This window comes from Xanthomonas sp. NCPPB 1128 (assembly GCF_001043115.1).
Taxonomy (GTDB): Bacteria; Pseudomonadota; Gammaproteobacteria; order Xanthomonadales; family Xanthomonadaceae; genus Xanthomonas_A.
Map to the genome: position 1 here is coordinate 111310 of NZ_LFME01000002.1, position 50979 is coordinate 162288.

Sequence of the window (50979 nt, forward strand, 5' to 3'; positions counted from 1 at the left end):
CACCGAGGAGCAGGACGTATTCCTTGAGTCCCAAGCCGTCCGGCTCCCGCTTGTACCGCCAATCTTGCGCCATGACCCAGCCCCGGCCCCGTCCGGGGCTTTTTGTTGGAGAAACCGATGTCAGGATACCGCTTTTTCAACCCCGCCCCGGTCTTCCTCGACCTGCCCGGGATCAAGCCGCTGGCCGGCGGCGCGCTGCAATTCTTCGCCCAGGGCACCACCACGGCCAAGGACACCTGGTCCGATTCGACCCTGACCACGCTCAACACCAACCCGGTGCAGCTCGACAGCTCCGGCCGCGCCAACGTCAACATCTGGCTGAGCGGCGCCTACACCGTCGTGCTCAAGGCTGCCGACGGCACGTCCGTCTGGACGCGGGACGTGGATTCCGGCGCGGGCGCGGGCGCAACCATCCCCGCGCTGGTGGCCGGCAAGTTCCTGGCCACGGATGGCTCGAACCTGATCTGGGCCGACGTGCTGCAGGTGCCGGACCCGACCGGCTCAGCGAACAAGATCCTGAGCACCGACGGCAGCAATCTGATCTGGATCGCGCAGCCGACGATCCCCGATCTGCCGGTCCAGAACTTCACCAATCGGGTGAAGATCGGCACGTACCTGCGCCAGTGGGGCAGCGACAGCGCGCCGGCGTCCAATGCGCGGCAGACTTCGCGCAGCGTGACGTTCCTCAATCCCTTCAGCGGCGACCCGTACGCGATCACCGTCATCCCTCGCAACGTGACGCACACCGCCGGCGGCCAAATCGGCGTGCCGGCGATCATCGCGAAGTCGGCCACGGGCTTCAGTGTTCAGTTCGACAGCGACGACTTCGGCCAGTCGAACGCCTCGTTCATCGCTGCGCTGCCGTTCGACTGGGTTGCGGAAGGGCCGACCAGTGCCTGATATCGCGATCCCCCGCGTCCAGGCGCCGATCGCCTCGCAGGGTGGCTTGGTCACGCAGGAGTGGCACACCTTCTTCCTGATGCTGCGCGATGCGGCCGGCAGCGACACCGACCTGCAGGCGCAGATCGACGCGCTGGCGGCCAAGGTGGCCGCACTGCCGGCCGGCAGTGGCTCCGCGACCTTCTCGCTGCGCGGCATCGGGTCCGTCCAGTTAGACGGCTCACCGGCGGCGGGTGCGGTCCAGATCATGCTGGACGGCGACAGCGACGCCCCGGGCAACACCTTCTACTACGGCACCGGGCCGGACGGGCTGCGCGGGTGGCACCTGGTCGCCGATGCTGTTGGCGTGACGGCCGACCTGTCGCGCGCCGTCGACGCCACCAGCAACGTGGTCACGATCGGCCTGGCTGACCTGCCCAACGCCGGCGCCACCGGCGCCGCGCTGTTGAAGATCCTGCGCGATGCGAAGGGGCGCGTGGCCGGCGCTGCCGCGGCGACGACTGACGACCTGGCCGAGGGCGCCACGCCGACCAACATGTGGTTCACAGGCGCGCGCGCGCGGGCCGCGCTGGACGCCGGGCGCAACCTGCTCATCAACGCCAGCATGCAGGTCAACCAGCGCAATTTCGGCGGTGGCGCGCTCGCCGCGGGTGCCTACGGCTACGACCGGTGGCGGGCCGGCAGCGGTGGGTGCAACGTTTCCGTCAACAGCGCCGGCCTCATCAGCCACACCAGCGGCCCGCTGCAGCAGGTCATCGAGAACCCCCAGGGCGCCTGGGGCCAGCCTCTGACCTTGAGCGTTGAAGATCCGAGCGGCAGCCTCAGCGTCAGCGTGGGAGGTGCCACGGGGACGATCACCGCCGGCAGCGGGCGCCGCAGCGTCACGCTGACGCCTACCGGCAGCGGCAACATGACGTTGCAGATCACCGCTACCGGTGTGACGTACAGCCGGCCGCAACTCGAGCGCGGCAGCTTCGCCAGCCCCTTCGAGTATCTCAAACAGCCAGAGGAGATGGCGCTCTGCCAGTGGTACTGCCGGGCCGGATCGCTCACGCTGCGCTCTAATGGTAGTGCCACGTCCGGCGCCGGCACCTGGCTGCCCTTCAGCATGCGCGCCGCGCCGACTGTGACGTTCTCCAGCGTCAACTACGTCTACGGCTGTTCGAGCATCGACTCGACCAGCAGCACGAGTGGCGTGGAGATCTTTGTGGCCGCTACAGGCCCCTTCGCATTCATCGCCAGCTACCTGCTGGTCGCCGAACTCTAAGCAATTCAGGCTGCTGTCTCGGCCGGTGCGACGGCACCGCGTAGCATCGCCGGCATGCTCCCCCCGTCATACCGCTGGCTGATCTACGACGATGTCGCACTGCTGCGGCACAACAGCAATGGCGTAGCCGGGGTGCGAGTGCGTGATGATGGGAAGTGGGAGATCTGGCTCTACTGGCACGACATGACGCATCGCGGCGTCGCCGCCAGCCAGGAACAGGGGATCAGGTGGGTGACCCGGTGGGTGGCGGCGCGAGGGCATGATCTGCCAGGAGCGTCGAGGCGAGGCGCGTACCGGCGGTAGCCGATTCATCCTGCAATTCACCCCGCTTTCGGATCCCGGTGAAGGGATTCGGGGCGGAGCTGCGTGTACCGCTTCAGTTCGGTCCATGACTCGTGCAGCGTCACCGACGCAACCTCCGGTATGTCGTAGCCCTGTTCAAACAGGCGCGACGTGCCCTCGTGGCGTAGGTCGTGGAAGTGCAGGTTCTCGATCCGCAGCTTGGCGCAGGCCCGGGTGAACGCTGTCCCCACCGATTTGGAGTTGTAGGGGAAGATGCGGTCTTCGTCGGCGGTCCTGGGCTGCCGCTGCACCAGCGTCCACGCTTCGCCCAGCAGCGCGAACCGCTTGTGGTTGCCATCTTTGTGCCGCGGGTGCTTTGCATCGCGCAGCAGTGCTGTCCTCGTACTGGCATCGAGGTCGGACCATAGTAAGCGCGTGATCTCGCTCTCCCGCTTCGCCGTCATGATGGCGAAGTCGATGATGTCGGCCATCGGGATCTCGGAGCGCCAGGCCGAGGCCTCGAAGTGCGCACGCAGGCGTTGCAGCTCTTCTGCCGTGGGTCGCCGCTCCCGCCGCTTCGACTTGCCAACCAGCTTCAGAAGGCGCAACACCGGCCGTGCATCGGCGACTGGGTCACCCGCCTGGCGCACGCCGAGCATGGGAGCAGCGAGCTTCAGCAGCTCCGACAGGTAGCCGAGTTCGACGTTCATGGTCGCCGGTGCGCAGGCTGGAATCAGTTGGCCGTCCGCCATGACGTGCCGCCCCTCAACGCGGCGGCGCGCGTGCTCGATGATGTCGTTGGCCGTCAGCCGCTGGGCCACGATCGCCCCCAGTCCTTCGCGCAGCCGGCTCATGTTGCCGGCCTGGGTCTTGCTGATCGCCTTCACTCCGCCAAGCTTCTCGGTCCGCCAGTCGATCAGCTCGCTGATCGTCATGTCGCGTCCGGCCTTCTCACCGCGCGCGTCCAGCTCCGCCAGCTCGCGCTCGATCCGGTCGGCCCAGGTCTTGGCGGCAGTCTTGGTGGGGAACGTCTTGGTTTGGGCGGCATGGCCCTTTCGGCGCACAATGGCGCGCCAGCGCTTGCCGCGGGGTTGCAGTGTTGCCATCGGTGTACCGTCCGTTGTACCAGGCTGCGAGGTGGTACAACTATGGTACTTGTCGGCGGGAATCGATGGGAAAAGTTGTGTCTGCGCGGGAATTGACGGGAAGCACATGTGGCTGACTCAAAAGAAGAATCGTTGATGCACAAGGCTTCGGCTATTTCCGTTGCCCCGATGATGGACTGGACCGACGCCTAGCCAGAGCGGGGCTTTCCGGGTTGGTGGTACACATATGGCGCAGTAGCCCGTGGCGGCATGAAAAACAAAAGCCGCCCGCAGGCGGCTATTTGAGGCAGCGGCGGCAGCGCTCAAGACGCGGCGGCCTTCCGCTGGGAATCCCACCACACCGCCACATCCCGCGTGTCGTATACGTCGCCTGTCCTTGCGGGCAGCAGGCGTGCACTGTGCTTGTTCGCCATGGTCTTCATGGAGCTGCCGGGGTAGAAGGCGTCGCGCAACTGCTCGATCGTCATCGTGGCGCCGTACTTCCCGAACAGTAGCCAGAAAGTCGAAAACTCGTTGTCAGCCATGCTGATTCTCCTGTAGCAGGTACTGCGGGTCGATGTTCCATCCAGCCTCGCGCGCACCGAGGATCCGCAGCTCGGCCGTGTCGTGCTCGTCAAGCCGCAGAAAGGCCGCAGCCGCGTCGATATGCGCTGGCGAGAACGCGCGGCCGTCGTAGAACATGTCGTAGACCGTCTGCGGCTTGCACTTCCACGGGCCTGCCAGCTCCTGCATGCGGTGGCCCTCCTCGCGGAGGTGCTGGCGTAGGATCTGCCGAACCGTGGCCTTTCCGCGCGGAACTCGGATCGGGCGGCCGCGCAACGCCATTCCGTTATTGCGGGCTTGCCTCGGGAGGGCGTGCTGGCGCTCAGCCATGGCTGCCGCCCTCCTGCGCGTTCAGCTCCGCGCCGCTTGCCCAGGCGCCCCAACCCCAAGCCTGCTTGTCCTCGGTCGGATGCTTGTCCGTCCGCGGCCTGCTGGGGCAATTCCAACTACGGCCGCGGACGCTCCACAGGAACTTCCAGCCAGATGCGCGCAGGCTCGCGCCAGACTCGCTGGCCAGAATGTACGTCAGGCCGCGGCGGTAGCCTTTCGACTCAGCCGCGCGCCGCGCTGCCGCGTACAGCATGCTGCAGGCATTGGGCGCTCCGTCCGTGCATAAGCGCGTGACCTCGACGGTCAGGCCGTCATCCAAGGCTCGCGCCACCGGCCGGCCGGAGACGGCGACGCCGACCAAGCGACCAGCGTCATCGTGCACTGCCTGGCGCCACAGGGCACCGACTGGTATGCCATGGTGTCGATGATGTGCGCGGACGAAATCGTCTGCCACGTCGCGGGTTATCGGGCGAAGTTCGAGCATCACCGCCCCTCCTGCGCCGGCGCGGCGGCGAGCATGGCGTCGAGGAATAGCCACACAAACTCATCGAAGTCACCCCTGAAAAGCGTCCGGCGAACCAAGAAGCTGGCTACGCCGTCGGCGGTAATCCGGATGTCGTCGCCCTCGCGAGAAAGCACCCACCCATCCGGCACCTGCGCCTGCGAGGCGAGGGCGGCTTGCCATGCGCGCCAAGCAACTTCGTAGTGAAATGATCCGCTTTCGAGTGGGCGAGTCCTATCCCACCACGACTTGAAAAGCGCCCGCTGTTCGGTGTCAGCCATTGCAGCCTCCCAGCACGCCGCGCTCGGCGTTGCGCAGGGCGCGCACCAACTTCGGCGCCCACCAGGCCGGCCGCCCGATGACGGTTCCGGCGGGCATCTCGCGCTCCAGCCACTGGACGAATAGTTCCGGCAAGCCCTGCTGCTCGGCCTGCGGCTCCCGGCACCACTGCAAACCGTCCCAACTCCAGCCCTCGGCGAGCATATGGGCGACGGCGGCTTGTCGGCGCGATGTTTCGCGTGCGCGGTCGTGCTGCTCGGCCTGCGGCTGCGCTGCCTGTAGCTCGGGGAGGGCTTGCAGCATGCAGATCCATGCGCGGATCGCCGCTGGCGCATTGCCATGCGTGATTTCGCAGCTGTCGGCCACGTCGGCGAAGTTGTGCATCGAAGCGATGATCGTCGGCAGGTCCGGCGCATCGGGGGTGATGGTCGTGGTCATGCGATGCTCCAGTGGCCCTTGGCGAACTTGATGAGACCCTGCTTTCGCAGAGCCTGCAGCCGCGCGTCGACGTAGCGGCACTCTGGCTTGTCTTTCGGCCCATCGGCGGCGATAACCCTTACCTCGTGGTCGACGTTGGCGCAGATGGATGTGAAAGTGCTCGTTCCGCTTCCGATCGCGTCGATGATCGCGTCATCCAGGTGGTCGTACTTGCTCATGCGATGTCCTTGGGCGCGCGACGCACGCGGTTGATGAGGCGCCGCCACCAGGTGGAGCGCAGCCGCTCGACCTCGGCGCGGAGCCGGATATTCTCTTCGGTGATGCTGGCCAGGTGCTGACGCAGCAGGTCCTTGGTGGGCTGCTTCAGCCGGCGCGGCTGGCGGGGGAAAAGCTGGTCGGTCATACGCCGCACATCCCTTCGCATTCGTCGTCCCACAGGTTCGGCTGGCCGTTTTCCTCGGCTGTCGAGAGGTCTACGAGCTCCAGCGGCACCATGCTGTCGTGTACGTAGCACTCACCTACCAGGCGGCCGTAGCCCGGCGTGCGGATCGCCCGATCTATCTCGATCGCCCGCTGGAAGTCTTCGGGCGCTTCGTCGCGCAGACGGCGCCATTCCGCCCTTCGGCGGTACGGGCAGAACACGCAAGCCGACTTCGGCGGGATCGGATACCCGTTGCGGCGCAGCCACTGTTCGCAATCCCAACGGGTCATCCGCAAGTCGACCAGCGGGTACTCGTTCGCCTGCCATTTATCACGGCTGACCTTCATCCTGCCGGCTTCGTCGAGGGAAATTCCGATCACTTGGGTGACCATTCGTCCTGCCGGTACTCGGTGGCCTCGGTCAACACCCAGCAGCTCGCGCACGCGCTTGCGGATGACGTCGATCTTGTAGTCTCCGGTGCATTGGCGGCGCAAGATGCCGCGCGAGCCGTCCGGGTTCTTCACGTAGAACGGGGGTCTGGCGTCGTTGCGTGCCTCGCCGGAGGAAGCCGCCAGAATCTCCGCACCAAGGTCGCCGGCACTGACCACGTCGGTGGGGAATGGCAGCCTGGGTAGCAGCCATTCCAGGTGACGGTATACGGCTGCCGGCTCCGCGTGCGTGTCGGCGAAGATGGCACGATCAGAAGGCGCAATCTCGGCGTGGGCCATCATCAGGGCAATGGTCGTGGACTGGACGCCGGCACCCAGGCTCAGGATCCGAAGTTGTGCAGAGCTGCCGTCAGCCACGGCGCACGTCCCGCTGCGCATCGTCGCGCAGCTGCTGCAGCGCCGGCAGGACATTGAGGCGGACCAGCTCGTCGCCGGCGGCGGCCTCGCGTGCGCGCTCGACGGCCCACTGCAGGGCGGCCAGCTTGTCTTTCTCGTGGATGTTCATGCGGTGATCCCCATGGTGGCCAGGTCGATCTCGTCGACGCGGTCGCGCAGCTTGTGGCGCGCGCGACGCAGGTCGTTGGCGATGGCGCGGCGCGGCGTAGCGGCGTGGAAGGTGTGCATCGAGCAGTGCAGCGCGCCGGTCAGGTCGCGCCGGAACAGGCGGTAGGTGACGGTCTGCTCGCTGGGCAGCACGCGGCCCCAGCTGAAGCCGCCATTGCGTCGCGGCGCGCGGCGAGTGAAGGGTCGGATCATCCTGCGATCCTCCGGAAGCCGATTAGCCAGACCCACGGGTTGCTGTCCCAGTCGCCGCCGGTGCTGGTCCAGAGATCCGCGAACGAGGAGCGATAGGTCGGCCCGAGGCATCCGACGTCTGCGCAACTCCGGCGCGTGTGGTCACACGGCTCCGTGTCGCGTGTGACCCCTTCGGCCGCGCAGTCTTCCTCGCTGATCGCCTGCAGCCGCTCTACGCGCACGTCGGTGATCTCTAGCACCAGGCGACACGCCCAGCGCGGCATGTGGATGCTGGGGCGCCAGGCGAAGCCCTCGTCATCTTCCAGATTCCGCACGTAGTCTTCGTCGGTGGCCGCGTAGACCAGCTCGACGTCGGCGCGCTCGTCTTCTGGTACGCGTGCGCCTCGGTAGTCGTTGATGAAGTGCGTCTCCCGCACCCACAGCCGGTCGCCGGGCTTGCCGAAGGGGCAGTGAATCACCCTGCGACTGTGGTCATCGACATCGGTCTGGACATCGAGATACCACTTGTCGGTTCCTTCGAGCTGATCGTCATCTCCGTACCCGAGTTGATGGATTCCGGAAAGATCCCAGTCCATGATGTCGCGGCCGAAGTGCTCCCACGACGGGACATCCTTGATCGGGCGCCGCGTCTGGGTCTTCTGGCCGGCCAGGATGGCGCGCACCATCGCGCTGTTGAACAGGATCGGTCGTTCTTTCACGCTGCGTTCCTCAGAGTCTCGCGGCGCGCCGGGCCGAACCACAGGCACGCCAGGTTGTTGAGTCGGACCTGCACCGGGTCGATGCGGACCGGCGCCAGCGGCGCGCGGGTGCGCTGCACGTCGTTGTCGCAGAGCCGGCATGCGCCGCGCCGCTTGCCGCCGGCCCAGTTGAACTGGGTCTCGGGCAGCCGCCGCGCGCAGTGGGTGCAGGTCCGAAGCATCACGCGGCCTCGGCAGCGGTGAACCGCTCGGGCAGGTGCTGGCGCGCGAATGCGACGAACGCCGCCAGTTCGCGCTCTACATCCGCGGCCAAGCCTGGGTAGCGGTACATCGTCAGCAGGTGCACCGCGCGCACGACGTAGGTCTTCGGCTCGCGCTCCGAATTGCTCCACTCGAACACGTTCCAGCGGAACTCATCGGCGCCGAACACCTCCAGATAGATGCGCCACTGGTAGCTGTCCAGGAAGCGCTCGGGGTCGAAGCGCGCGGTGGTCTTGTGGTCGTCCACCCGGCGCCCATGGATCGCGTCGACCATGCCGACCAGCGTCACCGGCACGCCGGCGATGACGTAGTCGCGCGTCGCCTTCAGCTCGCGCACGTCGGGGATGTCGATCTCCACGTCGGCGGCGATCTCGAACCGGTAGCCGTCCTGCTCGAACACGCCGACCTCGCCCGGCTCGGCCAGCTCCAGCGCCTTATGGAACGCGCAACCGGCCAGCATCGGCTCGGTCGGCTCCATCTGCCGCCGCAGCTGGGCCAGCAACGGCTCCAGCTCGGCGTCCTCGTTGTCCCGGTAGTACCGGAACGCATCGATCTCGGTGGCGGACACGCGCATGGTCAGGCCGCCTTCTGCTCGACGTACTCGCCGGCCTTCTTGTCGAAGTTCAGGCCAAGCTTCTTGGCGCGATCGTTGATCAGGGCCTTGACCACCATCGGCGCGTCTGCGGCCGAGGCCACCAGCGCGTTGATGCCCGGGGCGTCCTCGACGTCAGCCAGGCGCTCGCGCCACTTCTCGATGACCGCCTGGGCTTCGCGCTGCTCCTCGGTCAGTTCGTTGAGCCGCGCTTTGATGCGCTCGATCACGTCGGCCAGGAACGTGGGCGCCAGGTCCGGACGCGGTACATCCAGCGGGTCCAGCTGGCCAGGGTTCTTGCCGAACGCGGCGTCGGTCGGGCTGAAGTTCAGCACGCGCTTGCCGTCGCGGATCGACAGCCGGCCCATCGCGTCGGCCGCCTTGTAGATCTCGCCCTTGCTGCCACCCTGGACGTCCAGGCGCTCGATGATCTCGTCGCCGTTGCGCTGCTCGTCCATGTGCGCGATCAGCACGACGTCCTTGCCCAGGCCGTTGAGGTGCTTCAGCCACGCGACGAACTCGGCCTTCAGCGTGCCGTAGCCCTGCAGCGTCAGCGCGCCGCCGCGGCCCGCCTTCGGGTTGCGCCGGATGATGTCGGCGGTCAGCACGTCGAGCGCGCGGCCGGCCGTGTCCACGACCACCGTGTTGAAGTCGGCCAGGTCGTCGGCGGTGATGCTCGCCACGTCCTCCCAGGACTCCACCTGCACGGTGTCCTTGCGGTTGGTGGCGCGGTGCGCGCCGCGGTCGAAGTCCAGCAGGAGGGGCTTGTCGGCGGTGAACGAAATCGACGTCTTGCCCAGGCCGGGCGCGGCGTAGATGCACAGGTTCAGGCGGTTGACCTTGATCGGGTCGGAGGAGCGGACGATGCGGAGAGCCATTGTTAGAACTCCAAAGGCGTTTGGTCGAAGGGATAGGTCGGATCGGGCAGGTCGGGTTCGCGCGGATCGGTGACGTCCGGGAACTCGTCGCGGTCGGTTGGCATGGCGGGAAGGCGCCGGCGTGGCCCGGCCGGCTCGGGTGCCCAGGGAGGGCGAAAGGGTCAGGCGGCTTGGCGGCCGGCCTCGATCAGGCGTTGCGCCTCGGCGTCGGCATCCGCGGCGTCCTGATGGTCGAGCGTGTCGCCGACATCCGCCTGCGGCTGCTGCGCCGGCTTCGTCGGCGGCCGCACGATCAGTTGCACCTCGTTCTGGATGAGCTGGCAGAGCTGGCCGGCTTCCTCGGCGTCGGGGTGGCAGATCGCGCTGAAGGTGACTGCGACGCTGCCGCCTTCCAGGGGCTGGAAGCGGAACTTCTTCAGCGTCACGTCCACCAGCACCAGCGGCTCGGTCAGACCCAGACTGCCGCCGATCTCGATCTCGTAGCCCGGGAACTCCTCGTCCCAGGCGATAGCGCCGATCCGCGGGAACTGCACTGCCACCAGCGCTTCGCCGCCGTCGATCAGATCCTGCTGCTCGCCCTTCAGCGCCTTGCGGTACAGCGCCGCGCGCAGCTTCTTGCTGAAGTGGTCGAGCACCCCGTTGGACGTGGTCACCACGATCTTGATGTCGCCGGCGGTGACATTGTCCTGGCCGTGCTTCTCGGCTCGGGGGTTGAAGTTGGCGACCTTCGCGGTCGCGTCGTCGAGTTGGAACATGGTTGCCTCTCGGTAGGGCCGGCAGCGCCGGCGGGGAGTTAGGCCTGCTTGGCAGCAGCGGCTTCGGCCTCGGCCTCGGCGAGGCGGCGCATGTCTTCCAGCGCCTCGGTGTTGCCGCAGTAGAAGTCGGGGATGCGCTCCAGCTTCGGATCGCTGGACATGTAGATCAGCGCAGCTGCGACGGAAGTGCCGAACGCGTATTCCAGGGCGCGGCCGCCATCGCCGGCCAGCGTCACCACCCAGCCCGCGCGGCAGTGCGTGGTGTTGCACGCATGCCAGGAACCCATGTCCAGCGCCTCGCGCTGCGACGCCGCGGCGTACACGGCCTGGTGAATGTCCTTGATGACGACGGGGCAGCGGCTGCCGTCGGCACCGCTCAGGTCGGCACAGCGCAGGTCGGCACCGCTCAGGTCGGCACCGCTCAGGTCGGCACAGCGCAGGTCGGCACCGCTCAGGTCGGCACCGCTCAGGTCGGCACAGCGCAGGTCGGCACCGCTCAGGTCGGCACCGCTCAGGTCGGCACCGCTCAGGTCGGCACAGCGCAGGTCGGCACCGCTGGCCGCGGCGGTCTTGACGGCGAATCCCAGCTGCACGCCATACGACTTGCCGGCGACTTCGGCGGACAGTTCGCAGCTGTACTGGACATTGCCGCTCCAGCGTTTCTTGATCTCGAATTTCATAGTGACGCTTCCTTGGTTGGGCTGGTTGGTAGTGGATCAGCGGATGCCGCGCCGCGGCGGTTCGGGGAAGTCGGATCAGTAGGGCTTTTCGACCTTGCCCTGGTCCTGCAGCGACTTGATGCGGAACAGCTCGTTGAGCAAAGAATCCATCTGCATGGCGATCTGGTTGCGCAGGCCATCCTTGAGCGCGCCCGTCACGTTCAGAGCGCTCTGCCTCATCGCAGCGCTGAAGTCCTCGGCACAGATCTGCGTCATCAGGAACTCGGCACGGGTGACGCTGCTGTAGTCGCTGCTGGAAGGCTTGCCAGTCTTCGCGTCGACCTTGGCTGACCAGTAGCCGGACACGGTCTTTTCCAGTTGCTTGCGGATGGTGGTCACCGGCCCGTCGGGCTGGCCCCAGGCGGTGACGCGCTGGTATTCAGCATCGAAGGAATTGGCCACCGCAGCATCGATCGCGACCTGGATCTGCGCTTCGGCTCGATCCACAAAGATCGCGTTAACGCGCTTCTTCACTTCCAATTCGATGAGGCCGGACAAGTCGTCGTCATGGCTGACGATCTCGTCCGCCGCCTTCGCGACGATTGCGGCTTTCAGGTCTTCTTCGTTGATGTTGAGCATGGCTTGCATCCTTCTTGGTTAGCGGATATCGCGCTTGGGCTGCGCGGGGAAGTCAGGGGTGTTCGGTCGGATGAAGGGGACAGGCTTGCGGCGCTGCCGGCGCGCAGCGCGCCATGCCCGGTGCGTGGCGATCAGCGCCCACACCAGCAGCACGGCGACCACCGGGCCGACGGTCCACGCCTCGACGATCACGCACCGGCGCAACAGGTCGCCCAGGAAGCCGACGGCCATGCCGCACGCCAGCAGACGGAGGAGGGCGGATGGCTTCACGCGTCACCTCGCGCTTTCGCCATTGCGCGCAGCGCGAAGTCCCAGGTGGCATCGGTGTGGCCGAACTGCTCCAGGCGCTGCAGTGCCTCGTAGAGATCCGGCGCTGCGGCGATCAGACGGGCGTTGGCGAGTAGTTCGACAGCTATCGGGCTTCCTTCATCCAGGCCGATTCGGATGTTGTCGGCGTACACGCAAGCAGGCACTTCCTTGCGCGCCCCGGCGCTCGGAAAGCTGCCAATCTTGTGGCAGCTGCCGCAGGTAGTTTGGACCGTCTCAAGCGCCCACGGCCCAGGCGTCCACTTCGTCTCGGCAGCCATCAGCGCACCGCCATCACGAGCAGAGTGAACAGCACGCCAGCGCAGAACGAGCACGCGCCGATCAGGAACAGGCCTTCCGCTTCCTCGCGGATCGGCGGGATGTCTTCGAAGTGATCCATGGTCAAGCGGCCTCCGGGCCGTTGTCGTCGGTGGTCGTGGTCTGCATGCGGGCGCGGCGCGCGCGCTCCGCCAGTTCGTTGCGCACCTGCTGCGGGCAGCCGGCGGCGAGGAAATCGCGCTCTGCCTGCCGCGGGTCGTAGCCCAGCTCACGCGCCAACTGCCGGACGTGCGAGATCTGGTACTTGTCGTGCGAGTCGCGCACCGGGAACTGCAGGATCTGGGCGCTCATGGCTAGCGCCCCCGGCGGTAGCAGCGGACTTCCCACTGCTCCCACTCCATGCCGTTGTGGGAAATGAAGCAGTCGAAGCCGCGACGGCTCATCGAGTCAGCGAAGCGGATAGCGTCCTGATGGATGCCGAACCGCTCGATTCGATCGGCCACCCGCTTGCGCCGAAACGCAAGACACAGCAGTGCGGCGATCACTGCGGCGATGAGCCAGTAAAGGCCGCTCATGGCGCACCGCCTACGCGAGCCAGGGCGGCATATAGGCGACGAGGCGTCTCCTGTTCTCCGGGGGCAGCCTTGGACTGCAGAACCGCAGCAGCATCGCGTGACGCAGCGATCAGTTCGGTCATGGCAGCTCGCTGTGCATAGACCACGGCCTGCAGTTCTACTGCGGTCATGTCGGCAAGCTCTTTGCCGCGCAGGCTTGGCGGGCGCACATCGACAGGGGCGGGGGCGGTCATGCCGCCACCTGCCAGGGCATGGCCGACGCAATCTGCGGCAGCGGAACGTCAGTGAAGGCCCGCGCGAATGCCGCGCCGTAGCGCTGCGACTGGATCGGGTTGCGGCGCAGGTGGCCAGGGCGGGCAGCGGCCAGCAGTTCCAGCGGATCGATCGGCGCCCAGCGCACCCAGCCATCGCAGCACAGCGGCTCGGTGCACGGCACCGCGAACTCGCACTGCGGGTCCTGGTCCCACGAGTTGTTGCGGGTCAGCTCGCCAGCACCCTGGCACGTCCTGCAGACATGCTCGGTCGGCGTGTTGCGCGTGTAGTAGCGGCCCATCTCGTTCTCCCTGCCCGTGTGCTGGGCGATGGGAGAAGTCTAGCGAACTAGACTAGGTAGTCAAGAGAACTAGACAAACTAGACGAAGAAATTTATGAACGGAGTGCCCGTTGTTCATTTTCTGCGGTAGCAGCGCACTTCCCACCGGGGTGGCTGAGTAGAGACTTGCTCAATCCAGCAGTGGTAGTCGCCGGAGTCCTCTTGCGCGACGGCGAAAGCTTGCGCGGCTTCCCGACTCGCGAAGTACTCGATGCGCTCGGCGACGCGCTTGCGCCGGAAAGCTATGACGAGCAGTGCTGCAGCGATGATTCCCGCGATCCATGCGAGGGGTTCCATTCCCTATCCTCAGTCGGCCCAAGCCCCGATCCAGTGTACACGCCCGATCACGGTGATCGGCTCTCGCCTTGAGTCCATGCGCCTGGGGCGTCGCCAGTTGTGGTCGCCTGCGGGGTTGTCCGATTGGAAGTAAACGGCGCCATCCAGCACCAGCGCCCGCTTTACGAAATACTCGGGGTAGGTCATGCCATCCACCTGGATCACATACAGCAGGCCATCGACCACACGGGTGTCGGAGGTGTCGAACAGGATTGCGTCGCCGTCCTTGATCGTCGGCTCCATGCTGTCGCCCTTGCCGTAGTAGACGGCCAGGGGGTGATTGTGGATGCCGCGCCGTCTCAGGCTAGAAGACTTGAATTTCAGCTTGTGCGTCTCGGCGTATTCGTCTGCCTCGGCGCCGGCTCCAAGGCCGACCGCCTGGGAGTAGCCGACGATCCCGACATAGCCGTCATCTTCGTCCGCTTGTTCGCCGCCCTCTATCGGCCCGCGCCCGTACTGCAGCCACTCTTGGTTGACCTGCAGCGCCCTGCTGAGCTTCGTCACCGTGCTGGCGCGCACCTTCTCCGCGCTCGTTGTGCCGTCCAGCAGGAAGTAGATTCCGGCCTTGCTGAGCACCTTCCGAGCGATCAGGTCGCCCGGCGTCATGCCGCGGAGGGTTAGGGCGTGCTTTAGACGCTCGGCCATCGTGTCCATAGGTCTAGAACAGTAGAGCGCATTCAGACTAGAGCGCTTGACACCGCAGTCTAGTTCACTAGACTCAGCAACCATGGACATGACCAAGCAAGCAGTGAAGAAGGCCCTCAAGCTTGAGACCGACGCCGAGCTTGCTCGGTTCTTTGGCATCGGCCGCTGGGCAGTAGGCCAGTGGAAAGACGAAAAGCCGATTCCCCCGCTTCGACAGTTCCAGGCGCGCGACCTGCGCCCCGACGTCTTCGGCCCCCCGCCGGCGAAGAAGCGCCGGAAGGCTGCATAGCTCCATGGACCTCGGCCAGCTTCTGCTCTGGCTCACGTACCCGTCAGCGGTCGATCGCATAGCGCGATCCGCTTACGCCGCCACGCGCGCTAGCCAGCTTCCGCATGACGAGCTTGCCGCGGACCCAGCGCACGGCGAACCAGTTTCCTCCGATCCGCACCAGCGTCGTGACGTTGTGCGGGGTCTGTCTTCGTAGCAATTCCATCTCGGGTCGTCCTCGTGGCGGCCTTCCATTTCCGCTCGACCTCAACCGTCAACACGAGTCATGACCACTCAACACGCGTTACCGCTGATCGGCGCAGTCCCCTCGATCAACCGCGTCCCGATGCACCTCATCGGCCTGTGCCACAGCTCCGGCGATGCCGTGCTGCTGGCGATCCGCGTCGGAAAGAAGTCGCAGCGCCAGGTGGCGCACGACATCGGCATGGAGCCGGCGCAGCTGTCCCGGATCGTCGGCGGCACCGCGCACATGCCCGCGGATCTGGCGCTGGACTTCGCCCGGGCGGTGCGCAACTGGGGCTGGCAGCAGTGGGTCGCGCACAACTGCGGCATGGACCTGGTGCCGCGCACCGAATCGACCGAGGAGCGGCTGCACCGCCTGGAGGTCGAGAACGCCGAACTTCGCCTGAGGAACGCTGCATGAGCACCACCATCATGGCGGCCTGCTGGCCGATGCAAATGGCGCCGACGCCGAAAGCCGTCCTCATCTCGCTGGCAGACAACGCCAACGACCAGGGCGAGTGCTGGCCGAGCATCCCGAAGATCTGCGAACGCACCTGCTTCAGCGAGCGGACGGTGCACGCCGCGATCAAGTGGCTGGAGGACATCGGGCTGGTCGTGGCTGACCGATCGAACGGCCGGCACACGCGCTACACGGTGCGTCCCGAAGCCTACAAACCACCGCAGGAGCTGCACCCCCGCAGCTCTCGCACCCCCGCAGCTCCTGCGGTGCAACCCCCGCAGATCTCGCAGAAACCCCCGCAGCTCCCGCAGTCACCCCCGCAGGAGCTGCGGTCTAACCGTAAAGAACCTACAAGAACCGTCAGAAGCAACCGTCAGGGAGACGCAGCTGTCGCTGCTGACCTCCTGCCCGAGTTGCCGGTGAACCTGGTGAAAGATTTCCTGGCGATCCGGAAGGCGAAGCGGCTGCCGTTGACCGAGACGGCCGTCGACGGGATGAAGCGGGAAGCCGCCAAGGCCGGGATCACGCTGGAGTCGGCGGTGCGGATGTGCTGCGAACGTGGGTGGGCGAGCTTCCGTTCCGACTGGCTGGCGCGCGACGGTGCCCCGGCGGCCGGGCAGGCCGTGTACGGCCAGCAGCAGCAGCGCGACCCGAACGCTCTGCCGAGGCTGGTGGCATGAGGCGCGACGACTCGGTTTTCCACGTCGAGCGGCTGGTGCTGTACACCGCCATGGCCCGGCCGTCGGCGCTGTCGGAGATCTCGCTGCAGGCCAAGCACTTCGGCCACGAGGCGCACGCGCAGCTGTGGGAGCTGATCCAGGCGCAGACGCTGCAGAACCGGCCGATCGACCCCGTGACGATGGTTGACGCCGCCGCGCGCCTTGGCGACCACCGGCTGTCCGAGTTGGCGATGGCGATCGGCAGCGCGACGGACCTGTACCCGGTCACCGAGGCGGGCTACCAGGCGCGGATCATCGCCGAGGCCTGGCGTGCACGCGAGACGCTGCAGATCGGCCTGGACCTAGCTGCCTCGGCGAAGCAGCGCGAGGAAGGCGCGGCCGATCGCGCGATGCAGCGGCTCATGGACCTGCACACCGATGACCGCAGCTACGAACACACCGCGCGCACCGCGATGCAGGCTGCGCTGGACGGGGCTGCGCGGGCGCGTGCCAACGGCGGCCGCATCCTGGGTGTGCCGACGGGGATCTTCGACCTCGACGACACGCTGGGCGGCCTGCACGACTGCGACCTGATCGTGATCGGCGCGCCTCCCGGCACAGGCAAAACAGGCCTGCTGCTGGGCACCACGGCCGCCGGCGCGAAGGTCGGCCCCGTCGGCCTGATCTCGGGCGAGCAGCCGCACGACCAGGTCGGTCTGCGCTGGCTCGCCGTGGGCAGCAGCATCGGCGTGGGCCGGCTGCGCGCCGGCAAGTTCGACGAGCACGACATGTCGAGCATGGATCACGCCGCCGAACGCTTCGGCGCGCTGCCGGTGCACATCCTTGATCGCGGCTCGCCGGACATCACCGAGGTGATCCGCGTGGCGCGGCGCTGGAAGGCGCAGTACGGCCTTCGGGCGCTGTACGTCGATTACCTGCAGCGGCTGGAGATGGAGTCGCTGTCGAAGGCGCCGAAGCACGAGCGGATTGGCGCCATCGCACGGAGTCTGAAGAACCTGGCGCGCGACCTGCGCATCCCCGTCGTTGCGCTGTCGCAGGTTCGGCGGCCGCAGACCGAGAAGCCGGGCGACAACCCACGGCTGACGATGCACCACCTGGCCGACAGCTCCGAGATCGAGAAGGAGGCCGACCAGATCATGATGCTGTGGCGCGACAAGTCGAACCCCCAGTCGGAGCGCAGCGCGGCCGAGATCAATGTGGTCAAGAACCGGCACGGGAACATCGGCACGGTCTACTGCACCTGGCACGGCGGCACCACGTCGTTCGTTAACCGCAGCGCAGCGGATGAGTTCGAGGGGGCCGCATGACCACGGCCGCCGCGAAGAAGGTGCAGAGCAAGCGCGCGCGCCGGCCGGTCTACGCCGTGGTGGAGCGCGTGGTGGTGCTGGAGACTGGCGAGGAGCGGCTGGCCATCCTGGCCGCGCACCCGATCGACCGGAAGCTGATGCACGAGCGCGGCTACCGACGAGGCGACGAACTGCGGCTGGAGATCAAGAAGCCGCGGAACGTGAAGTTCCACCGCCTGGCGCACGCCGTCGGCGCGCTACTGGTCGAGAACGTCGAGGCGTTCCGCGCCCGCGGCAGCCACGACGCGCTGAAGCAGGTGCAGCGCGAGGCCGGGGTGTGCTGCGAGCCGATGGAACTTGACCTGGGGCCGGTGCTGGGCAAGGTGGCAGTGCAGGTGCCGCGCTCGATCGCGTTCGACGAGATGGACGGAGCCGAGTTCGAGCAGTTCTTCCTGGGCATCTGCGACTACATCGACCAGCACTACCAGTCAGCGATGACCGAGGAAGTGCGGGCTGAGTACCTGCTGATGGTGGCTGGGAACGGAACGCAGCCGGCGCCGGCGCGGAGGGCTGCATGATCCAGGTCGCCGTCCTGTTCGCCCGTGCCGATAGCGTCTACAAGACGCTTCCCGGCTGCGACGTGTACGACATGGAGCGCGACGCGCGCACGTTCGCCGGCGGCATGCAGGTGGCGGCATGAAGCGCGGCCGCAGCACTGGCGCTCCGACGCGCGCGCAGCAGGCGCGGTTCGATGCGATCCGCGAAGTCGGCTGCATCGTCGCGCGCTCCCTCGGCCTGGGCCACGTGCCTTGCGAGATCCACCACCTGACCGTAGGCGGCAAGCACGGCGCCCCGCGGCGCGGCCACGACTACACCGTCGGCCTCAACAGCTGGTCGCACCGCGGCGAGCCGTTCGGCGGCATGTCGGCGGCGCAGTGCGAGGCGATGTTCGGCCCCTCCTACGCGCGCCAGCCGCGCGCATTCCGCGAGCAGATCGGCAGGGACGACTACCTGCTTGACCTGCAGAACACCCTGATCGAACAGCACACAGCGAGGGCAGCATGATCAACGAACAGCGATACGAGCAGGCGAGGGAGGCCGGGCGCCGCGCGCGCCAGGTCGGGAAGGGGCGCGACGACGGCCCGCGCTACGGCATCACGACCGACGACCGGGCGCTGCGGGAAGCCTGGGTGCTGGGCTGGGATGCAGAGGACCAGGAGCGCAAGCCGCGCCGGAGCGCGGCATGACCAAGACGCTGGCCAAGAAGATCCACGACCGGCTGCAGCGCGTCGGCAAGCGCGCTGGTCTGGCGCCGGCGCAGAAGCCAGTGGCGCAGACCGGGCCGGCCGAGACCGTCGAGCAGTTCCTCGCTCGCGGTGGGCGCGTGCAGCAGCTGCCTGGCATCCAGGGCGCGCCGCCGCCGCGTACCATTCCGACCTGGAGAAATGCGCTATGACCATGCGGCTGACGTTCGGTGTGGACCCGGGATTGACCGGTGCGGTGGCGACCCTGATCGATGGTGAGGCCGGCCCGATCCTGGACATGCCGACGGTGCTGGTCGGCGACTGGCGGGAGGTCGACGCAAGGGCCTTGGCGGTGTGGATCCGCGAACAGCGTGCCGCGCACCCCGGCGCCTACGTCTGTGCCTGCATCGAGAAGGTCGGTGCGCGGCCCAACGATGGCGGCACAACGGCTTTCCGATTCGGCGACAGCTACGGCCAGGCGCGCGCCGTGCTTCAGGTCCTTGGCATTCCCTACACCCGTGCCATTCCGGCGGTGTGGAAGCGCCGCATGGGGCTACTGGGGCAGGACAAAGACGCGGCGCGCCAGCTCGCCCTGCAGCGCTTCCCGGCTGCCGCCACGCAGCTGCAGCGGAAGAAGGACGACGGTCGCGCCGACGCGCTGCTGATCGCGCTGTACCACGAACACACAGAGCAGGGGGCATGGGCAGCATGACCCGCGACGAATTCGACAACCTGCTGCGCCTGTGGGGCTGGGCGTTCGGCCCGCGCCGCCAGGAGCAGGAAGAGGGCGCCGGCATGTACGGCACATCGGCGCTCGCCGGGCTGGGCCGGCCGGCGACGATCCGGCAATCGACGACGATGGACCGCGGCGGCGTGGCGCGGCGGCGCATGCTGGGCGTTGCCGCCGGTCTGGTCGATGACGCCGGCGTCGTCCATCTCGTGCCGGCGTGGACCGTCGAACCAGTCCGCGGAACGCAGACCCGCACCGGCGCGGCGAAGGTGCTGGCGCCGGACTTCAGCATTCCCGCCGATGCGCTGCGCGTGGAGCAGTCCGTGACCCGACTACGCCGGCAGGAGCACGACCTGGCGACCGCGCTGCGGACCCAGTTCTGCACGGTGCTCGGCGGCCAGCGCGACAAGGCAGACCACCTGGGGCTGCGGCTTGGCGTCTATCGGGAGCGTCTGGCGGAGGCCAAGGGGTGGGTGCGCCGCGACCTCGACGCTTGACGCGTTCCGAACGCTGATCTACTCTCGGCGCCATTCCTCAGAAGTCCGTCAGCGGCCCGCCATCGAGCGGGCCGTTTGCGTTTCTGGCCTCCCCGAAGGGACCCCCATGTCGCTCCTACCCCTCCCGATCGCGCCCGCGCTGGCGCTGTCGCAGATCATCGTGCCTGCGCTCGTCGAGATAGGCGACGGCATGGACTCACCGCCGGCGCGCGTGCAACTGCTGGCCATGGCCATGCAGGAATCCGGCCTGAAGACCCGCCACCAGATCGGCGGCCCGGCGCGTGGCCTGTGGCAGTTCGAGACCGCCGGCGTGCGCGGCGTGCTGACGCACTCATCCAGCCAGCGGCGCGCGCGGGCGCTGTGCGAGCGCCACGGCATCGCGCCGACCATCGCCGCTGTATTCGACGCGCTCGAACGCGACGACGTTCTGGCGGCCGGCTTCGCGCGCCTGCTGCTGTGGACGCTGCCGGTAGCGTTGCCGGCGCTGGGCGACGAGCAGGAGGCCTGGAACCAGTACATCGAGGCCTGGCGGCCGGGCAAGCCGCACCGTGACCGCTGGGCGACGGTGTACCCGCAGGCGCTCCGGGCGGTGCAGGGGTGAACATGGAAGTGCAGCCAGGCAACGACGGCCGCGCACGTGTCGCGCTGGGGCCTGTGGAGCGCTGGGCCGCCGGCGTCATGGGCGCGGCGATCGTCATGTGCGGCTACTGGCTGCTGGGGTCGGTGCAGTCGATGCTCGGCCAGCAGCAGGCCACCGCGCAGCAACTGGCGACGATGACGCAGCAGCTGCAGACCATCAACACGCAGTTGGCGGACGTGCCGGCGTTGAAGCTGGAAGTCGCGAAGACGCAGATCAAGGTCGAGCAGCACGACCAGGAAATCAAGGAGCTGAAGCAGCTCCGAGGTATGAAATGAAGGTCGAACTGATCGAGGACTGGCGCCGCGCGTGGAAGCTGGCCAGCGTCCAGGTGTTCGCTGGTATCGCGCTGTTGCCGGACATCTACAACGGCGTGGCCGCGCTCGGCTGGATGGATGAGCTTCCCGGCCCGGCGAAGTGGATCATCCGAAGCATGGGCGCCGCCGGCGTGATCGCGCGCATCGTGCGGCAGAACTCCCCGGCGCCGCGCGCATGATCGCCACCCCGGACCCCGCGCGCCCTTACCTCGCCACTATCCGCGTGGTCGGCTACTGCCTGCTGGCCGGCGTCGTGCTAATCGCTGGCTGCAACCTAGGCCAGCGCATGAAGAGCGCCGACGCCGCCGACAAGGTGGCGGCTGCCGGCAAGGCGCAGGCCAAGGCCGAGCAACTCGCCGCCGACCGCCTGGCGTCGGCGAACGCGTGCGGCGCGGCGCTGGCCGACGTCAACCGCGATACCGCGCTGGCGAAGCAGCGAGCGGACGACTGGAAGCGAGCCGCCGAGATCGCCGACGCTCGTGCCGCGAAGGCCACCAGCGCCGCCGCCGCGGCCGCCGCGCGCGCCGACAAGGCCCTGCAGGCGGCCAAGGCCAATGCAACTTGCCGCTCGCAGCTCGCGATAGAGCTGTGCCCCGAGATCCCACTGCTGTAGGAGCAGGCCATGACCGACCACCAGATCGAACAGGAAATCCAGGCCAAGGGCCTGACCGCGCCGCGCGTGAAGCCGGCGGACATCGAGGCGGAGATCGCCAGCGAGTACTACTTCACCGCGTCCCATGGCGCGGCCAGCGAGTTCGCGCTGACCAAGTTTCATGGTGAGGACTCCTTGCCGCATGCACCCCTGGAAATGCTCACCTTCTGCGTGCTCGTGCTGCGCAACGGCTTCACCGTCACCGGCGAATCGGCCTGCGCCAGCCCGGAGAACTTCGACGCCGAGATCGGCCGCAAGATCGCGCGGCAGAACGCCGTGGCGAAAGTCTGGCCGCTGCTGGGCTTCCGGCTGCGCGACAAGCTGGCGGGCTGACGATGCACCGCCTCCTGTTGATCGTCGTGCTGCTTCCGCTCGCTGGCTGGGGTGGGTGCTCCGCCCCGGTGAAGCCGCAGATCCCCGAGAAGGTCTACGTGCGTGTCGAGGTGCCGGCGCAGCTGCCCAAGAGCCTGACCGCCGGCTGCCCCCCGGTGCATGCGCAGCAGCGCTCGATCGAGGCCGTGGTGTCCGCCTACAACACCAACATCCCGAGCCAGACCGACTGCGACCAGCGCATGGGTGAGATCCGCCGCCTGACCGCGCCGGCCCAGGAGCAGAGCAAGCCGTGAGCGCCTGCGACGAAATCGGCACCGTCAGCCGCGCCTACGTCTCGGCGCACGACCGCACCCGCATCCACCAGGTCAGCGTGCCGCCCGGTGAGCGCCGCTGCGTCGTGGCCGACTTCAACGGAGCGCTGTCGCCGGCCCGCTCGATCGCCTCGGCCGAGTGGCGGCTGTCCAGCCTGGGCGTGGCGTCGATGAGCGACGCGGCCATCCCGAACGCACGCACGGCGCAGGTGCAGGTGCGCGTCGGCTTCCCCGGGCAGGTGGCGCTACGCTGCGTGGCCACGCTGGACAACGGCGAGACCTACGTGCAGCGCTACGTGATCGTCGTGCCGTCGATGCCGTTCTTCGGCGACGAGGCGGTGCAGGCCGGCCCGCTGGTGCTGACGGCGGTGCCAGCGTGATGCGTAGTACGATTGCCGCGTCTGGGTGTGCAGGAGCCGGCGCAGAAGCTTGCGACGGGAGCCAATCGCCGGTGTGTGCTGGGTTCAATGACCAGGCCCGCAACGCCACGCCGGAAACGATAGGCGTCTCCAGGGCATTGCCAGCGGGTTCGAGTCCCGCCGCCCAGACGCTTCACCTCGGGGGCTGCTGCTGATGGCACGCCCCAGCAAGTACAGCCAGGCGCTGCTGGACCGCATCTGCCAGGAGCTGGCCAAGGGCCGGCCGCTGACGGTCATCTGCCGCGAGATCAGCGACGAGGGCACCGCACTGGCTCCACGTACCGTTCGCGACTGGATCAACGAGCGGGACGCCGACGACAAGCTGACCGAGCGTGCTCGGCACGTATCCGCCGCCATCGCGTGCGCGAGGGAGCTGGGCGAGGAAGCACTGGCCGAGCAGTGCCTGGAAATCGCCGACGACAGCCGGAACGACTGGATGGACCGCGCGGCAGAGAAGGGCGACGAGATCGCGCTGCAGTTCAACGGCGAGCACGTCCAGCGCTCCAAGCTGCGCATTGAGACCCGCCTGAAGCTGCTGGCGAAGTTCAACCCGAAGCGCTGGGGCGACAAGGTGGCTCAGGAGATCAGCGGCCCAGGCGGCGCGCCGGTTCAGTCGGTGACCCGCATTGAGCTGGTGGCGGCGACCGGCTCGCAGGTAGCGGATGACCACAGTCCGGATTGAACTGCCGCCCAAGCTGGTGCCGGTCTTCGCCGGTGAGGCTGACTTCCGCGGCGCCTACGGTGGACGCGGCTCAGCCAAGACGCGCAGCTTCGCCAAGATGGCGGCGGTTCGCGCTCTCATGTGGGCGCAGGAAGGGCGCCGGGGTGTAGTGGTGTGCGGTCGCGAGTTCATGAACTCGCTGGCCGAGTCGTCCATGGCCGAGGTCAAGGCGGCGATCCAGTCGGAGCCGTGGCTGGCCGCGCACTTCGATGTCGGCGAGGAGTACATCCGCACCGCTGACCGCAGGGTTGAGTTCGTCTTCATCGGCCTGCGCCGCAACCTGGACAGCATCAAGTCCAAGGCGCGCATCCTGCTGTTGTGGGTGGACGAAGCGGAGAACGTCAGCGAGACGGCCTGGGAGAAGGCAATCCCGACCGTTCGGGAGGAAGGGTCCGAGATCTGGGTGACCTGGAACCCTGAGCGGGAAGCCAGCGCGACGCACAAGCGGTTCCGCGATGATCCGCCGGCGCGCAGCAAGATCGTTGAGCTGAACTGGCGGGACAACCCTTTCTTCCCGGAGTCGCTGAACCGCAAGCGCCTTGAGGACAAGGAGAAGCGGCCGGACAGCTACGACCACATCTGGGAAGGCGGGATGAAGACGGCGATCAGCGGCGCGTACTACGCCGCGGCGCTGGCGCAGGCCAAGGAAGAGGGGCGAATCAGCCGTGTCGCGGCAGACCCGCTCATGACCTTGCGGGCCTACTGGGACATCGGCGGCACGGGTGCCAAGGCCGACGCTTGCGCAATCTGGATCGTTCAGTTCATCGGTCGGTCTATCCCCGTGGTGCGCTACTACGAGGCGGTCGGGCAGCCGCTGGCAACGCACGTGGACTGGCTGCGCCGGAACGGCTTCGATCGCGCTGCCTGCGTGCTTCCACACGACGGCGCAGCGCACGACAAGGTGCATGCGGTCAGCTACGAGAGCGAGTTGCGCAAAGCTGGCTTCGAGGTTCGCGTGATTCCCAATATGGGAGTCGGCGCGGCGATGACTCGCATCGAGGCGGCGCGGCGCGTGCTGCCCAGCGTGTGGTTCAACAACGCCATGGTCCGTGATGCACGGGAAGGCCTGGAAGGCAAAGAGGCGGACGCCACCGGCGCCGGCCGAGCGGCCTTGGGCTGGTATCACGAGAAGCGCGACGAGAAGCGCAACATCGGCTTCGGCCCGAACCACGACTGGGCCAGCCACGGCTCCGACGCATTCGGCCTGATGGCCGTGGACTACCTGAGCACCGACCACACGACCGTGGCCGACACCTCCGGTCTGATGGACTACCCAACGGATTACTGATGGCAGATCGCACCGACAACGACGCGCTGGCCGAGATGCGCAAGCGATACGACCGAGCGACCGAGGCGTGCAGCAAGCTGTACGACGCGGCGCGCGAGGACGAGCGGTTCGTCACGATCCCCGGCGAGCAGTGGGACAAGCAGCTGAAGGCTCGCCGGCGCAACCGGCCGACCTACGAGTTCCCGAAGCTTTACCCGCACATCCGCGACGTGGTCAACGAGATGCGTCAGGGCCGGCCGCAGGGCAAGGTGCGCCCGTCGGAGGAGAGCGACACCGGCTTGGCCGAGATCATGCAGGGCATCTGCCGCAACATCGAGTCGGTGAGCAACGCCGACCGCGCCTACGACATCGCCTACGAGAAGGCGCTGAAGGGCGGCTTCGGCGTGTGGCGGATCTGCACCGACTACATCAACGACGACGACTTCGAGCAGGACATCTGCATCAAGGCGGTGCGCAACCCCTACGCCGTGAAGTTCGACGCCGCGGCCCAGGAGATCGATCGGCGCGACGCGAACTTCGCGTTCGTGGAAGAACTGATCCCCGAGGCCGACTACGAGCGGCAGTGGCCGGACGTGCCCCTGGCTGACTTCGAAGGCGACGCGGCACACGACCAGTCGAAGTGGCGCGAGGCCGGCAAGGTCCGCATCGTCGAATACTGGTACAAGGAGCCGAAGAAGCGCGAGCTGTGGGCGCTGAGCAGCGGCGCGGTGGTGTTCGCCGACGAGGCTGGACTGGACGAGGACGAGCTGGCGCTGGCCGGCCTGCAGATCCTGCGCCGGCGTACCGTGGACTCTCACGTCGTGAAGGTCCGGCTGAGCAACGGCAGCCAGTGGCTGACCGAGCCGCAGGTGTTCCCGAGCAAGTACATCGGCCTGGTGCCGGTCTGGGGCAACATCGACAATATCGACGGCGAGGACTACTGGCAGGGCATGGTCCGCGCGAATAAGGACCAGCAGCGCTTGCACAACGTGCACCGCACCGCGGCGATCGAGGCCGTGGCGAAGTCGCCGAAAGCGCCCTTCATCTTGAGGATGAAGGACATCAAGGGGTACGAGAATTTTTGGAAGGCAGCGAATTCCGAGGACTTCCCGTACCTGCCCCTGGCGGACGCCGCGACCGACATCCCGAAGCGCTCGCAGCAGGCTGAGATCCCGGCCGCGCTGCTGCAGCTGGCGGCGATGGACAACGAGGACATCAAGGCCAGCACCGGCCGCTACAACGCCAGCCTGGGCGCCACGTCGAACGAGACCAGCGGCCGCGCGATCAACGCGCGCAAGCTGCAGGGCGCGGTGGCGACCTTCAACTACCTGGACAACCTGGGCTACGCGATCCAGTACACCTACGAGATCCTGGTCGACATGATCCCGCGGGTGTACGACACCCAGCGCGTCGTGCGCGTGCTCGGCGCCGACGGCGGCGAGAAGTGGAAGACCCTCTACCAGGAGGTGGTGGACCCGGAGACCGGGCAAACCATAGTGCTCAACGACATCCGCAAGGGGAAGTACGACGTGACCATCACCGTCGGCCCGAGCTTCGCCACCCAGCGCATGGAGGCTGTCGACGCGTTCACCCAGATGCTTGGCCAGATGGGGCCGGGCCTGCCGCCGCCGATCGCCGCGCTCATGGCATACACCGCGATCAAGAACATGGATCTGCCGGGATCGGAGGAGCTGGACGAAGCGTTCCGCAAGATCCTGGTGGAGCAGGGCGTCATCCCTCCGAAGGACGGCGAGGAGCCGCCGAAGCCGCAGCAGCCTGACCCGAAGGTGCAGGCGGAAGCCGGCAAGACCGCCGCGCAAGCGCAGTTGGCGCAGGCCCAGGCCGAGGGCCAGCAGTTGGAGAACCTGACGATCGCTCAGCAGCTCCAGCTGCAGCAGATGCTGCCAGCCATCCTGCAGCAGCTGCAGGCCACGGCAGCGCCGCCGGGCGCGCCGCCGCTACCCGACCCGCAGGGCATGCCGATGCCCGCCCAGATGCCCAATCAACCGCCGCAAGGCGGTTTTTCTTTGCCCGCACCCACGGCGTAACGCCGCCCGCATCGGCCCGGCTTGGCCGAAACCCGAGAGGATGAGATGAGCGACAACACCGAAGCCCTGCCCCAGGGCGGCCAGACCGTGGCCGAAGGGAACACCCAGGCCCAGCAGCCGCAGCCGCGCAACGACATCGAAGCGCAGCGCATGGAGGCCGATGCGGCCGCCCAGCAGCCGGCCGCCGACAAGGACAAGGCCGATGCGGAGCGCAAGCGCAACCGCACGCGCGACTACATCCAGCGGCTGAACGCGGAGAACGCCGAGTACCGCCGCAAGATCGCCGACATCGAAGCCCGCCTGCCGAAGGCGCCCGAACCGAAGGGTGCGCCGAAGCCGGAGGACTTCAATTTCGATGAAGACGCGTACCAGCGCGCCAAGATCCAGCACGAGCTGGCCGAGGCCCGCAAGCAGTGGGACGCGGAAAACCAGACCAAGGCCGAAGCCCAGAAGCAGCAGGAAACCGCCAACGCGTATGCGCAGCGCGCAAACGCATTCGCCGCGATCCATGAGGACTACCTCGAGGTCGTCGGTTCGATGGATCCCTCGCTGCTGCTGCCGGAGCTTCAGGCCGCGATCATCGCCCACGAAAAGGGGCCGGAGATCGCTTATCGGCTCGCCCAGAACGAGGACGAGCTGCTGCAGTTGGCGTCCACACGCCCCGAGCTACTGGAGCGGGCGCTGGCCCGCTACGCCGCGCGCATGAGCGATGCGCCGCCGGAACCGATTGCGCCTGCCGCGGCCGCGGCGAACGCACTGGCCACTCCGGCAATCGCCACCCAACCCAAACCCATTTCCCAAGCGCCGGCCCCCGCGCCGCGCGTCGGCGGTCGTGCGCCAGCGGAAACCCCGCCGGAAAAGCTCACCGACGACCAGTGGTACGCGCGTGACCGGGAGCGCAGGCGCAAGCGATAACCCATAGGAGTTCACCATGGCCAACGTCGGCCAAGCACTGACCCACCAGATGGTTGCCCGCGAGGCGGCCAAGATGCTGGTGGAAGAAAACGAAGTCGTCAGCAACATCAACACCGACCGCTCGATCGAGTTCGGCGAGGAGGTCAACGGCTACGGCAAGGGCGACACCGTCAAGGTGATGATCCCGCCCACCCCGGTCGTGTTCGACGGCAACGTGTTCGCCGGCGGCAGCTCCACCGCGCCGTCGACCAACGAGAGCTACGTCAACCTGATCCTGGACACCCAGAAGCACGTCGGCCTGACCTTCGGCGCGAAGGAGAAGAAGCTCGAGCTGACCGACTTCAAGAAGCGGTTCCTGAAGCCGGCCATGCAGGCGCTCAGCTCCAAGATCAATGCGGACCTCCTGAACCGCATGCGCTACCAGACCGCCAACGTGGTGGGCACCTGGGGCACGATCCCGAGCACCCGCACGCCGTACCGCGCGGCCAGCGCCATGCTGAACCGCTTCCTGGCGCCCAGCGGTGACCGCAGCCTGCACTTCTCGTCCGACGCGAACATCGCGCTGGCCGAGGCCAACTCGCCCCTGTTCCACACGAAGGGCGAGTTGGAGGAGGAGTTCAGCGAGAACGCCGTCGGGCGCTTCGCCGGATTCGACTTCTACGAGCAGCAGGGTCTGTCGGTGCAGGCCAACGGCGCCGGCTCCGGCTACGCGGTCAATGGCGCTGGCCAGACGGGCAACCTGCTGGCGGTGACGACCGGCACCGGTGCGCTGACCCGCGGTACGGTCTTCACCATCGCCGGCGTCAACGCGGTGCACCCGATCACCGGTGCGGATACCGGGCAGCCGCGCATGTTCGTGGTCACCGCAGACTACGCCGGCGGCGCGGGCAGCGTCTCGATCTTCCCGGCGATCTACCCGGTCACCTCGACCTACATCGGCACCGTCACTGCATCGCCGGCGAACAGCGCGGCGATCACCGTGTTCGGCACCGCCTCGCAGAGCAAGCGCCAGGGCATCGGCTTCCACCGCGATGCGTTCGCCGCCGCTTTCGCGCCGCTGCCGGTGCTGGCGTCCTGCGAGGGCTACACCGCCACCATCGGCAAGGTCAGCGTCCGCGTGATGACCTTCGGCGACGGCTACAACGACCGGGAGAACACCCGTATCGACGTGCTGTACGGCGAGGCCGCGGTGCGTCCCGACCACTCGGTGCGCATCACCGAGTAACCCCACAGGGGCCGGCCTTCGGGCTGGCCCCTTTCCGTTTCGATCAGGAGTGCACCATGGAATTCCCGAAGATGCTGTACCAAGGCGGCGAGCTGGAGGGCGATACCGTCATCGTCCAGAGCCAGGAAGAGCAGGACGCGCAGAAAGCCAACGGCTTCCTGCCGCTCGGCGAGCGCCCGGCCAAGGGCAAGGGCGACAAGTGACCGCCGTCGCCAGGATCGTGACCGACGCTCTGTGCCTCCTGCGGGTGCTGGACCCGCGCGAGGCGCCCGAGGCCGAGGACATGGCAGCCGGCATCCGCGCGCTCAACCTGATGATGCGCGTGTGGGAGATTGACGGCCCAGCGCTCGGCTGGAGCGACGTCTCGAATCCTGGCGACACCCTGCCGGCGCCGCCCGAGGCCGAGCAGGCCATCACCGACAACCTGGCAGTTAGTCTGCGGCCGCGGTACGGCTGTGAGCTGGAGCCAGACGTGCTGGCGCGCGCCTCGGTGGGCTATTCGACCCTCAAGGCACGCGAGATCTCCAACAGCTTCCAGCGCCTGGAATATCCGGACCTGCCGTGCGGTCAGGGTAGGCCCGCCGGCAGCTGGCGCGACGGATTCAACTGCTGATGCGTACCCAACCGCTCGACCTGCTGGGCGGCTTTGCCGCTGACCACGCGCTGGAGTGGTGCGCGGAGGACTGCATCAACTGGATTCCCGAGGTCGCCGAGACGCAGGGCACGCGCACGCGCATGAAGCTGGTGTCGCGGCCGGGCCTGCGGCCGCTCGTGGACCTGGCCAACGGCCCGATCCGCGGCCTGCACGTGGCCGAGGGCGCGCTGTTCGCCGTGTCGGGCAACAAGCTCTACCAGGTGTCGTCCAAGGTGGTGGCCACGGCGCGCGGCATCATCCCGGGCGTCACGCGCGTGCACATGGCGCACAACCAGATCACCGGCGGCAACCAGTTGCTGGTCGCCAACGGCCAGAGCGGCTACGTCTGGGACACGGTCGCCGGCAACCTGGCGCGGATCTCCGACGAGGGCTACCCCGGCGCGAAGTCCGCGGGGTACATCGACAGCTACCTGCCGCAGGTCGAGCCGTTCGGCCGCTTCTGGTTCCACAGCCAACTGGCGGACGCCAAGAACTACAACACGCTCGACCGCTACGAGTCCGAAGCATCGCCGGACAAGATCGTCACGCTGACCGTGTCGCAGAAGGAGGTCGTGGTCTTCAACGAGACCACAATCGAGTTCTTCTACGACTCGGGCACCAACACCAAAACGTTCAAGAACAAGGGCGTCGTGGTGGAGCGGGGGTGTGCCAGCGCCGATTCCGTGGTGAACCTGGACAACAGCCCGATGTGGCTGGGCAACGATGGTGTGGTGTACCGCCTCGACGGCTACCAGGCGGTGCCGATCTCGAACGGCCCTTTGCAGGACGCGATCCGCGGCCAGAACTGGTCGCAGGCATACGCGTTCGCATGGGAGGGCAGCCGCCACAAGGTCTACTACCTGACGCTGCCGGACGGGCGCACCTATGGCCATGACGTGGTCACCCGGCTATGGCACCGCGCCACGTCGTTCGGGCTGGATCGCTGGCGCGTGAGCCACCTGGTGAAGTGGAACGGCATCTGGGTCGCCGGCGACGCCTTCAGCGGCCAGCTGTGGGTGCTGGACGAGGACTATGCGCTGGAAGGGAGCCAGCCGATCGTGCGCGAGCGCGTTTCGCAGCCCACCACGGCCGACATGAACGCGCTGGAGGTGCCGTACCTGGAACTGCTGGTGCGCACCGGTGCGGCCAGCCAGGAGGACCCGCAGCCTTCGCTCGACATCTCCGGCGTAACGCTGATCCCTTCCACCGGCAGCTTCGCCTACTCGACGGTGGCGCACACGCGTACCGTCGGCGCGCAGCTGCCGGTGGTGGAGAACCAGCACACCGGCACCGGCAAGACGGACGTGATCGTTGCGCTGGAACAGCTGTTCGCCTCGCTGCCGACCTGCAACACCGTGAGCCTGGTGGTGTCGTGGTTCGGCGACGACCTGCGCGCCGGCCAGTGTCAGATCAAGCCGCGCCTGGCGGTCGCGCCGGGCACGCAGGGCAGCGTGTCCTGGTCGCCGAGCAACTGGCAGGTGGCCGGCGTCACCGCCAGCACCGCCACGTTGGTCACGTTCGTGTCCGATCCCAACGGCGGCCACAGCGTGTACGGCTCGACGCCGTCCGACGACTCGATCGTGCAGGTGATCCAGTATCTGCGCGCGCAGGGCAAGCGCATCGTGTTCTATCCGTTCGTGCTGATGGACGTGCCGGCCGGGAACACGCTGCCGAACCCTTACGGCGGCAGCAGCCAGCCGATCAACCCGTGGCGAGGCCGCGTGACGTGCTACCCGGCGCCCGGGCAGGCCGGCACCCCCGACGGCACCGCCGCGGCCGGCACACAGATCGACACGTTCTTCAGCCGGACTTGGGGGTTTGCGCGCTTCATCGCGCACTACCGCGACCTGTGCGCCAGCGCTGGCGGCGTCGACGTGTTCCTGATCGGGTCGGAAATGGTCGGAATCACGCAGGTCCGCTCGGCCGCCACGGTGTACCCGGCCGTCGCGCAGCTGCGCACGATCGCCGCCGGCGTCAAGGCGGCCATGCCGACGGCGCTGGTCTCCTACGCTGCGGACTGGACCGAGTACCACAGCCGGCAGTACCCCGACGGAACGCTCAACTTCCACCTGGATCCGCTGTGGGCGGACAGCAACATCGATTTCGTGGGCATCGACAACTACCTGCCGATCGCGAACGTGCGCGCCGACGACAACCCGAGCCTGATCTACAGCGTTCCGTATCTGCAGTCGAACATCGAGGGCGGCGAGCTGTTCGACTGGTACTACGTGGACCGCGCGAACAACATCAAGGCACCCATCACCGATGGCGCCTACGGCAAGCCCTGGGTCTATCGGCAAAAGGACATCCGCGGTTGGTGGAGCAACACGCACGTGGCGCGCGCCGCCGGCGTCGAGACGACGGCCACCGCATGGGTCCCTGGCAGCAAGCCCATATGGTTCACGGAGTATGGATGTCCGGCGATCAATAGGGGGCCGAACCAACCGAACGTGTTCTTCGACCCCAACAGCAGCGAGTCGACGCTGCCGTACTTCTCGACCGGCCTGCGCGACGACTTAGCGCAGCGGAGCTACTACGAGGCGACGATCGGCTACTGGCGCGAGCACGGCGGCGCGATGCTCTCCACCGACAACATGATCGCGTGGACGTGGGATGCACGGCCATACCCTCAGTTCCCGTCGCTCACAAGCGAGTGGGGCGACTACGGAAACTACCCGCGCGGGCACTGGCTGCAGGGGCGCTACCGCACCCAGGCCGAGCTACCGGACCGCGCGATCGAGATCTGCTACTCGGACGACGGCCGCAACTACACCAACTGGATCCGGCGCGACCTGGGCGAAGTCGGCGAGTACGGCAAGCGGATCCAGATCAACAACCTCGGGCGCCTGCGCAATCGCGTATGGCGCATCCGCACCAGCTCACCCCTGCCGACCGAGCTTGAGGGCGCGGTGGCCACTATCAGGATGCTGCGATGAGCAACGAAGACCACGACGAGAGCGCTGGCCCGCTGGCCAGGGCTGGGCGACACCCGACCATGGAGCAGTTGCGTGCGCTTGAGGCTGAACTACGCAAGTACCCGCAGGCAGACATCCCCGTGAAGCATCACTTTGCCGATGGCATCTACTGCCGCGAGGTCTTCATTCCCGCGGGCACCGTGCTGACCGGGAAGGTCCACAGATTCGCCACCCTGAACATCCTGGCGCAGGGCGAGATCGAAGTCACCACACCCGAAGGCGTGCGGCGGCTTTGCGCGCCGGCGGTGTTCACGTCGCCCGCGGGCTGCAAGAAAGTGGGCTACGCCCACACCGACACCATCTGGATCAACGTCCACCCCACCAAGCTGCGGGACGTGGCGTCGATCGAGTCCAAGTTCATCGAGCCGGAGCCTCTTCCGGCCATCACGCACGAAGGGGAGTAACCATGGGCTGGGTAGCAGTTGGAGCCGCCGCGGTGACGGCCATTGGCGGGGCGTATTCCGCGAATCAGCAGAAGAACGCGGCGAAGGACGCAGCCAATGCGTCGAACGCGGCGCAGACACAGGCATGGGCGGCAAACAACGCCAACATGCAGCCCTACCTGACGGCGGGGCAGAACGCGCTGACGCAGATCCAGCAGCTCAACGCCGGCAACTTCGACAGCTTCAAGGAGTCGCCGGACTACGCATGGACGCGCGACCAGGGCATCCAGGCGCTGGACCGTAGCGCGGCCGCCAGCGGCAGCCTCTACTCGGGCGGCCACAGTGCGGACCTGATGGACTACGCCTCCGGCCTGGCATCGCAGAACTACGGCAACTTCTACAACCGGTTGTCGGGCCTTGCGGGCATGGGCCAGTCGGCGGCAGGCGCGCTGGCTGGCGTCAACACCGGCTATGCCAACGCGGTGGGATCCACGAACGCCAACCTGGCGCTGTCGAACGGCTCTACGGACGCCGCGCTGACTGGGTTGCTGACGGGGATCGGCACCAATTTGGGCAGCAATCTCCTGACCAACTATGCCGGCGGCGGCCGCGCCAGCAGCTACGGCAACGGATCGCTGTATGGCTTGCAGGCAACCACCGGCGCCGGCAGCAACTACAACTTCGGCAACAACCTGACCAACTTCGCGAGGGCGGCATGATGGCCAACGGACTGACCGACTTCATGGGCGGATACCAGGCCGGCAATGCGATCGTCGACCAGCAGCGCCAGCAGCTCAACCAGAACAAGCTCACCAATCTGGCGCCGCGGGTCGTGGCTGGAGATCCGGCGGCGTTCGCGCAGGCTGCTGCAGTGGACCCGCAGGCCGCCCAGGCCTACGCCGGCGCAGGCGACAACCTGGCGCTGAAGGCGCGTGGTGCGGCGAAGTATCTGCAGGCGGCTCTGCAATCTGGCAACCAGCAGCAGATCATGGCCGCGCGGCAGACGATCAAGCCATTCATGGACACGCTGAAGCCCGGCACGGCCTATCCGCTGGACATGGACCCGGCGCAGGAGGCGCAGGGCATCGGCGCGTTTCTGGCGCAGACCGCGTACCTGGATCCCGACCTCAAGGGCGGCACGCCGACTGGCTTCCGCGAGTTCCAGATGAAGGCAGCAGCGGCCGGCCTGCAGCCGGGCACGCCCGAGTACCAGAACGCCGCGAAGATCGCGCTGGGGCAGGAGGGGCGCGCGTCCAGCTCGGGCTTCACGCAGGTCAAGTTCACTGGCCCGGATGGCCGCGAGCGCATCGGCGTGCTAAACGGCCGCACGGGGCGCATCGACCTACCGGACGGCACCAGCTTCGATCCGCAGACCGGCGGCGTCGTGGGCGCGATGTCGGCGCCCAGCGCGCCGGTGCTGCCACAAGGCGGCGGCCAGCAGGTGATCGAGCAGGACGCGCAACTGGCCAACCAGATGATCGCCGCCGGCATCCCGGCCGACCAGGTCGATCGGTTCCTGCGGGGCCGGGCCTCGCAGTTCAGTGGTGGCAGCCGGCCGGCCATGCCCGCAACCAACGCCGGCACGTTCGTGGGCCGCGCGCCGGAAGAGCAGGCCGCCGCGACCGAGGCGGCGAAGCAGGCGGCGCAGTTGCAGTACCTGCCCCAGGAGCTGGGCATGCGCACGAATGCCGCGCTCAGCACCGCGGCCGGGGAAGCGCAGATCAAGTCGAACGCCACCAAGCAGGCAGCGGCCGCGCCGGCCTACACGGCGCTGCAGGACGCCACGTCCAATCTGGATCGCCTCGCGGCCCAGGCGTCGGCCCTGGCCAATCACCCAGGCCTCGACGGCATCACGGGGCTGCGCGGCGCCATCCCTGACGTGCCAGGTTCTGCGGCCGCGAACGCGCGCGCGGAGCTGGACACGCTGCGGTCGCAGGTCGGCTTCGGTGTCCTGCAGGCGATGCGCGACGCGTCGAAGACCGGCGGCGCACTGGGCAGCGTGTCCGAACAGGAAAACACGCTGCTGCAGTCGAACCTGGCCGCGCTGGCCGGGTCGCAGTCCGCGGAGTCGTTCCGCGCGAACCTGAAAAAGGTCATCGACTACGCGAACGCCGCGAAGGGTCGCATGCAGGCCGCCTACCAGCGGCAGTACGGCGGTGCGCCGCCAACCGCGGGCGCGCCATCGGCGCAGCCGCAGCTGCAGCAGGGCACCGCTGGCGGCCGCACAATCGTGCGCACCGGCACCCTTCCCGATGGCCGCAAGGTCGTCCAGTTCAGCGACGGGACCACGAGCTATGGAAATTGACCCGTCTCTGCTGGCGCAGGTGAAGTGGGACGACGCGCCACAGCCTGCCGGCGGCCAGCAGCCGCTGGAGATCGACATCACCGGCGGCGTGAGCGAGAGCCAGCTGCGCGCCCAGCAGGCCGCAGCCGCCGCGCAACAGCCGATCGACCTATCCCAGGTCGTGTGGGATGACCAGCCGGGTGTCGCGGCCCCGCAAGCGCAGGCGCAGGAAGAAGCGCCGGCAGCGAACAACAGCGCCCTAGCGCGCATGGTCTCGGGTCAGCCGGCCGTGCCTCAGGTGCAGGAAGGCACCGCCCTGGGCCGGTTCCTAGGCGAGATCGGCGGCCGACAGGTGATGCAGGGCGCGGCAGGGCTGTATGGCTCCTTGGGCGGCGACGCACTAAACCACTACGTCCTGGACCCGATCGACCAGGCTGCGGGCTGGGGTACGCAGCTGGGCACGGGCGGGAAGTCGTACCGCGATGCTGCTGGCCAAGTTGCCGACGAGATGGGCATGCGCCGACCGCAGACGGCGCAGGAGCGCATCATCAGCGACATGGGCGAGGCGCTGACCGGGACAGGCCTGACCATGGGCATCGGCGGCGGCATCAACGCGTTGACCAACCTGGGGCGCGCCGCCGCCGCACCAGTGACCAATCGCCTGGCCAACCTGCTGACGACGCAGCCTGTCGCGCAGGCGGTAAGTGCGGCTGCAGGCTCCGGTGCCGCGTCCGCTACGCGCGAGGCTGGCGGCGGCACCGGCGCGCAGCTGGCTGCATCGCTGGCCGGCGGCCTCGGGCCGAACTTGCTGGCGACGCTGGGCGCCGCTGGCGCGCGCGGGCTGGTGCGCGGATCCAGTGGTGCGCAGATGCAGCGCACCATCGATGACTTCGCTGCGCTGGGAGCCAATCCCTCCGTTGCACAAGCCTCGGGCAATCGGACGCTGCAGGGCGTCGAGAACCTGCTGGCGGCAGCGCCGACCAGTACGGGCGTCATGACCCGCTTTGCAGAGCGCCAGGCCGACGACGTAGGCGCCGGGCTGCAGGGTATGGGCGAGAGCCTGTCGCGCAATGCGAGCGCTGAGCGAGCCGGCAGGGCAATCGAGGCTGGCGTGCAGACGTTCGAGAACAATGTCGGGGCCGCGCGTCGCGCCCTCTACTCGGAGGCCGACCGCTTCATCCCGGCGAGCACTGCCACGCCGATGACCAACACCACGAACGCTCTGGCCGCCATGACGCAGCCGACCGCTGGTGCTGCCGCGACTACGGGGGCGCTCGTGAATCCATGGTTGCAGCGATTGCGCTCCAACCTTGAGGCAGACCTGCAGGCTGGCGGCGGCCAGATCCCATACGAAGCGCTGCGCAGGATCCGCACCGAAGTAGGCGAGCGGATGAGCGACTTTTCCATGACCCCTGACACGCCGGCCCGTCAGCTCAGCGGCATTTATGCAGCCCTCTCGCGCGACATGGAAGCGGTCGCCGCTGCGCAGGGTCCCGACGCGGTGCGCGCGGCGCGGCGCGCCAACACCTACACCCGCGTGTCGTCCGAACGCCTCGAGCAGATCCAGCGGGTGGTGGACAAGAACGGCGGCCCGGAGAAGGTCTACGCCGCGACGATGTCTGGCACTCAGGATGGCGGGACCACGTTGCGCGCTGTGATGCAGTCCCTGCCTCCGGATGGTCAGAGAGCTGTTACGGCGGCGGTCATCAGGCGCATGGGCCTGGCGACACCAGGCGCACAGGACGCCGCGGGTGATGTCTTCTCGGCCGCCACGTTCCTGACCAACTGGAACCGGGTCAGTCCAGAGGCAAAGCGGGCTCTATTCGACCGCTACGGCGGCGGGTTCAGCCAGAACATGGACCGCATCGCGCGCGTGGCGAGCAACATCAAGGACGGGGCCAAGGTCTACGCGAACCCTTCGGGCACGGCGAACCGCGCGGCGGCGCTGACCTACGGAGCGAGCCTCGTTGCTTCGCTATTCGATCCGAGCCTGATCACGACCGGCAGCCTGATATCCGGCGGCGTCGGCGCCAACTTGACCGCAAGGCTGATGACGAATCCTCGCGTTGTCACCGCGCTGGCCCAGACCACCAAGTTGCCGCAGGGCGCGATCCTCGGCCAGGTCCAAGCGATGCGCCAAGCCGCACAGCGGAGCGGCGACCAAGATCTGGCCGCGGCTGCAGACGTGCTAGAGCAGGCGCGTCAAGACAAAGACGGCCGCGCCAACCGCGGCACCACCCAACGATAGAGCTGCACCGAGGAGCAGGACGTATTCCTTGAGTCCCAAGCCGTCCGGCTCCCGCTTGTACCGCCAATCTTGCGCCATGACCCAGCCCCGGCCCCGTCCGGGGCTTTTTGTTGGAGAAACCGATGTCAGGATACCGCTTTTTCAACCCCGCCCCGGTCTTCCTCGACCTGCCCGGGATCAAGCCGCTGGCCGGCGGCGCGCTGCAATTCTTCGCCCAGGGCACCACCACGGCCAAGGACACCTGGTCCGATTCGACCCTGACCACGCTCAACACCAACCCGGTGCAGCTCGACAGCTCCGGCCGCGCCAACGTCAACATCTGGCTGAGCGGCGCCTACACCGTCGTGCTCAAGGCTGCCGACGGCACGTCCGTCTGGACGCGGGACGTGGATTCCGGCGCGGGCGCGGGCGCAACCATCCCCGCGCTGGTGGCCGGCAAGTTCCTGGCCACGGATGGCTCGAACCTGATCTGGGCCGACGTGCTGCAGGTGCCGGACCCGACCGGCTCAGCGAACAAGATCCTGAGCACCGACGGCAGCAATCTGATCTGGATCGCGCAGCCGACGATCCCCGATCTGCCGGTCCAGAACTTCACCAATCGGGTGAAGATCGGCACGTACCTGCGCCAGTGGGGCAGCGACAGCGCGCCGGCGTCCAATGCGCGGCAGACTTCGCGCAGCGTGACGTTCCTCAATCCCTTCAGCGGCGACCCGTACGCGATCACCGTCATCCCTCGCAACGTGACGCACACCGCCGGCGGCCAAATCGGCGTGCCGGCGATCATCGCGAAGTCGGCCACGGGCTTCAGTGTTCAGTTCGACAGCGACGACTTCGGCCAGTCGAACGCCTCGTTCATCGCTGCGCTGCCGTTCGACTGGGTTGCGGAAGGGCCGACCAGTGCCTGATATCGCGATCCCCCGCGTCCAGGCGCCGATCGCCTCGCAGGGTGGCTTGGTCACGCAGGAGTGGCACACCTTCTTCCTGATGCTGCGCGATGCGGCCGGCAGCGACACCGACCTGCAGGCGCAGATCGACGCGCTGGCGGCCAAGGTGGCCGCACTGCCGGCCGGCAGTGGCTCCGCGACCTTCTCGCTGCGCGGCATCGGGTCCGTCCAGTTAGACGGCTCACCGGCGGCGGGTGCGGTCCAGATCATGCTGGACGGCGACAGCGACGCCCCGGGCAACACCTTCTACTACGGCACCGGGCCGGACGGGCTGCGCGGGTGGCACCTGGTCGCCGATGCTGTTGGCGTGACGGCCGACCTGTCGCGCGCCGTCGACGCCACCAGCAACGTGGTCACGATCGGCCTGGCTGACCTGCCCAACGCCGGCGCCACCGGCGCCGCGCTGTTGAAGATCCTGCGCGATGCGAAGGGGCGCGTGGCCGGCGCTGCCGCGGCGACGACTGACGACCTGGCCGAGGGCGCCACGCCGACCAACATGTGGTTCACAGGCGCGCGCGCGCGGGCCGCGCTGGACGCCGGGCGCAACCTGCTCATCAACGCCAGCATGCAGGTCAACCAGCGCAATTTCGGCGGTGGCGCGCTCGCCGCGGGTGCCTACGGCTACGACCGGTGGCGGGCCGGCAGCGGTGGGTGCAACGTTTCCGTCAACAGCGCCGGCCTCATCAGCCACACCAGCGGCCCGCTGCAGCAGGTCATCGAGAACCCCCAGGGCGCCTGGGGCCAGCCTCTGACCTTGAGCGTTGAAGATCCGAGCGGCAGCCTCAGCGTCAGCGTGGGAGGTGCCACGGGGACGATCACCGCCGGCAGCGGGCGCCGCAGCGTCACGCTGACGCCTACCGGCAGCGGCAACATGACGTTGCAGATCACCGCTACCGGTGTGACGTACAGCCGGCCGCAACTCGAGCGCGGCAGCTTCGCCAGCCCCTTCGAGTATCTCAAACAGCCAGAGGAGATGGCGCTCTGCCAGTGGTACTGCCGGGCCGGATCGCTCACGCTGCGCTCTAATGGTAGTGCCACGTCCGGCGCCGGCACCTGGCTGCCCTTCAGCATGCGCGCCGCGCCGACTGTGACGTTCTCCAGCGTCAACTACGTCTACGGCTGTTCGAGCATCGACTCGACCAGCAGCACGAGTGGCGTGGAGATCTTTGTGGCCGCTACAGGCCCCTTCGCATTCATCGCCAGCTACCTGCTGGTCGCCGAACTCTAAGCAATTCAGGCTGCTGTCTCGGCCGGTGCGACGGCACCGCGTAGCATCGCCGGCATGCTCCCCCCGTCATACCGCTGGCTGATCTACGACGATGTCGCACTGCTGCGGCACAACAGCAATGGCGTAGCCGGGGTGCGAGTGCGTGATGATGGGAAGTGGGAGATCTGGCTCTACTGGCACGACATGACGCATCGCGGCGTCGCCGCCAGCCAGGAACAGGGGATCAGGTGGGTGACCCGGTGGGTGGCGGCGCGAGGGCATGATCTGCCAGGAGCGTCGAGGCGAGGCGCGTACCGGCGGTAGCCGATTCATCCTGCAATTCACCCCGCTTTCGGATCCCGGTGAAGGGATTCGGGGCGGAGCTGCGTGTACCGCTTCAGTTCGGTCCATGACTCGTGCAGCGTCACCGACGCAACCTCCGGTATGTCGTAGCCCTGTTCAAACAGGCGCGACGTGCCCTCGTGGCGTAGGTCGTGGAAGTGCAGGTTCTCGATCCGCAGCTTGGCGCAGGCCCGGGTGAACGCTGTCCCCACCGATTTGGAGTTGTAGGGGAAGATGCGGTCTTCGTCGGCGGTCCTGGGCTGCCGCTGCACCAGCGTCCACGCTTCGCCCAGCAGCGCGAACCGCTTGTGGTTGCCATCTTTGTGCCGCGGGTGCTTTGCATCGCGCAGCAGTGCTGTCCTCGTACTGGCATCGAGGTCGGACCATAGTAAGCGCGTGATCTCGCTCTCCCGCTTCGCCGTCATGATGGCGAAGTCGATGATGTCGGCCATCGGGATCTCGGAGCGCCAGGCCGAGGCCTCGAAGTGCGCACGCAGGCGTTGCAGCTCTTCTGCCGTGGGTCGCCGCTCCCGCCGCTTCGACTTGCCAACCAGCTTCAGAAGGCGCAACACCGGCCGTGCATCGGCGACTGGGTCACCCGCCTGGCGCACGCCGAGCATGGGAGCAGCGAGCTTCAGCAGCTCCGACAGGTAGCCGAGTTCGACGTTCATGGTCGCCGGTGCGCAGGCTGGAATCAGTTGGCCGTCCGCCATGACGTGCCGCCCCTCAACGCGGCGGCGCGCGTGCTCGATGATGTCGTTGGCCGTCAGCCGCTGGGCCACGATCGCCCCCAGTCCTTCGCGCAGCCGGCTCATGTTGCCGGCCTGGGTCTTGCTGATCGCCTTCACTCCGCCAAGCTTCTCGGTCCGCCAGTCGATCAGCTCGCTGATCGTCATGTCGCGTCCGGCCTTCTCACCGCGCGCGTCCAGCTCCGCCAGCTCGCGCTCGATCCGGTCGGCCCAGGTCTTGGCGGCAGTCTTGGTGGGGAACGTCTTGGTTTGGGCGGCATGGCCCTTTCGGCGCACAATGGCGCGCCAGCGCTTGCCGCGGGGTTGCAGTGTTGCCATCGGTGTACCGTCCGTTGTACCAGGCTGCGAGGTGGTACAACTATGGTACTTGTCGGCGGGAATCGATGGGAAAAGTTGTGTCTGCGCGGGAATTGACGGGAAGCACATGTGGCTGACTCAAAAGAAGAATCGTTGATGCACAAGGCTTCGGCTATTTCCGTTGCCCCGATGATGGACTGGACCGACCGCCACTGCCGGGTGTTCCACCGGTTGCTGGCACCATCTGCGCGGCTGTACACCGAGATGGTGCACGCCAATGCGGTGGTGCTGGGCGATCGCGCGCGGCTGCTGGATTTCGACGCGTCCGAGCATCCGCTTGCCCTGCAGCTCGGCGGCAGCGAGCCGGCGCTGCTGGCGCAGGCGGCGCGGATCGGCCAGGACTGGGGCTACGACGAGATCAATCTCAATTGCGGCTGCCCGTCCGACCGGGTCCAGGCCGGGCGCTTCGGTGCCTGCCTGATGCGCGAGCCGGCGCTGGTCGCCGAGTGCGTGGCGGCGATGGTCGAGGCCGTCGACATCCCGGTGACCGTGAAGTGCCGGCTGGGCGTGGACCAGGACGACGATTACGCGGTGTTCCTGGCCTTCGTCGACCAGGTCGCCGCCGCCGGCTGCGGGCTGTTCGTGGTGCATGCGCGCAACGCCTGGCTGCAGGGGCTGTCGCCGAAGGAGAACCGCGAGGTGCCGCCGCTGCGCTACGACTGGGCGCACCGGCTCAAGCGCGAGCGGCCGCAGTTGCAGGTGGTGCTCAACGGCGGCCTGGCCGCGGTGGAGACGGCGCAGGCGCAGTTGCACGCGGTGGACGGGGTGATGCTGGGTCGCGCCGCCTACCACGACCCCTACGTCCTGCATCGGCTGGATGCGGCTCTGACCGGCGCTGCCCTGCGCCCGCGCGCCGAGTTGCTGCGCGCCCTGCGGCCCTACGTGGAGGCGCGCCTGGCCGAGGGCCTGGCGCTCAAGCACATCACCCGCCACTTGCTCGGCCTGTTCCACGGTCAGCCCGGCGGTCGCGCCTTCCGCCAGGTGCTCAGCGAAGGCGCGCACCGGCCGGGCGCGGACTGGGCGCTGCTGGAGCGGGCGCTGGCGGTCACCGACGGGGCAGCGCGCGCGGCCGCGTGATCCGGCGGGTTCAGTCGAAACGTGGCGGGGTGCCGTGCCCGCTCGGGGGCGGCTGGAAGCGCCTCCTCACGAACCTGCAGGATGGAGAGTGGCTCGATCGGCGACGGATCTTTATCCCGATTCCGCCACTTCGTTCAGGGAGTCCGTTCAGGAATCAAGGGTTAGTCTCTAGCCCTCAGGAGACGCTGCGAAGCACTTGCCGAAAGGCCTCTCCAGGCCGCTGGCGCGGCCCTTGCATCGTTCCTCCACAGGTTCATTTGACTGAATGTCGCCCGCGGCGTCCGGAAAAGTTCAGACCGGATTCACCCCGAAAAATCAAGAATTTGCCTCGATTTCTCGAGGTCGTCTTCCTTCCCGAGAGGTGTCGCGCTTCACAAGTTTTGAACGTTTCCGATCAGTCCGTTAGGATGCCCGTCGTGACTTCTCCCGCTTCCCGCCACTACCGCTTTGCCGCCGTATTCGCGCTCGCGCTGGCGTCGGTCGCGGCTGGGCACGGCCGTGCGCAGCAGCCGCCCATGCCGGGCGCGATGGCGCCGCCGGAGCGCGACGCGGGCCGCAACCGCGACTACGCCGGCAGTTCGCTGTCCGACGCGGTGCGCCGGGTACAGCGCTCCACCGGCGGGCAGATCCTCGGTGCCGAACGGGTGCCGTTTGACGGTCGCGACATCAACCGCGTCAAGTACATGGACGGCCGTGGGCGGGTACGCTACATGGACGATCCGCAGCCTGGCCGCGCGGCACCGCCGCGGGCGCCGCGGTCGGGCGAGCCCCCTGAGCCACCACGCGACGATCACCCGTGAGTCCGGATAGTTCGGTTCAGGTTCCACATACCGCCCCGGCCACCGGCCACCTGTAAGTTACTAGGGAGAGTTCATGCGTATCCTTCTGGTCGAAGACGAAGCTCCGCTGCGAGAGACCCTGGCCGCTCGCCTGAAGCGCGAAGGCTTTGCGGTGGATGCGGCGCAGGACGGCGAGGAAGGCCTGTACATGGGCCGCGAAGTGCCCTTCGACGTGGGCATCATCGATCTCGGCCTGCCGAAGATGTCGGGCATGGAGCTGATCAAGGCGCTGCGCGACGAAGGCAAGAAGTTTCCGGTGCTGATCCTCACCGCGCGTTCCAGCTGGCAGGACAAGGTCGAAGGCCTCAAGCAGGGTGCCGACGACTACCTAGTCAAGCCGTTCCACGTCGAAGAGCTGCTGGCGCGCGTCAACGCGCTGCTGCGCCGCGCCGCCGGCTGGAGCAAGCCGACTCTGGAATGCGGTCCGGTCGCGCTGGATCTGGCCGCGCAGACCGTCAGCGTCAGCGGCAGCAACGTCGACCTGACCAGCTACGAGTACAAGGTGCTCGAGTATCTGATGATGCATGCCGGCGAACTGGTCTCCAAGGCCGACCTGACCGAGCACATCTACCAGCAGGATTTCGACCGCGACTCCAACGTGCTGGAAGTGTTCATCGGCCGCCTGCGCAAGAAGCTGGACCCGGACGGCGAGTTGAAGCCGATCGAGACCGTGCGCGGCCGCGGCTACCGGTTCGCGATTCCGCGCACCGAAGGCTGACCGCAGGCGCCGGCGAGCACACCGAGGAAGCGAGCGCGTGGCGGCACGACCCAGGTGGTACAAGCGCTGGCGCCCGCGTTCGCTGCAGGCGCGCCAGCTGCTTGCCGCCAGCCTGAGTCTGCTGGCGTTCCTGGCCGCAGCGGGTTACGCACTGGACCAAGCGTTCGCCGATACCGCGCTGAGCAATCTGCGCGAGCGCCTGAAGAGCTACGCCACCGCCTACGCCAACAACATCGACGTCGCCCGCGACGGTTCGCTGTACATCAACAACGACAAGCCGCCGCCGGACCCGCATTTCGACCGGCCCGGCAGCGGCCTGTACGCGCAGATCGTGATGCCCAACGAGCGCTGGATCTCGATGTCCAGCGAGGGCCCGCTGCCGCCGCGCGGCGGCATGCTCGAACCGCGTCAGGAAACCTTCGACGGGCCGTGGCCGATGACCCAGATCGACGGCAGCGAAGGCGAGGTCTACCGCTACGGCATCGGCCTGGCCTACGTGCGCCGCGACAAGGAAACCCCGGTCACCATCTACATCATGGAGGACACCCGCGCACTGGGTGCGCAGTTGCGCGTGTTCCGCGGCCGGGTGTGGTTCAACCTCGGCGGCGCCGGCCTGATCCTGCTGGTGCTGCAGGCCTTCATCCTGCAGTGGAGCCTGCGCCCGCTGCGACGGGTGATCAACGAACTGACCAAGGTGCAGCGCGGCGAAGCGGTGCGCATGGGCGATCGCCATCCGCGCGAGCTGGAACCGCTGACCGACAGCATCAATGCCTTCATCGAGAGCGAGCGCGAGAATCTGGATCGCCAGCGCAATACCCTGGCCGACCTGGCGCACAGCCTGAAGACGCCGCTGGCGGTGTTGCGCACCCAGCTCGACAGCGGCGCGCAGGGGCCGGAACTGCGCGAAGAACTTGACGTGCAGCTGCGGCGCATGAACAACCTGGTGTCCTATCAGCTGGCCCGTGCCGCCTCCAGCGGGCACAAGTTGTTCGCCGCGCCGTTGCCGATCGAGCCCAATGCCGAGGAGATCGTGCGCGGGCTGGAGAAGGTCTACGCGGCCAAGGGCGTGCTGTGCGAGTTCGACATCGAGCCGAGCGCACGCTTCCACGGCGAACCCGGCGACCTGCAGGAACTGCTCGGCAACCTGCTGGAGAACGCGTTCAAGTGGGCGCGCAGGCGCGTGCTGCTGAGCGTGCGCCCGGAGCCGGCAGCCGGCAGCCGCCGCGCCGGCCTGATCATCGCGGTGGAGGACGACGGTCCCGGCATCGCCCCGGACGAGGTCGCGCACATCCTGCAGCGCGGTGTGCGCGGCGACGAGCGCGTACATGGCCACGGCATCGGCCTGGCGATCGTGCAGGACCTGGTCAAGGGCTACCGCGGCGAGCTGCAGGTCAGCCGCTCCGAGGAACTGGGCGGGGCGCGCTTCCTGGTCACCCTGCCGCCGGGGCTGTAGGCGCAGCAGCGCGTCAGGTGTCGGTCTGGGACCGGCATCCCGCCGCATGGTGGTCGCCCAAGTGATCGAGTCATCGCCGTCGGCGCTGCAGCGCAGCAGCAGGTGAATCCCGTGCAAATGACCGGGAGGTTTCCGACAGTGGCTTAACGCGACCGGCGCACAGCTGGCGATACTGCGCCGGTCTTCACGCCGCTTTTCGTCCAGGAGCCCCGCATGTCCGCATCCCGGCATCGTCCTGCAGCAACGCGTCTGCGCGTGCGCGGCCGGCGTGTGTTGCGCAACACCCAGCGACTGTTGTTGTCGTTGCTGCTGGTGCTGTTCACCGTCGGCGCCATCGCCGCCACCGACAGGGTGATCAAGCGCGACGACGCACGCTGGCTGCAGTCGATGACCCTCGGCCTGGACAGCGCCAGCGTGGCGCAGTTCGAGCGCGATGGCCGCAAGCGCTTCCTGCGCGAGCAACTGCAGGCCGATACCGGTGATGCCGCCCTGCCGGCGCCGGTGCGCGCGCAGCTGGACGGCTACGCGGCGCTGCATACGCCGGTGCAGGAATTGCTCAAGCAGCAGGCCGCCGCGCAGCAGGCGATCAAGGCCATGCCGGACGGCGATGCCAAGGTCGCCGCGAAGAAGGCCGCACAACAGCGCGGCGATCTGCTGCTCAACCAGGCGCGCCAGGCGCAGCTGCTGCGGTCCGTCTACGCGCCGGATCAACTGCGCGAGCAGATGGTGTGGTTCTGGCTCAATCACTTCAGTGTGTTCGCCGACAAGGGCCGCCTGCACTGGACCGTGGCGGACTACGCCGACAACGCGATCCGTCCGCACGCGCTGGGCAAGTTCTCCGACCTGGTGATGGCGACGCTGGAGAGTCCGGCGATGCTGGAGTACCTGGACAACGCGCAGAACGCCAAGGGCAAGGTCAACGAGAACTACGCGCGCGAACTGATGGAGCTGCATACCCTCGGGGTCGATGCCGGCTACACGCAGAAGGACGTGCAGCAACTGGCGCTGATCCTCACCGGCGTCGGCATCGCACCGGTCGACCGCGACGGGCCGCCGAAGCTGCCGCCGGCGCTGCAGGGGCAGTATGTGCGCCGCGGCGCATTCGAGTTCAATCCGGCGCGGCACGAGCCCGGCGACAAGACCCTGCTTGGCCAGCGCATCGCCGGCGGTGGCTTCGACGAGGTCGAGCGCGCGGTGCAACTGATCGTGCGCCAGCCGGCATGCGCGCACTTCATCTCGCGGCAGTTGGCCGAATACTTCGTCGCCGACGATCCGCCGCCGGCGCTGGTGGAGAAGATGGCGCGCACCTTCCAGCGCAGCGATGGCGACATTGCTGCGGTGCTGCAGGTGATGTTCACTGCGCCGGAGATGGCGGCCGGCGCGCCGCACAAGTTCAAGGATCCGTACCGGTTCCTGGTTTCGGCGCTGCGCCTGGCCTACGACGGGCAGACCATCGTCAATCCGCAGCCGTTGCTGGGCTGGTTGAACCAGATGGGCGAGCCGAGCTTCGGGCGGATCACGCCCGATGGCTGGTCGCTGCAGTCCAGTGCCTGGAACAGTTCGGGGCAGATGGCACAGCGCTTCGAGATCGCGCGTGCGATCGGCAACGGCAACACCCAGCTGTTCACCGTCGACGGCCAGCAGCGCGGCGGCTTCCCGCAACTGAGCACGCCGCTGTACTACCACGCGATCGAGCCGCAACTGAGCGACACCACGCGCCAGGCGCTGGCGCAGGCGCGCTCGCAGCAGGAGTGGAACGGCTACCTGCTGGCGTCCCCCGACTTCAATTACCGCTGACCGCGGCCTTCGCCGCACGGAGATCCGTCATGCACCGTCGCCGCTTCCTGCTCGCATCCGCCGCTGCCGCGGCCAGCCTGCCGTTCGCCGGGCGCCTGTTCGCCGCGCCTGCGCCGTCGCCGCGTCTGCTGGTGGTGTTCCTGCGCGGCGGCTACGACTGCAACAACCTGCTGGTGCCGTACGCCAGCGATTTCTACTATGCCTCGCGGCCGAGCCTGGCGATCGCCAAGCCGGATCCGGCCAATCCCAACAGCGCCATTGCGCTGGACACGCAGTGGGGCCTGAATCCGCGGCTGCGCGAGACGCTGATGCCGTTGTGGAGCGACAAGCAGCTGGCGTTCGTGCCCTTCGCCGGCACCGACGACCTGTCGCGCAGCCACTTCGAGACCCAGGACAGCATCGAGGCCGGGCAGCCGGCCGGGCAGCGCAGCGACTATCGCACCGGCTTCCTGGCGCGGCTGTCGCAGGTCGCCACCGGCACGCCGTCGATCGCCTTCACCGATTCGCTGCCGCTGAGTTTCCAGGGCGGCGGCGACATTCCCAATCTCTCGCTCAAGCGCAATCCGACCCCGGCGTTCGACCAGCGCCAGGCCGACATCCTCGCCGGCATGTACCACGGCACCCAGTTGGCCAGCGCCGCGCACGATGGCCTGGCGCTGCGCCAGCAGGTCTCGCAGGCCTTGCGCGACGAGATGCAGCAGGCCAACCGCGGCGCCGCCAGCGCGCGCACCTTCGCCGACGAGACCCGCCGCATCGCCACGCTGATGCGCGAGCGCTACCGGCTCGGCTTCGTCGATGTCGGCGGCTGGGACACGCACGTCAACCAGGGCAGCACCGATGGCGCGCTGGCCAACAACCTGGCCAATCTTTCTGAAGGGCTGTCGGCCTATGCCGAGGCGCTGGGGCCGGAGTGGCGCAACACCGTGGTGGTGGTGCTGTCCGAGTTCGGCCGCACCTTCCGCGAGAATGGCGACAAGGGCACCGACCACGGCCACGGCACCACGTACTGGGTGCTGGGTGGCGGAGTCAACGGTGGCCGCATCGCCGGCGAGCAGGTGGCGGTGAGCAAGGACAAGCTGTTCCAGGACCGCGACTACCCGGTGCTGACCAACTACCGCGAGATGTTCGCCGGCCTGCTCGGCCGCATGTGGGGCCTGTCGCCGACACAGCTGCAGAAGGTGTTCCCGCAGGCGCATGCGCGGGATTTGAAGTTGGTCTGAGACCCTTGCTTCGGATCGCCGCGTCATGCGCTGTGATGAGTGGAAGCATCCAGGTGACTGGAGTCCGCTCTCACAAGGGGCGCGCGCCAAGCCTGTGCACGCACGGCAGGTGCTTAGCCGTCCGTTCCGAACTGGCGAAGTTCCCAACGTCGTTCGTCGCGGCTTCAGGGGCCGCTCCAACGACGACGAAAGGCAAGTTGTAGGAGCGGCTTCAGCCGCGACGAGCATTCCCGGTAACGCCCATCGCGGCTGAAGCCGCTCCTGCAATCGCGACGGTGTATCACGCCGAGGCGCGGGCATAGAGCTGCCCGAAGTCGTTCCCACAGGCGTGCGCCGATTGTGTGAAGGGTGCACTGTGGGAGGGACTTCAGTCCCGACGCTTTCCGCGCTCTGCTTGCCGTATCGCGATGCTTCATCGCGTCCATTGCGGCGGAGACCATTCCCTGTCGCTGACACAGTGCCGCCAGAGGCATGCGCGGTTCAGCCCGCAGCGAACGGCGACGGCCCGTAGAACCGAGCCAAATGCGCGGCCACTTCAGGCATTTCGCGCTGCAGCCGCTCTGGCGCGGAGAAGTGATATTCGCTGACCACGGCGAAGAACTCCTCCGGCGCTTCGGCAGCGTAGGCGTCAATCTCGCTGGCGCGGCCGCGATCCACGCGCGCGCAGAAGGCGTCGTAGCTGCGCTGGAAATCGGCGGCCCATTGCCGTTGCCATGCACGCGGCAGCAGCGGCGTGCCGTCCAGGGCGCCGTCGAGCACGTCGAGCTTGTGCGCCATCTCGTGCACCGCCACGCAGTAGCCGGCACGCGGATCGTCCAGGTCGGCCTGCACGTCGGCCCAGGACAGGATCAACGGGCCGCTGTCCCAGGATTCGCCGATCAGTTCGTCTTCCCACTCGTGCAGGACGCCAGCGGCGTCGACATGGCTGCGCTGCACGCGGAACGCGTCCGGGTAGACCAGCAGCTGCGACCAGCCGCTCATGCCGCCGACGCCGTATTCCAGCAGCGGCAGGCAGCACAGTGCGGCGAGCAGCCCGCACTGTCGGGCATCCAGCTGCAGGCCGCCGAGCGGCGAGATGGTCTTGCGGTGCAGGAACTCGCTGGCCAACGCACGCAGACGCTGCTCGCGTGGCGCATCCAGGGCGGCGACCCAGGCGCAGTCGCGGCGCACGGCGTGCCAGGTGGCGTCATCGATGGCAGCAGGCTTGGACCACAGCCCGCGCAGCCAGCGTGGAATCAGCGGAACATCCCCGGCAGGAAGCTGTGCCACTTCGGCATGCGCATGCGTGGCACCAGGTCGCTGTCGCCGCCGCCGCCCGTGGTGGTCGAGGCCGGCTTGCCGGAGGAGGCGGGCGCGTGCAGCGCCGCGGGCGGACGCGTCGGCGTACTGTCGGCATCGGCCGCGTCGCCGTAAGTGCAGTCGGTGTGCGGCTTCTCCGCCAGCACGTTGGACGCGTGGGCGGCAGCCAGTGGCAGCAGCAACAGGAGCAGGCAGGGCAGGGAACGGCGCATCGTCGGCATCCAGGGCGAGCGGCGGTGAACCCCGATTCTAACGCGGTTTTCACCCGCTGCAGGGTCCCGGCCCTGGGCGCCCGGGGGGCGTTGCCGCATACTTTTCGGTTTACGAGGTCGCGCGCTGCGCGCCCGGGGGCGAAACGAGGCGATGGGACCGGCGTTGGACGAGCGCGAACTGTTGGCCAGGCTCAGCAAGGGGCCCTTGTCCGGCGATGCCCTGGCGCGGGCCTGTGGGCTGACCCGGGCGGCGGTGTGGAAGCGCATTCAGGCGCTGCGCGCGGCCGGGGTGGAGATCGAGGGCCGGGCCGGCGAGGGCTATGGCCTGGCGCGGCCGCTGGAACTGCTCGACGCCGCGGCGATCCGGGCCGGGCTGGGTGGGTCGGCCGTTGCCGAGCTGGCTGGGCTGGAGATCGCCTGGAGCCTGCTCTCCAGCAACACCACGCTGCTGCAGCGGCCGGCGCCGGCGCAGGGCAGCGAGGTCCTGCTCGCCGAGCGTCAGACCGGTGGCCGCGGCCGCCGCGGCCGGGTCTGGGCCTCGCCGCTGGCGGCGCATCTGTACCTGTCGGTGGCGCGCAGCTTCCAGGGTGGGCTGGGCCGGCTAGGCGGCCTGAGCCTAGCCGCCGGCGTGGCCGTGGCCGAAGCCCTGCGCGCGGCCGGCTTCGCCACGGTCGGGCTGAAGTGGCCGAACGACCTGTTGGCCGACGGGCGCAAGCTGGGCGGCCTGCTGGTGGAAGGCGGCGGCGAGTTCGCCGGACCGGCGCGGGCGGTGATCGGCCTGGGCCTGAACGTGGCGATGCCGGCGGCCAGCGCCGCGGACATCGACCAGCCGTGGACCGACCTGACCCGGCTGGCCGGTGGCCCGGTATCGCGCAACGCCATCGCCGCCACGGTGCTGTCGCACCTGCTGCCGGCGCTGGCGTTGTTCGACGCCGAAGGCCTGGCGCCGTTCCTGCCGCGCTACGCCGCGCTGGATCTGCTGGCCGGACGCGCGGTGCGCATCGACGAGGGCGGCCAGGTGCGCGAAGGCGTTGCGCTGGGGCTGGCCGAGGATGGCGCGCTGCGGGTGGCCTTCGCCGACGGCGAGCAGCTGGTGCATGCGGGCGACGTCAGCGTGAGGCCGGCATGAGCGATTGGCTGTTCGACCTGGGCAATTCGCGCTTCAAGTTCGCTGTGCTGGAACACGGAAAGGTGGGTGCGGTGCAGGCCTGGCCGCATGGCGCCGAGGCCATGGACGCGGCGGCGGTCGCGGCGCTGCCGCAGGGCGACATCGCCTACGTCGCCAGCGTTGCCGCGCCGGCCCTGACCGCCACCGTGCTGGAGGCGTTGCGCAGCCGCTTCGCGCAGGTGCAGGTGGCGCGCACCGAGGCCGCGTGCGCCGGGGTGCGCATCGCCTATGCGCGACCGCAGGCGTTTGGCGTGGACCGGTTCCTGGCCCTGCTCGCCGCGCATGGCGGCGGCGACGTGCTGGTGGTTGGCGTGGGAACGGCGCTGACCGTG

Annotated in this window: 72 protein-coding genes (1 of these 72 only partly in view); 42 read left to right on the forward strand and 30 right to left on the reverse strand. The window is 67.9% G+C overall.

From position 1 onward, the window contains the following. Positions 1-105: 105 nt before the first annotated feature. Positions 106-900 carry a hypothetical protein gene (locus ACP93_RS02410; RefSeq protein WP_131721574.1) on the forward strand — a complete coding sequence of 265 codons (795 nt, stop codon included), beginning with the start codon at positions 106-108 and terminating at the stop codon, positions 898-900. Next, complete coding sequence (locus ACP93_RS02415) at positions 893-2167, forward strand: hypothetical protein (RefSeq protein ID WP_048489249.1); 1275 nt, start codon at positions 893-895, stop codon at positions 2165-2167. Before ACP93_RS02410 ends, ACP93_RS02415 begins: the two co-directional genes overlap by 8 nt. A gap of 320 nt (positions 2168-2487) precedes the next feature. Here the strand turns inward: ACP93_RS02415 and ACP93_RS02425 are convergent, their stop codons facing one another. The 26 genes from ACP93_RS02425 to ACP93_RS02540 form a co-directional block, all read right to left on the reverse strand. Continuing rightward, positions 2488-3555 (reverse strand): site-specific integrase, encoded by a 1068-nt coding sequence (locus ACP93_RS02425; protein WP_048489251.1) that lies wholly within the window; start codon positions 3553-3555, stop codon positions 2488-2490. Between the two features lie 302 nt (positions 3556-3857). Next, positions 3858-4079: a hypothetical protein gene (locus ACP93_RS02430; RefSeq protein WP_048489207.1), complete on the reverse strand. Its 222-nt coding sequence runs from the start codon at positions 4077-4079 to the stop codon at positions 3858-3860. Next, entirely contained in the window at positions 4072-4428 is a 357-nt protein-coding gene (locus tag ACP93_RS22200) for a hypothetical protein (protein WP_228135932.1), read from the reverse strand. The genes ACP93_RS02430 and ACP93_RS22200 overlap by 8 nt, the downstream gene beginning before the upstream one ends. After that, a complete protein-coding gene (locus ACP93_RS22205; protein WP_048489208.1) occupies positions 4421-4912 on the reverse strand; it encodes an XF1762 family protein in 492 nt (163 codons plus the stop codon). The genes ACP93_RS22200 and ACP93_RS22205 overlap by 8 nt, the downstream gene beginning before the upstream one ends. Beyond that, a complete protein-coding gene (locus ACP93_RS02445) occupies positions 4912-5211 on the reverse strand; it encodes a hypothetical protein (protein WP_048489209.1) in 300 nt (99 codons plus the stop codon). The genes ACP93_RS22205 and ACP93_RS02445 overlap by 1 nt, the downstream gene beginning before the upstream one ends. Then, complete coding sequence (locus ACP93_RS02450) at positions 5204-5647, reverse strand: hypothetical protein (RefSeq protein WP_048489210.1); 444 nt, start codon at positions 5645-5647, stop codon at positions 5204-5206. Before ACP93_RS02450 ends, ACP93_RS02445 begins: the two co-directional genes overlap by 8 nt. Further along, a complete protein-coding gene (locus ACP93_RS02455) occupies positions 5644-5865 on the reverse strand; it encodes a hypothetical protein (protein ID WP_048489211.1) in 222 nt (73 codons plus the stop codon). The genes ACP93_RS02450 and ACP93_RS02455 overlap by 4 nt, the downstream gene beginning before the upstream one ends. Then, the gene (locus tag ACP93_RS02460; protein WP_048489212.1) at positions 5862-6050 is read right to left on the reverse strand and encodes a hypothetical protein; all 189 of its coding nucleotides are present in this window, start codon (positions 6048-6050) and stop codon (positions 5862-5864) included. The genes ACP93_RS02455 and ACP93_RS02460 overlap by 4 nt, the downstream gene beginning before the upstream one ends. Continuing rightward, entirely contained in the window at positions 6047-6874 is an 828-nt protein-coding gene (locus ACP93_RS02465; RefSeq protein ID WP_204243624.1) for a hypothetical protein, read from the reverse strand. The genes ACP93_RS02460 and ACP93_RS02465 overlap by 4 nt, the downstream gene beginning before the upstream one ends. After that, positions 6867-7022 carry a hypothetical protein gene (locus ACP93_RS21975; protein ID WP_157862422.1) on the reverse strand — a complete coding sequence of 52 codons (156 nt, stop codon included), beginning with the start codon at positions 7020-7022 and terminating at the stop codon, positions 6867-6869. The genes ACP93_RS02465 and ACP93_RS21975 overlap by 8 nt, the downstream gene beginning before the upstream one ends. Beyond that, positions 7019-7273 carry a hypothetical protein gene (locus ACP93_RS02470; RefSeq protein WP_048489214.1) on the reverse strand — a complete coding sequence of 85 codons (255 nt, stop codon included), beginning with the start codon at positions 7271-7273 and terminating at the stop codon, positions 7019-7021. The genes ACP93_RS21975 and ACP93_RS02470 overlap by 4 nt, the downstream gene beginning before the upstream one ends. Next, complete coding sequence (locus ACP93_RS02475) at positions 7270-7971, reverse strand: hypothetical protein (RefSeq protein WP_048489215.1); 702 nt, start codon at positions 7969-7971, stop codon at positions 7270-7272. Before ACP93_RS02475 ends, ACP93_RS02470 begins: the two co-directional genes overlap by 4 nt. Beyond that, positions 7968-8192, reverse strand: a complete 225-nt coding sequence (locus ACP93_RS02480; RefSeq protein WP_048489216.1) for a hypothetical protein — start codon at positions 8190-8192, stop codon at positions 7968-7970. Before ACP93_RS02480 ends, ACP93_RS02475 begins: the two co-directional genes overlap by 4 nt. Next, complete coding sequence (locus ACP93_RS02485) at positions 8192-8806, reverse strand: hypothetical protein (RefSeq protein WP_048489217.1); 615 nt, start codon at positions 8804-8806, stop codon at positions 8192-8194. Before ACP93_RS02485 ends, ACP93_RS02480 begins: the two co-directional genes overlap by 1 nt. A 2-nt stretch (positions 8807-8808) precedes the next feature. Then, positions 8809-9702 (reverse strand): ATP-binding protein, encoded by an 894-nt coding sequence (locus ACP93_RS02490; protein WP_048489218.1) that lies wholly within the window; start codon positions 9700-9702, stop codon positions 8809-8811. A 161-nt stretch (positions 9703-9863) separates the two neighbouring features. Beyond that, on the reverse strand, positions 9864-10457 hold the full coding sequence (locus ACP93_RS02495) for a hypothetical protein (protein WP_048489219.1): 594 nt from the start codon (positions 10455-10457) through the stop codon (positions 9864-9866). A 38-nt stretch (positions 10458-10495) separates the two neighbouring features. Continuing rightward, on the reverse strand, positions 10496-11137 hold the full coding sequence (locus ACP93_RS02500) for a pentapeptide repeat-containing protein (RefSeq protein WP_048489220.1): 642 nt from the start codon (positions 11135-11137) through the stop codon (positions 10496-10498). A 75-nt stretch (positions 11138-11212) separates the two neighbouring features. Further along, the gene (locus tag ACP93_RS02505) at positions 11213-11755 is read right to left on the reverse strand and encodes a hypothetical protein (RefSeq protein ID WP_048489364.1); all 543 of its coding nucleotides are present in this window, start codon (positions 11753-11755) and stop codon (positions 11213-11215) included. An 18-nt stretch (positions 11756-11773) separates the two neighbouring features. Beyond that, entirely contained in the window at positions 11774-12025 is a 252-nt protein-coding gene (locus ACP93_RS02510) for a hypothetical protein (RefSeq protein WP_131721567.1), read from the reverse strand. Continuing rightward, positions 12022-12342, reverse strand: a complete 321-nt coding sequence (locus ACP93_RS02515) for a hypothetical protein (protein WP_048489222.1) — start codon at positions 12340-12342, stop codon at positions 12022-12024. Before ACP93_RS02515 ends, ACP93_RS02510 begins: the two co-directional genes overlap by 4 nt. A gap of 121 nt (positions 12343-12463) precedes the next feature. Further along, a complete protein-coding gene (locus ACP93_RS02520; protein WP_048489223.1) occupies positions 12464-12691 on the reverse strand; it encodes a hypothetical protein in 228 nt (75 codons plus the stop codon). 2 nt (positions 12692-12693) lie between these two features. After that, entirely contained in the window at positions 12694-12915 is a 222-nt protein-coding gene (locus tag ACP93_RS02525) for a hypothetical protein (protein WP_048489224.1), read from the reverse strand. Beyond that, positions 12912-13148, reverse strand: coding sequence for a hypothetical protein (locus ACP93_RS21630; protein ID WP_131721568.1), 237 nt, complete (start codon positions 13146-13148; stop codon positions 12912-12914). The genes ACP93_RS02525 and ACP93_RS21630 overlap by 4 nt, the downstream gene beginning before the upstream one ends. After that, positions 13145-13468, reverse strand: a complete 324-nt coding sequence (locus ACP93_RS02530) for a hypothetical protein (RefSeq protein ID WP_048489225.1) — start codon at positions 13466-13468, stop codon at positions 13145-13147. The genes ACP93_RS21630 and ACP93_RS02530 overlap by 4 nt, the downstream gene beginning before the upstream one ends. Before the next feature lie 114 nt (positions 13469-13582). Then, a complete protein-coding gene (locus ACP93_RS02535; RefSeq protein WP_048489226.1) occupies positions 13583-13804 on the reverse strand; it encodes a hypothetical protein in 222 nt (73 codons plus the stop codon). Between the two features lie 9 nt (positions 13805-13813). Further along, a complete protein-coding gene (locus ACP93_RS02540) occupies positions 13814-14497 on the reverse strand; it encodes a S24 family peptidase (protein ID WP_048489227.1) in 684 nt (227 codons plus the stop codon). A gap of 79 nt (positions 14498-14576) precedes the next feature. Here ACP93_RS02540 and ACP93_RS02545 point away from each other — a divergent pair, with 79 nt between their 5' ends. Next, entirely contained in the window at positions 14577-14777 is a 201-nt protein-coding gene (locus tag ACP93_RS02545; RefSeq protein ID WP_162208493.1) for a helix-turn-helix domain-containing protein, read from the forward strand. Positions 14778-14820: 43 nt separating this feature from the next. Here the strand turns inward: ACP93_RS02545 and ACP93_RS21980 are convergent, their stop codons facing one another. Continuing rightward, entirely contained in the window at positions 14821-14982 is a 162-nt protein-coding gene (locus tag ACP93_RS21980; protein ID WP_157862423.1) for a hypothetical protein, read from the reverse strand. Between the two features lie 60 nt (positions 14983-15042). Here ACP93_RS21980 and ACP93_RS02550 point away from each other — a divergent pair, with 60 nt between their 5' ends. The 31 genes from ACP93_RS02550 to ACP93_RS02690 all read left to right on the forward strand — a co-directional run bounded on the left by ACP93_RS02550 (position 15043) and on the right by ACP93_RS02690 (position 39437). Then, a complete protein-coding gene (locus tag ACP93_RS02550) occupies positions 15043-15420 on the forward strand; it encodes a helix-turn-helix domain-containing protein (protein WP_048489229.1) in 378 nt (125 codons plus the stop codon). Continuing rightward, positions 15417-16139 (forward strand): helix-turn-helix domain-containing protein, encoded by a 723-nt coding sequence (locus ACP93_RS20790; protein ID WP_053069662.1) that lies wholly within the window; start codon positions 15417-15419, stop codon positions 16137-16139. The genes ACP93_RS02550 and ACP93_RS20790 overlap by 4 nt, the downstream gene beginning before the upstream one ends. Beyond that, on the forward strand, positions 16022-17446 hold the full coding sequence (locus ACP93_RS20795) for a replicative DNA helicase (protein WP_131721569.1): 1425 nt from the start codon (positions 16022-16024) through the stop codon (positions 17444-17446). Before ACP93_RS20790 ends, ACP93_RS20795 begins: the two co-directional genes overlap by 118 nt. Further along, complete coding sequence (locus tag ACP93_RS02565) at positions 17443-18003, forward strand: hypothetical protein (protein WP_048489230.1); 561 nt, start codon at positions 17443-17445, stop codon at positions 18001-18003. Before ACP93_RS20795 ends, ACP93_RS02565 begins: the two co-directional genes overlap by 4 nt. Next, a complete protein-coding gene (locus tag ACP93_RS22430) occupies positions 18000-18125 on the forward strand; it encodes a hypothetical protein (RefSeq protein ID WP_255347922.1) in 126 nt (41 codons plus the stop codon). The genes ACP93_RS02565 and ACP93_RS22430 overlap by 4 nt, the downstream gene beginning before the upstream one ends. Further along, on the forward strand, positions 18122-18490 hold the full coding sequence (locus ACP93_RS02570; protein ID WP_048489231.1) for a Ref family recombination enhancement nuclease: 369 nt from the start codon (positions 18122-18124) through the stop codon (positions 18488-18490). The genes ACP93_RS22430 and ACP93_RS02570 overlap by 4 nt, the downstream gene beginning before the upstream one ends. Further along, positions 18487-18672, forward strand: a complete 186-nt coding sequence (locus ACP93_RS02575; RefSeq protein WP_048489232.1) for a DNA-directed RNA polymerase subunit omega — start codon at positions 18487-18489, stop codon at positions 18670-18672. Before ACP93_RS02570 ends, ACP93_RS02575 begins: the two co-directional genes overlap by 4 nt. Beyond that, a complete protein-coding gene (locus tag ACP93_RS02580; RefSeq protein ID WP_048489233.1) occupies positions 18669-18881 on the forward strand; it encodes a hypothetical protein in 213 nt (70 codons plus the stop codon). The genes ACP93_RS02575 and ACP93_RS02580 overlap by 4 nt, the downstream gene beginning before the upstream one ends. 44 nt (positions 18882-18925) lie before the next feature. Then, positions 18926-19381, forward strand: a complete 456-nt coding sequence (locus ACP93_RS02585) for a RuvC family protein (RefSeq protein ID WP_131721570.1) — start codon at positions 18926-18928, stop codon at positions 19379-19381. Further along, complete coding sequence (locus ACP93_RS02590; protein WP_131721571.1) at positions 19378-19896, forward strand: hypothetical protein; 519 nt, start codon at positions 19378-19380, stop codon at positions 19894-19896. Before ACP93_RS02585 ends, ACP93_RS02590 begins: the two co-directional genes overlap by 4 nt. Positions 19897-20002: 106 nt before the next feature. Next, positions 20003-20497 (forward strand): hypothetical protein, encoded by a 495-nt coding sequence (locus tag ACP93_RS02595; RefSeq protein WP_048489235.1) that lies wholly within the window; start codon positions 20003-20005, stop codon positions 20495-20497. A 2-nt stretch (positions 20498-20499) separates the two neighbouring features. Beyond that, entirely contained in the window at positions 20500-20811 is a 312-nt protein-coding gene (locus tag ACP93_RS02600; RefSeq protein ID WP_048489236.1) for a coiled-coil domain-containing protein, read from the forward strand. Beyond that, positions 20808-21029 carry a DUF7940 domain-containing protein gene (locus tag ACP93_RS02605; protein WP_048489237.1) on the forward strand — a complete coding sequence of 74 codons (222 nt, stop codon included), beginning with the start codon at positions 20808-20810 and terminating at the stop codon, positions 21027-21029. Before ACP93_RS02600 ends, ACP93_RS02605 begins: the two co-directional genes overlap by 4 nt. Continuing rightward, positions 21026-21463, forward strand: a complete 438-nt coding sequence (locus ACP93_RS02610) for a hypothetical protein (protein ID WP_048489238.1) — start codon at positions 21026-21028, stop codon at positions 21461-21463. Before ACP93_RS02605 ends, ACP93_RS02610 begins: the two co-directional genes overlap by 4 nt. A gap of 9 nt (positions 21464-21472) precedes the next feature. After that, entirely contained in the window at positions 21473-21835 is a 363-nt protein-coding gene (locus tag ACP93_RS02615) for a Gp49 family protein (RefSeq protein ID WP_048489239.1), read from the forward strand. Positions 21836-21837: 2 nt separating this feature from the next. Next, the gene (locus ACP93_RS02620) at positions 21838-22128 is read left to right on the forward strand and encodes a hypothetical protein (RefSeq protein WP_048489240.1); all 291 of its coding nucleotides are present in this window, start codon (positions 21838-21840) and stop codon (positions 22126-22128) included. Continuing rightward, positions 22125-22526: a hypothetical protein gene (locus ACP93_RS02625; protein WP_048489241.1), complete on the forward strand. Its 402-nt coding sequence runs from the start codon at positions 22125-22127 to the stop codon at positions 22524-22526. The genes ACP93_RS02620 and ACP93_RS02625 overlap by 4 nt, the downstream gene beginning before the upstream one ends. 193 nt (positions 22527-22719) lie before the next feature. Further along, a complete protein-coding gene (locus ACP93_RS02630; RefSeq protein ID WP_053069665.1) occupies positions 22720-23247 on the forward strand; it encodes a terminase small subunit-like protein in 528 nt (175 codons plus the stop codon). Next, on the forward strand, positions 23228-24574 hold the full coding sequence (locus ACP93_RS02635) for a PBSX family phage terminase large subunit (RefSeq protein WP_048489242.1): 1347 nt from the start codon (positions 23228-23230) through the stop codon (positions 24572-24574). The genes ACP93_RS02630 and ACP93_RS02635 overlap by 20 nt, the downstream gene beginning before the upstream one ends. Further along, positions 24574-26601, forward strand: a complete 2028-nt coding sequence (locus ACP93_RS02640) for a portal protein (RefSeq protein ID WP_048489243.1) — start codon at positions 24574-24576, stop codon at positions 26599-26601. The genes ACP93_RS02635 and ACP93_RS02640 overlap by 1 nt, the downstream gene beginning before the upstream one ends. Before the next feature lie 45 nt (positions 26602-26646). Beyond that, complete coding sequence (locus tag ACP93_RS02645) at positions 26647-27516, forward strand: hypothetical protein (protein WP_048489244.1); 870 nt, start codon at positions 26647-26649, stop codon at positions 27514-27516. Positions 27517-27532: 16 nt separating this feature from the next. Beyond that, positions 27533-28741: a P22 phage major capsid protein family protein gene (locus ACP93_RS02650; protein WP_048489245.1), complete on the forward strand. Its 1209-nt coding sequence runs from the start codon at positions 27533-27535 to the stop codon at positions 28739-28741. Positions 28742-28797: 56 nt separating this feature from the next. Further along, the gene (locus tag ACP93_RS21985) at positions 28798-28944 is read left to right on the forward strand and encodes a hypothetical protein (RefSeq protein ID WP_157862424.1); all 147 of its coding nucleotides are present in this window, start codon (positions 28798-28800) and stop codon (positions 28942-28944) included. Next, positions 28941-29354, forward strand: coding sequence for a packaged DNA stabilization gp4 family protein (locus tag ACP93_RS02655; RefSeq protein ID WP_048489246.1), 414 nt, complete (start codon positions 28941-28943; stop codon positions 29352-29354). The genes ACP93_RS21985 and ACP93_RS02655 overlap by 4 nt, the downstream gene beginning before the upstream one ends. Beyond that, positions 29354-32311, forward strand: a complete 2958-nt coding sequence (locus tag ACP93_RS20800; protein WP_053069667.1) for a packaged DNA stabilization protein — start codon at positions 29354-29356, stop codon at positions 32309-32311. Before ACP93_RS02655 ends, ACP93_RS20800 begins: the two co-directional genes overlap by 1 nt. Next, entirely contained in the window at positions 32308-32754 is a 447-nt protein-coding gene (locus ACP93_RS02665) for a hypothetical protein (protein ID WP_053069669.1), read from the forward strand. Before ACP93_RS20800 ends, ACP93_RS02665 begins: the two co-directional genes overlap by 4 nt. Before the next feature lie 2 nt (positions 32755-32756). Then, positions 32757-33452 carry a hypothetical protein gene (locus ACP93_RS20805; RefSeq protein WP_131721572.1) on the forward strand — a complete coding sequence of 232 codons (696 nt, stop codon included), beginning with the start codon at positions 32757-32759 and terminating at the stop codon, positions 33450-33452. A 152-nt stretch (positions 33453-33604) separates the two neighbouring features. Continuing rightward, positions 33605-35038, forward strand: coding sequence for a hypothetical protein (locus ACP93_RS02675; RefSeq protein WP_131721573.1), 1434 nt, complete (start codon positions 33605-33607; stop codon positions 35036-35038). Beyond that, entirely contained in the window at positions 35028-37265 is a 2238-nt protein-coding gene (locus tag ACP93_RS02680; RefSeq protein WP_053069673.1) for a hypothetical protein, read from the forward strand. The genes ACP93_RS02675 and ACP93_RS02680 overlap by 11 nt, the downstream gene beginning before the upstream one ends. Positions 37266-37375: 110 nt before the next feature. Then, positions 37376-38170 (forward strand): hypothetical protein, encoded by a 795-nt coding sequence (locus ACP93_RS02685; RefSeq protein ID WP_131721574.1) that lies wholly within the window; start codon positions 37376-37378, stop codon positions 38168-38170. Beyond that, entirely contained in the window at positions 38163-39437 is a 1275-nt protein-coding gene (locus ACP93_RS02690; protein ID WP_048489249.1) for a hypothetical protein, read from the forward strand. The genes ACP93_RS02685 and ACP93_RS02690 overlap by 8 nt, the downstream gene beginning before the upstream one ends. Before the next feature lie 320 nt (positions 39438-39757). On the opposite strand, the gene ACP93_RS02700 is transcribed toward ACP93_RS02690, so the two are convergent. Continuing rightward, entirely contained in the window at positions 39758-40825 is a 1068-nt protein-coding gene (locus ACP93_RS02700) for a site-specific integrase (RefSeq protein ID WP_048489251.1), read from the reverse strand. A 135-nt stretch (positions 40826-40960) separates the two neighbouring features. Between ACP93_RS02700 and dusA the strand changes: the two genes are divergently transcribed. The 6 genes from dusA to ACP93_RS02730 all read left to right on the forward strand — a co-directional run bounded on the left by dusA (position 40961) and on the right by ACP93_RS02730 (position 47968). Beyond that, positions 40961-41941 carry a tRNA dihydrouridine(20/20a) synthase DusA gene (gene dusA / locus ACP93_RS02705; RefSeq protein WP_048489252.1) on the forward strand — a complete coding sequence of 327 codons (981 nt, stop codon included), beginning with the start codon at positions 40961-40963 and terminating at the stop codon, positions 41939-41941. Positions 41942-42468: 527 nt separating this feature from the next. Then, positions 42469-42741 (forward strand): type 1 periplasmic-binding domain-containing protein, encoded by a 273-nt coding sequence (locus tag ACP93_RS02710; RefSeq protein WP_048489373.1) that lies wholly within the window; start codon positions 42469-42471, stop codon positions 42739-42741. Between the two features lie 73 nt (positions 42742-42814). Beyond that, the gene (locus tag ACP93_RS02715; RefSeq protein ID WP_003469280.1) at positions 42815-43498 is read left to right on the forward strand and encodes a response regulator transcription factor; all 684 of its coding nucleotides are present in this window, start codon (positions 42815-42817) and stop codon (positions 43496-43498) included. Between the two features lie 82 nt (positions 43499-43580). Next, on the forward strand, positions 43581-44951 hold the full coding sequence (locus tag ACP93_RS02720; RefSeq protein ID WP_204243627.1) for an ATP-binding protein: 1371 nt from the start codon (positions 43581-43583) through the stop codon (positions 44949-44951). Positions 44952-45164: 213 nt separating this feature from the next. Next, positions 45165-46748: a DUF1800 domain-containing protein gene (locus tag ACP93_RS02725; protein ID WP_048489254.1), complete on the forward strand. Its 1584-nt coding sequence runs from the start codon at positions 45165-45167 to the stop codon at positions 46746-46748. A gap of 29 nt (positions 46749-46777) precedes the next feature. Beyond that, positions 46778-47968 carry a DUF1501 domain-containing protein gene (locus ACP93_RS02730; protein ID WP_048489255.1) on the forward strand — a complete coding sequence of 397 codons (1191 nt, stop codon included), beginning with the start codon at positions 46778-46780 and terminating at the stop codon, positions 47966-47968. Positions 47969-48448: 480 nt separating this feature from the next. Here the strand turns inward: ACP93_RS02730 and ACP93_RS02735 are convergent, their stop codons facing one another. Beyond that, positions 48449-49237, reverse strand: a complete 789-nt coding sequence (locus ACP93_RS02735; RefSeq protein WP_048489256.1) for a M90 family metallopeptidase — start codon at positions 49235-49237, stop codon at positions 48449-48451. After that, positions 49204-49488 carry a hypothetical protein gene (locus ACP93_RS02740; protein ID WP_048489257.1) on the reverse strand — a complete coding sequence of 95 codons (285 nt, stop codon included), beginning with the start codon at positions 49486-49488 and terminating at the stop codon, positions 49204-49206. The genes ACP93_RS02735 and ACP93_RS02740 overlap by 34 nt, the downstream gene beginning before the upstream one ends. A gap of 142 nt (positions 49489-49630) precedes the next feature. Between ACP93_RS02740 and birA the strand changes: the two genes are divergently transcribed. Both birA and ACP93_RS02750 read left to right on the forward strand, forming a co-directional pair. Continuing rightward, positions 49631-50608 (forward strand): bifunctional biotin--[acetyl-CoA-carboxylase] ligase/biotin operon repressor BirA, encoded by a 978-nt coding sequence (gene birA, locus ACP93_RS02745; RefSeq protein ID WP_106407042.1) that lies wholly within the window; start codon positions 49631-49633, stop codon positions 50606-50608. Next, positions 50605-50979 carry the 5' portion of a type III pantothenate kinase gene (locus ACP93_RS02750; protein ID WP_048489258.1) on the forward strand. The gene runs 381 nt beyond the window's last position, so only the first 375 of its 756 coding nucleotides appear in the window; its start codon is at positions 50605-50607; its stop codon lies beyond the right edge, outside the window. The genes birA and ACP93_RS02750 overlap by 4 nt, the downstream gene beginning before the upstream one ends.

Excerpts from the sequence above, each read along its gene's own strand:
- ACP93_RS02425 (WP_048489251.1), bottom strand. The coding sequence starts at position 3,555 with ATGGCAACACTGCAACCCCGCGGCAAGCGCTGGCGCGCCATTGTGCGC.
- ACP93_RS02430 (WP_048489207.1), bottom strand. The coding sequence starts at position 4,079 with ATGGCTGACAACGAGTTTTCGACTTTCTGGCTACTGTTCGGGAAGTAC.
- ACP93_RS22200 (WP_228135932.1), bottom strand. The coding sequence starts at position 4,428 with ATGGCTGAGCGCCAGCACGCCCTCCCGAGGCAAGCCCGCAATAACGGA.
- ACP93_RS22205 (WP_048489208.1), bottom strand. The coding sequence starts at position 4,912 with ATGCTCGAACTTCGCCCGATAACCCGCGACGTGGCAGACGATTTCGTC.
- ACP93_RS02445 (WP_048489209.1), bottom strand. The coding sequence starts at position 5,211 with ATGGCTGACACCGAACAGCGGGCGCTTTTCAAGTCGTGGTGGGATAGG.
- ACP93_RS02450 (WP_048489210.1), bottom strand. The coding sequence starts at position 5,647 with ATGACCACGACCATCACCCCCGATGCGCCGGACCTGCCGACGATCATC.
- ACP93_RS02455 (WP_048489211.1), bottom strand. The coding sequence starts at position 5,865 with ATGAGCAAGTACGACCACCTGGATGACGCGATCATCGACGCGATCGGA.
- ACP93_RS02460 (WP_048489212.1), bottom strand. The coding sequence starts at position 6,050 with ATGACCGACCAGCTTTTCCCCCGCCAGCCGCGCCGGCTGAAGCAGCCC.
- ACP93_RS21975 (WP_157862422.1), bottom strand. The coding sequence starts at position 7,022 with ATGAACATCCACGAGAAAGACAAGCTGGCCGCCCTGCAGTGGGCCGTC.
- ACP93_RS02470 (WP_048489214.1), bottom strand. The coding sequence starts at position 7,273 with ATGATCCGACCCTTCACTCGCCGCGCGCCGCGACGCAATGGCGGCTTC.
- ACP93_RS02480 (WP_048489216.1), bottom strand. The coding sequence starts at position 8,192 with ATGCTTCGGACCTGCACCCACTGCGCGCGGCGGCTGCCCGAGACCCAG.
- ACP93_RS02485 (WP_048489217.1), bottom strand. The coding sequence starts at position 8,806 with ATGCGCGTGTCCGCCACCGAGATCGATGCGTTCCGGTACTACCGGGAC.
- ACP93_RS02490 (WP_048489218.1), bottom strand. The coding sequence starts at position 9,702 with ATGGCTCTCCGCATCGTCCGCTCCTCCGACCCGATCAAGGTCAACCGC.
- ACP93_RS02495 (WP_048489219.1), bottom strand. The coding sequence starts at position 10,457 with ATGTTCCAACTCGACGACGCGACCGCGAAGGTCGCCAACTTCAACCCC.
- ACP93_RS02500 (WP_048489220.1), bottom strand. The coding sequence starts at position 11,137 with ATGAAATTCGAGATCAAGAAACGCTGGAGCGGCAATGTCCAGTACAGC.
- ACP93_RS02505 (WP_048489364.1), bottom strand. The coding sequence starts at position 11,755 with ATGCTCAACATCAACGAAGAAGACCTGAAAGCCGCAATCGTCGCGAAG.
- ACP93_RS02515 (WP_048489222.1), bottom strand. The coding sequence starts at position 12,342 with ATGGCTGCCGAGACGAAGTGGACGCCTGGGCCGTGGGCGCTTGAGACG.
- ACP93_RS02520 (WP_048489223.1), bottom strand. The coding sequence starts at position 12,691 with ATGAGCGCCCAGATCCTGCAGTTCCCGGTGCGCGACTCGCACGACAAG.
- ACP93_RS02525 (WP_048489224.1), bottom strand. The coding sequence starts at position 12,915 with ATGAGCGGCCTTTACTGGCTCATCGCCGCAGTGATCGCCGCACTGCTG.
- ACP93_RS21630 (WP_131721568.1), bottom strand. The coding sequence starts at position 13,148 with ATGACCGCCCCCGCCCCTGTCGATGTGCGCCCGCCAAGCCTGCGCGGC.
- ACP93_RS02530 (WP_048489225.1), bottom strand. The coding sequence starts at position 13,468 with ATGGGCCGCTACTACACGCGCAACACGCCGACCGAGCATGTCTGCAGG.
- ACP93_RS02535 (WP_048489226.1), bottom strand. The coding sequence starts at position 13,804 with ATGGAACCCCTCGCATGGATCGCGGGAATCATCGCTGCAGCACTGCTC.
- ACP93_RS02540 (WP_048489227.1), bottom strand. The coding sequence starts at position 14,497 with ATGGACACGATGGCCGAGCGTCTAAAGCACGCCCTAACCCTCCGCGGC.
- ACP93_RS02545 (WP_162208493.1), top strand. The coding sequence starts at position 14,577 with ATGACCAAGCAAGCAGTGAAGAAGGCCCTCAAGCTTGAGACCGACGCC.
- ACP93_RS21980 (WP_157862423.1), bottom strand. The coding sequence starts at position 14,982 with ATGGAATTGCTACGAAGACAGACCCCGCACAACGTCACGACGCTGGTG.
- ACP93_RS02550 (WP_048489229.1), top strand. The coding sequence starts at position 15,043 with ATGACCACTCAACACGCGTTACCGCTGATCGGCGCAGTCCCCTCGATC.
- ACP93_RS20790 (WP_053069662.1), top strand. The coding sequence starts at position 15,417 with ATGAGCACCACCATCATGGCGGCCTGCTGGCCGATGCAAATGGCGCCG.
- ACP93_RS02565 (WP_048489230.1), top strand. The coding sequence starts at position 17,443 with ATGACCACGGCCGCCGCGAAGAAGGTGCAGAGCAAGCGCGCGCGCCGG.
- ACP93_RS22430 (WP_255347922.1), top strand. The coding sequence starts at position 18,000 with ATGATCCAGGTCGCCGTCCTGTTCGCCCGTGCCGATAGCGTCTACAAG.
- ACP93_RS02570 (WP_048489231.1), top strand. The coding sequence starts at position 18,122 with ATGAAGCGCGGCCGCAGCACTGGCGCTCCGACGCGCGCGCAGCAGGCG.
- ACP93_RS02575 (WP_048489232.1), top strand. The coding sequence starts at position 18,487 with ATGATCAACGAACAGCGATACGAGCAGGCGAGGGAGGCCGGGCGCCGC.
- ACP93_RS02580 (WP_048489233.1), top strand. The coding sequence starts at position 18,669 with ATGACCAAGACGCTGGCCAAGAAGATCCACGACCGGCTGCAGCGCGTC.
- ACP93_RS02590 (WP_131721571.1), top strand. The coding sequence starts at position 19,378 with ATGACCCGCGACGAATTCGACAACCTGCTGCGCCTGTGGGGCTGGGCG.
- ACP93_RS02595 (WP_048489235.1), top strand. The coding sequence starts at position 20,003 with ATGTCGCTCCTACCCCTCCCGATCGCGCCCGCGCTGGCGCTGTCGCAG.
- ACP93_RS02600 (WP_048489236.1), top strand. The coding sequence starts at position 20,500 with ATGGAAGTGCAGCCAGGCAACGACGGCCGCGCACGTGTCGCGCTGGGG.
- ACP93_RS02605 (WP_048489237.1), top strand. The coding sequence starts at position 20,808 with ATGAAGGTCGAACTGATCGAGGACTGGCGCCGCGCGTGGAAGCTGGCC.
- ACP93_RS02610 (WP_048489238.1), top strand. The coding sequence starts at position 21,026 with ATGATCGCCACCCCGGACCCCGCGCGCCCTTACCTCGCCACTATCCGC.
- ACP93_RS02615 (WP_048489239.1), top strand. The coding sequence starts at position 21,473 with ATGACCGACCACCAGATCGAACAGGAAATCCAGGCCAAGGGCCTGACC.
- ACP93_RS02620 (WP_048489240.1), top strand. The coding sequence starts at position 21,838 with ATGCACCGCCTCCTGTTGATCGTCGTGCTGCTTCCGCTCGCTGGCTGG.
- ACP93_RS02630 (WP_053069665.1), top strand. The coding sequence starts at position 22,720 with ATGGCACGCCCCAGCAAGTACAGCCAGGCGCTGCTGGACCGCATCTGC.
- ACP93_RS02635 (WP_048489242.1), top strand. The coding sequence starts at position 23,228 with ATGACCACAGTCCGGATTGAACTGCCGCCCAAGCTGGTGCCGGTCTTC.
- ACP93_RS02640 (WP_048489243.1), top strand. The coding sequence starts at position 24,574 with ATGGCAGATCGCACCGACAACGACGCGCTGGCCGAGATGCGCAAGCGA.
- ACP93_RS02645 (WP_048489244.1), top strand. The coding sequence starts at position 26,647 with ATGAGCGACAACACCGAAGCCCTGCCCCAGGGCGGCCAGACCGTGGCC.
- ACP93_RS02650 (WP_048489245.1), top strand. The coding sequence starts at position 27,533 with ATGGCCAACGTCGGCCAAGCACTGACCCACCAGATGGTTGCCCGCGAG.
- ACP93_RS21985 (WP_157862424.1), top strand. The coding sequence starts at position 28,798 with ATGGAATTCCCGAAGATGCTGTACCAAGGCGGCGAGCTGGAGGGCGAT.
- ACP93_RS20800 (WP_053069667.1), top strand. The coding sequence starts at position 29,354 with ATGCGTACCCAACCGCTCGACCTGCTGGGCGGCTTTGCCGCTGACCAC.
- ACP93_RS02665 (WP_053069669.1), top strand. The coding sequence starts at position 32,308 with ATGAGCAACGAAGACCACGACGAGAGCGCTGGCCCGCTGGCCAGGGCT.
- ACP93_RS20805 (WP_131721572.1), top strand. The coding sequence starts at position 32,757 with ATGGGCTGGGTAGCAGTTGGAGCCGCCGCGGTGACGGCCATTGGCGGG.
- ACP93_RS02680 (WP_053069673.1), top strand. The coding sequence starts at position 35,028 with ATGGAAATTGACCCGTCTCTGCTGGCGCAGGTGAAGTGGGACGACGCG.
- ACP93_RS02700 (WP_048489251.1), bottom strand. The coding sequence starts at position 40,825 with ATGGCAACACTGCAACCCCGCGGCAAGCGCTGGCGCGCCATTGTGCGC.
- dusA (WP_048489252.1), top strand. The coding sequence starts at position 40,961 with ATGCACAAGGCTTCGGCTATTTCCGTTGCCCCGATGATGGACTGGACC.
- ACP93_RS02710 (WP_048489373.1), top strand. The coding sequence starts at position 42,469 with ATGGCGCCGCCGGAGCGCGACGCGGGCCGCAACCGCGACTACGCCGGC.
- ACP93_RS02715 (WP_003469280.1), top strand. The coding sequence starts at position 42,815 with ATGCGTATCCTTCTGGTCGAAGACGAAGCTCCGCTGCGAGAGACCCTG.
- ACP93_RS02725 (WP_048489254.1), top strand. The coding sequence starts at position 45,165 with ATGTCCGCATCCCGGCATCGTCCTGCAGCAACGCGTCTGCGCGTGCGC.
- ACP93_RS02730 (WP_048489255.1), top strand. The coding sequence starts at position 46,778 with ATGCACCGTCGCCGCTTCCTGCTCGCATCCGCCGCTGCCGCGGCCAGC.
- ACP93_RS02740 (WP_048489257.1), bottom strand. The coding sequence starts at position 49,488 with ATGCCGACGATGCGCCGTTCCCTGCCCTGCCTGCTCCTGTTGCTGCTG.
- birA (WP_106407042.1), top strand. The coding sequence starts at position 49,631 with ATGGGACCGGCGTTGGACGAGCGCGAACTGTTGGCCAGGCTCAGCAAG.